Genomic DNA, 57671 nt, shown 5'->3' with positions numbered 1-57671 from the left:
CGTAGCGCCCCATGGCGATGATAGCGAAGCGTGGCGGACGCTCGGATGCTGCTACTTCGGCGAGGTCGTCGAGGCGTTCGATCGCGTTGAGCCCTGCCTGGAGAATCTCGGTCGAGAGCTCTGCGAGGCCGCGCGCTGTGACATCCACACTGTTGAGGTCGAGGAAACGGCCGATCGCAAGCCGCAGCATTTCGCGGCGGCGGACGGTGCGGATGGCACGTCGCATCCCGGCTTCGTCGTCGTACCGCCGAATGGTCCGTTCCAGTTCTCTGCGCAGCGCCTCGGGTGTCTTCGGTTCGAGGTGCGTCGGGGAATCAAGCCAGCGAACAGCCTCTGGATGCACTTCGAGGAAGTTCGCGAAGAAGCGCGAATCGCCGAGCAGCTGTGTCAAGCGTTCGGCAGCCGCGTTCGAGTCGCGAAGCAGCCGCAGATACCAGCTGCTGTCGCCGAGCTGTTCGGAGAGCTTCCGATACGCGAGAAGCCCCTGGTCCGGGTTTCCACGTTGGCCGAGCCACAGCAGGATGACCGGCAAGAGGTGGCGGTGGATCTGTGCTCCGCGTGAGACGCCGTCGATGAGCTTCGCGAGGTGCGTCAGCGCACCCTTCGTGTCTTGGAATCCAATGGCGCGAAGGCGCGCGGCGGCCTGCTCGTTCGTGAGGTAGAAGCTCTCCTCCGGAAGGCTCGCGACTGCGGACAGGAGCGGCCGGTAGAAGACGTTTTCGTGGAGGCCGCGAATTTCGATGCGGAGGCGCTGCCAGGTGCGAATGAGCTCGCCCGAGTTCTTTGTGCGGGTGGCGCGCGCAAGGACGGCGAGTTCACTTTCCTCGCGCGGCATGAGGTGCGTACGCCGGAGGCGACGCAGCTGCAGACGGTGCTCGAGGAGCCGAAGGCTCCGATAGCCGACGTCGAAGCGCTCCGCGAGGTCACGGCCGATGTAGCCGCCGTCACAAAGCCGCTCAATCGCCTCGAGCGTCGAGCGCACGCGAAGCGTTTCGTCGTTTTGTCCGTGGACGAGTTGCAGGAGTTGCACTGTGAACTCGATGTCGCGCAGGCCACCAGGGCCGAGCTTGAGCTGCACATCGAGTTCGTCACGCGGGATGTGGTCGGTCACGCGCTCTCGCATCGCGCGAGCCTGTTTGACGAAGTCTTCGCGCCCGGCGCTCGCCCACACGAGCGGGGCGAGCCGCTCCACGAGTTCGTTGCCGAGCGCGAGGTCACCAGCGGCGGCACGAGTCTTGAGCAGCGCCTGGAACTCCCAATTCTTCGCCCACCGCTCGTAGTACTTCAGGTACGAGTCTGGTGTGCGCACGAGCGCACCGTCCTTGCCCTCCGGTCGCAGGTTCGCGTCGAGCTCCCAGAGTGGCGGTTCCACGCCGGCCTCGTTGATGATCTGCATGACGCGGGTGGCAAGCTTCGACCCCACGTCGATCGCGCGAGCAGTTTCCATCTCGGTGCCGTCGACGACGTCAACAACGAACATGACGTCCACGTCGCTCACAATGTTGAGCTCTTGCGCACCGCATTTGCCCATGGCGAGGATGCCGAAGCGAAGGGCATCGAGTTCCCCATCCCGCACGCGTCCCGGCCCCACCTTGATCTGGGCGAGTTCCTCACGTGCCACGGTGAGCGCCGCGTGCAGCACCGCGTCCGCGAGCGTGCTCATAAGCGCCGCGACCTGGTCGACAATCTCACGCGGCTCCTCCGAGGGGAGGTCCGTCCGGACGATACGGCCAAGCTCACGACGCCATGCCTGACGAAGCGCTGTCCGCGCCTCGTGGCCAGTGAGGATGCGGGAAGCAGCGCCGGGCGTTTCCTCCCTGACGCTCGCGGTGATCCGGTCGACGATTCGCCCTGGGTGGTCGAAGCCCGCCACACCGTCGTGCATGGCCAGCAGCGATTCCGGCGAGCGCAGCAGGAACTCGGCAAGCCCGCTCGAGGCGCCCATGACGATGAGGGCCGTCTCGAGGAGCGTGTCATCCTCACAGCTCGCGACGAGCTCGGGTGCTCGATCAATCGCTCGTGCCAGGAACTGCACCGCCTGGTCAGGGTCGGCCACGGCGCGGGAGATCTGGGCAAGGATGCGCTCGCGGGACATCCCGCGTTCGGTCTCGACCCGCGTCAGTGCCTCGTCAGCCTCGCTCGGCGAGCGAAAGCCGTGGCGGATCAGCTCGCCACGTTCACCTGGGCGTCGCGTCACGATTACAGAGCCCGAAAGGAGTGCTCGAGTTCGTAGTCGGTGACCTGGGCGCGGTAACCGTTCCACTCCTCGCGCTTATTTGCGAGGAAGTACGAGAACACCTGCTCGCCGAGCGTCTCCGCGACAAGCTCCGAGTCCTCCATGAGCGTGATCGCTTCCTTGAGGCTCGTCGGGAGCGGCGTGTAGCCAAGCACCTGGCGCTCGCGCGGTGTCATCTGCCACACATCGTCGAGGGCTTCGGCCGGGAGCTCGTACTCCCCCTCAATGCCCTTAAGCCCCGCCGCGAGCAGCAGTGAGAAGGCGAGGTATGGATTTGCCGCCGAGTCCATCGCGCGGTATTCCACGCGGGCCGAGGAGGACTTGCTCGGCTTGTAACGAGGGATGCGCACGAGCGCCGAGCGGTTCGAGTGGCCCCAACACACGTAGCTCGGTGCCTCGTCGCCACCCCAGAGGCGCTTGTAGCTGTTCACCCACTGGTTCGTGACCGCCGTGATTTCCGGTGCGTGACGCAGGAGGCCGGCCACGAAGCGACGACCGGTCGTCGAAAGCTGGTGCTCGGCGCTCGGGTCGTAGAAGACGTTCTCGTCGCCCTCGAAGAGGGACAGGTGCGTGTGCATGCCCGAACCGGGGTGCTGCCACATGGGCTTCGGCATGAAGGTCGCGTGCACGCCCTGCTCGATCGCGACCTCCTTAATGACCGTGCGAAAGGTCATGATGTTGTCGGCCATATCGAGCGCGTCCGCGTAGCGCAGATCGATTTCGTTCTGGCCAGGACCACCCTCGTGGTGGCTGAACTCGACCGAGATGCCGAGCTCTTCGAGGATGCGCACCGCGCGGCGGCGGAAGTTGTGTGCGGTACCACCAGGGACGTTGTCGAAGTACCCTGCCTCGTCGACCGGTGCGATGCCCTGGCGGAAGTTGTCGTGCTGTAGGAGGTAAAACTCGATCTCCGGGTGCACGAAGAAGGTGAACCCCTCTCCTGCGGCGCGCTCGAGCGTGCGGCGCAGGACGTGTCGCGGATCCGTTGGCGAAGGCTGGCCATCCGGTGTACGGACGTCGCAAAACATGCGCGCGGTCTGGTCGACGTCCCCCCGCCACGGCAGCACCTGGAAGGTGTCGGGATCGGGGTGCACGAGCATGTCCGCTTCGCTCACGCGAGCAAAGCCCTCAATCGCGGAGCCGTCGAAGCCGATGCCTTCCGTGAACGCACCTTCGATTTCAGCGGGTGCAACGGCGACCGATTTCAGCGTCCCCGTAACGTCGGTGAACCAGAGCCGGACAAAGCGAACGCCTTGCTCCTCGATCGTGCGCAGCACAAAATCCTGTTGCTTGTCCACAAGAAACTCCTCCGTTGGAAACGCTGACTCCAGGCTAGTGCCGTGGCTACGATGAGCAGCATGTCAGAGCCTCGCAAACGAATCCGTGTTCGCCAGATCGCCCAAGCGAAGGCCGAAGGACGTCGGATCACTGCGCTGACGAGCTACGACTGCATGACGGCGCGCATTTTTGACGAAGCCGGTATCGACCTGCTGCTCGTGGGCGACTCGGCTGCGAATGTGGTCTACGGGGCCGAGACGACCCTCGGGGTCACGGTTGATGAGCTCATCCCTCTTGCCCGTGCCGTCGCCACAGCCGCACCACACTGCCTCGTCGTCGCCGATCTCCCCTTCGGCAGCTACGAGCAGGGGCCGGAGCAGGCGCTCGAGACCTCGATCCGCTTCATGAAGGAAGCTGGCGTCCAGGCGGTGAAGCTTGAGGGCGGTGTCCGCTCGCAGGCGATGATTCGCAAGGTTGTCGACGCAGGCATCCCCGTCGTCGCTCACATCGGCTTCACGCCGCAGTCGGAGCACGGCTTCGGTGGACACGTCATCCAAGGACGCGGCGCCGCAGCCAAGCAGCTCATGGACGACGCGCTCGCCGTCCAGGAAGCCGGTGCCTTCGCTGTCGTCCTCGAATTGGTTCCCGCATCAGTGGCCGCCGAGGTCACGAAGTCACTCAACATCCCGACGATTGGCATCGGCGCAGGCGTTGAGTGCGACGGGCAGATCCTCGTCTGGCAGGACGCCTTCGGTCTCAACAGCGGTCGCCTGCCGAAGTTCGTCCGGAAGTTTGCCGAGCTCCACGAGACGCTCCTCGGCGCTGCCCAGGACTACCGTGAGGCCGTCGCCTCGGGCGCCTTCCCGAACGAATCCGAAAGCTACCCCGACTCCACGCCCGCCGCATAACCGCATCCATGGCCGAGATCCTCGCGTGGCTCGCTAGCCAGCCACTCATCACGCTCTTCATCGCTATTGCCCTTGGTGCTGGCGTTGGCAGGATCTCTATTGCCGGGGTCCGGCTCGGGGCCAGCGCGGTACTCTTCATCGCCATCGCGATGTCGGTGTTTGCCTCGACGTACGGTGTCTCGCTGGAGCTGCCGGAGATCGTCGGCCAGCTGGGCCTTGCGGTCTTTGCCTTCACGATCGGTGTGGCGAGCGGCCCGTCCTTTTTTAACGGCCTCTTTCGCTCGTGGCCGTGGCTTGTCGCGGTTGCACTTGCCCTAGGGCTGGCTGCGCTCGCAGCACGGCTCATCGGCCCGTTCCTCGGTCTCAATGAGCAGACGATCGCCGGTACCTTTGCTGGCGCGCTCAACTCGACGCCGGGTCTCGCGGCGACGGGCGGCGGCCCAGAGGCCACCGTCGCCTACTCGGTGACCTACCTCATTGGCATCGTCATCGTCATGGTGGTCATGGACGTCCTCCTGCAGCGGCGCGCTCGCGACCAGGATGCGCCGCCGGAGCTGTTCGAGCGCGCGATCCGTGTCGAACGGAGCGACTCGCCGCAGGTGTCGGAGATTCTCGCCCAGCACGGCGATGAGGTCTGCTTTGTGCGATTGAGCCGAAGCGCGGAAGCACCCCAGGTGGTGGTTCGGCCAGACGATACGCTCCCGCAGGGCTCCATCGTCAACGTCGTGGGTCCGGCCGACCGTCTGGAAGCGATCGCTCGCGAGCTCGGACACGTTTCGCACTATCGCATCGCCGAAGACCGCCGATCGCTGGACGTCATGCGCGTCACCGTCTCGGACCGTGGCGTCGCTGGCCGCATGATCGAGGAGCTCGACCTTGAGCGACGCTTCTCCGCAACGATCTCGCGCGTCCGCCGTGGCGACGTCGACATGGCTGGCACGGCAGACTTCGTGCTCCGCCTCGGTGACCGGGTGCGCGTCATTGCTCCGAAGCGGCGAATGAAGGAACTCACCGAGTTCTTCGGCGACTCAAGCCGCGGCCTGAGCGACCTCAACCCCGTCCTCCTCGGCGCGGGTATTGCCTTGGGGCTCGCGCTCGGTGCTGTCCCGATTCCGCTTCCTTCGGGTGGTCATTTCACGCTCGGCGGCTCGGGACCGCTCTTGCTCGGCCTCGTCCTTGGCCGTGGTGGGCGCATTGGTCCGCTCCTCACGGCGATGCCGCACACGGCAGCGACGGTGCTCACCGATCTTGGCCTCATGCTCTTTACCGCAGCGGCGGGGCTGCGCGCAGGTGGCCACCTTCTCCAGGCGTTCGAGAGCGACCTCTGGTCGCGCATTGCGCTCCTCGGCATCATCCTGAGCATCACGATGGTCGCAGTTGCGCTCGTTCTCATCCGCTGGCTCGGCAAGATGGGCCGCACACGCTTCGCGGGCATGTTGGCCGGTATGCAGACACAGTCAAGCCTCTTGGCCTTCGGCAACGACCAGACGAACGAGGACTCGCGTGTGGCGCTCGGCTACTCGCTCGCCTATCCACTGTCGATGATCTTGAAGGTCTTCCTCGCAGCATTCCTCGTGATGTAAGCGCTACCGCCAGGCGAGCACGACGATCGCCGCATCATCGGGCACAGTGACGTCGAGCCCCGTGAGCTCTTCAAAGCGACGCAAGCGGTTGAGCACCGTGTTCCGGTGGCAAAATTCACGCTCAGCGACGGCCGACACACTCCCGAGCTCGAGATAGCCGAGCACGGTCGTGACGAGTGTCCGGCGGTCTGGCGCGCGAAGCCGCTGCAGCGGCTGGTCAACTCGGGCACGAATGTCGAGGCCCTCGTCACGGAGCGCTTCTCTGGCAAGACGAGGCCAACCCACCATCACGCGCAGGGCACCCGCATCTTCGGGCGTCAAACTCGCGGCAAGACGTGCTGCCGTGTGGGCGGCCGCAGCGATCTGATCAAGATCGGGGATGTCATCAACGAGACCGCAGCGGAGTCCGGACAGCGTGTCATCCACTCGCTGCCGGTCGCGGGCGGTGCGAGGTTGTGCCCAGAGGGCCAGTCGGTCGGCACCACGGGCGTGCGTCACGCCGAGAACCCCGGCTCGTCGAAGGACCGCCGCGCTTTCTTCGAGAGCTTGTGCCTCGGCAGCGTGTGCGAACGCAACGATGAAGCGATCATCCGGACGAAAACGAAACTCGGTGCGGACGCGCTCGCTGAGGTCTTCGCCGAGCGGCGTCGGATGGAAGATCCGCTCCAGGAGTTCATGCCGAGCAGCAGAGGCTTCGCGGCGCATGAGTTCACGCTCGCGTAGGTAGCTCTCGCGCACGCGGTCCGCATACTCGTCAACGGCAAGCCAGAGGGAGTTTGCGCGGGTGACGAGCAGCATCGCATCTCGCTCTTCAGCAATCCGGATGAGCTCGTCCCAAATGATCGAGAAGTCGAGACGCACCGCGCTCAAGAGGTCATCAAGTTGCACGTCCGCGCGCGCTCGCCGAACACCGATCCGGTCGGCGATGGCCTGCACCTGTTCGGTTGCCGAGACGCTCCCCTGTTCACCGTCGTGTTCGCGGGCAAGTTCGAGCAGTGCGCCAATCGAATCGCGTGCCGTGCGACGAACGTCCTGGCGCGGAATGGGGCCGGACGCGTAGGCGGGAACGCTGCTCGCACGCTCCACGAAGCGCTCAGCAATTGCATCGAGATGTGCGATGAGCTCGTCAATGAGCACCCGCCACCGTGCTGTCGCGGCCGAATCAGCCTGACTTGGAGCCTGATCACGCGCTTCAGTGTGCATATGCCCATCCTAAGCAGTTGAAACAGTGACTTTCGCTCCCCTCCGCGTTGCACTCGCCCTGGGATGATGAGCCAAGACCGACCACGGCATCGTCGCCTGTCATCCATGAGGAGTCACATGACCACTGCACCCACGACCGAGGCTCGCCTCTCCGGCGGCCACCTGCTCGTCAAGCAGCTCGAAGCGCAGGGCGTCAAGCGCGTCTACGGAGTTCCGGGCGAGAGCTACCTCGATGTGCTCGACGGCCTCCACGACTCCTCGATCGAGACGATCGTGTGCCGCCAGGAAGGTGGCGCCGGCTTCATGGCACTCGCCGAAGGCCGTCTCACCGAAGTTCCCGGTGTGTGCATGGTGACGCGCGGTCCGGGTGCTGCGAACGCCTTCATCGCCGTCCACACCGCCTACCAGGACGCCACCGCGATGGTCCTCTTCGTCGGCCTCATCCCGGTCGCCGACCGCGACCGCGAGTCGTTCCAGGAGTTCGACCTGCGCGCATGGTTCGGTTCGACCGCCAAGCGCGTCATGATCCTTGACGACGCCGCCCGCGCCGCCGAGTACGTCCGCGACGCCTTCCACCTCGCTTCGAGCGGCCGCCCGGGCCCGGTCATCATTGGTCTTCCCGAGGATGTCATCCAGGAGCTCACGGATGCGCCGGTCCTCGCACCACGCGCGAAGCAGCATGCGCTCCCCCACCCGGACGACCTCGCCGAACTCAACGAGCTCCTCGCCAAGGCCGAGCGCCCCATGGTGGTTGCCGGTGGCGACGGCTGGACGCAGGAAGCCTCCGACCGTCTCGCCGAGTGGGCCACCTCGCAGGCTCTCCCGGTCGCCCTCGACTGGCGCGCCTACGACGCCATCTCGCACGACGCCCCCTGCTACGCGGGCTGGCTCGGCTATGGCCGCGCCGACACGCTCGTCGAACGCTACAAGCAGGCCGACTTGCTCGTCTTCATCGGCTGCAGCCGTAGCGATGTCCTCTCGGAGGGCTACCGCGCCGGCTTCGACGCAACGACCGTCATCGTCTCGACCGACACCGACCTCCTCTCGCACTCAGGCCGCCTCGACCTGCACCTGCACGCAGACCCGGTCGGTTTCACCTCGAAGCTCGACGCGCTCACCTCGCGCAGCGGCGCCGACCGCACCGCCATGGACGAGGCACACGCAGACGACCTCCGCTACCGCACCCCGCGTCCTGACGGCGGCGAGGGCGTCGACCTCGGTGCCGCCATCGGTGCCATCCGCGACCTCATCCCGGCAGACACCGTCATGACCTACGGTGCCGGCAACGCCACCATTTGGGGCCACCGCTACCTTCCGCACCTGCACTCGAACACGCTCGTCGGTCCGCGAAACGGCGCGATGGGTCTTTCGGTGCCGGCCGCGGTTGCCGCTTCGCTCACCTTCCCCGACCGCCTCGCCTTCGCAATTTGCGGTGACGGCGACTTCTTCATGAACGCGCAGGAGCTCGCTGTCGCGACTCGCTACGGCGCGAAGCCCCTCGTGCTCGTCGTCGACAACGGCATCTACGGCACGATCGTGGAGCACCAGCGTCGCCAGTACCCGGGTCGCCCGAGCGGTACCGGAATGACGAACCCCGACCTTGGCGCCTGGATGCGCGCCTTCGGCGGCTTCGGCGAGACCATCACCGAAACCTCTGAGCTTGCCGGCGCCTTCGAGCGTGCACTCGCGTTCGACGGCCCGCGCCTCATCCACATCGTCACGGACCCCGCCACGATGTCCCCCACGACCGAGAACCTGGAGGTGTCCGAGTAATGACCGCACAGGCAACCCGTGAGGAAGCGTTCCTCGCCGACTTCGCATCGATGTCGACCTTCGGTGCGACCGCGGGTGGCGGCATCGACCGCCAGGCAGCGACGCTCCCGGATGCTCAGGTTCGAACCTGGCTCCGCGGCATCCTGGAATCGCGTGGCTTCCGCGTGTACTTCGACAAGATCGGCAACCAGTTCGCGCTCTACGAACTCGTGCCGGGTGCGCCGTACATCCTCGCCGGTTCGCACATGGACTCGCAGCCCTTCGGTGGCCGCTTCGACGGCTCGTATGGCGTGCTCGCCGCAGCCCACGCCGCAATGCGCTGGGTCGAGAACCTCCGCGAGAGCGGCGAGACGGCGAAGTACAACATCGGTGTCGTCAACTGGTTCAACGAGGAGGGCTCGCGCTTCAAGCCCTCGATGATGGGCTCGAGCGTCCTCACCGGCAAGCTCACGATCGAGGATGCGCTCGCAAGCCAGGACCACGACGGCGTCACCGTCGGCGAAGCACTCGAGGCGCTCGAAATGATCGGCACCGAAGAGGCACCCAAGATCGCCGGCTACGCCGAGATTCACGTCGAGCAGGGCCACACCCTCGAAGACCGCGGCCTCACGATCGGTCTCGTCGAGTCGACCTGGGGTGCCGTGAAATACGACATCACCGTGAAGGGCGACCAGGCCCACTCGGCGACACGCATGCAGGACCGCCACGATGCCCTCGTCGGCGCGTCCAAGCTCGTCATTGCAGCCCGTGAGATTGCCGATGAGTTCCTCGCCCGCGGCGTCGACATCGTGACGAGCTGTGGCGAGTTCACGGTGTTCCCGAACTCGCCGGTCGTCGTGCCGAGCGAGGTGCGCATGCTCATGGACATCCGCTGCATTGACGCCGACGAGCTCACGAAGGCCGATGAGGCGCTCCGTGCTCGCTGGGCTGGCATCGAGGAGTACGCCTCAGTCACGATCGAGCAGCAAGAGTCGCACTCCTGGGGCGCGAACCCCTACGACGACGCTGGTATCGAGCTCGCGCGTGCCTGCGCTGCCGACCTTGGTCTCTCGCACGACCGTGCCTTCACGGTGGCTGGCCACGACTCGACGAACATGAAGGACCACGTCCCGACGGTCATGCTCTTCGTGCCGTCCGTTGACGGCATCTCACACAACGAGAAGGAGTACACCAAGGACGAGGACCTCCTCGATGGTGTGACGCTTCTCACCGAGGTGGTCACGCGCATGACGCGCGGCGCGCTCGACGCCTAGGCCACGTACACACGACGACGGTGGGGTGCAGCATCCGTGCTGCACCCCACCGTCGTGTTTCGCATCCTGCCGACTACTCGGCTTCTTCGCGGGCCTCTTCCTCAGCCCACGTGCGAGCGTTCTCCTGCAGGCGTTCCGGCGCGCGAGCTGCCTCCTCGCTGCTCCCGAACGGCCCGAGAAGGTCGGATGCGAGCGACTGCTTGCCCTCTTCAACCTGACCCGTCTTCGTGTTGAACCAAAATTCCTGCTTGTCAGTCGTCATAGAGTGTGAGTATGCCTAAGGATCCTCAGACCAAGCTGCTTGTTCCCGGGACACTCTCTCCGGAGCGCGGTGTGCCGGCCTCCATTGCTCGACCGGAATACGTCGGAAAAGACGCGCCGACCCCGTGGACCGGCGGTGACGTACACGATGAGGAGACCATCGCGAAGATTCGGGTCGCGTCGCAGCTTGCTGCCGATGCACTCGAGCACCTTGAGCAGTTTGCGGTCCCGGGCACGACCACGGATGAGCTCGATCGGATTGCGCACGAGTTCCTCACCGAGCGCGGCGCCTACCCGTCGTGCCTTGGCTACCGGGGCTTCCCGAAGTCGATCTGCACCTCGCTCAACGAGGTCATCTGCCACGGCATCCCCGATTCAACGGTGCTCGAAGGGGGCGACATCCTCAACGTCGACATCACCGCGTACCTCGACGGTGTGCACGGCGACACGAACCGGATGTACTTCATTGGCGACGTTGATGAGGAATCCCGCCTGCTCGTGGAACGCACGCACGAGGCCATGCTCCGAGGCATCCAGGCAGCAAAGCCCGGCCGTTCGGTGAACATCATCGGCCGCGTCATCGCAAGCTACGCGAAGCGCTTCGGCTACGGCGTCGTCGAGGACTACACGGGCCACGGTGTCGGCCCCGCGTTCCACTCGGGCCTCATCATCCCGCACTGGGATGATCCGAGCCGTGACGACATCATCGAGCCCGGCATGGTGTTCACGATTGAGCCGATGCTCACCCTCGGTGGCTCTCCGGATTGGCGCATGTGGGACGACGACTGGACAGTGGTCACCGCCGATGGTTCCCGCACCGCGCAGTGGGAGCATACGGTCGTCATCACCGAAGACGGCGCAGAGATCCTCACGCTCCCCTCAAGCAGACGTACCCCCAACGCCCTCCCGAACACCTAGTGAACATGCATGTGGCCGCCCGTGCACGCTGCGTGGCGGCCACATGCAATTGCGGGTGCGGTGTTGCGTTCAGAGCGGCACCGCAGACGAGGCGGCATGTCTAGAAGAAGGTTGCGCCCCGTCGCCGCTCAACGAGACTGATGGCACGTCGCGTGCCTCGCTCAAAGAAGTAGGTGCTGCGTGGCCTCAGATCAAGCTGCACCGCACCAAGGCGGTCGATCACATTGCCGAAGCCAGTCTTGAACTGCACAAGTCCGTGCATGAAGTGGTTGGGGTCGTCAAGCTCCCAGCTCGGTGGCATGCCCACCAGGTCGTACTGTGTGGCGTCGTGAGCCTTCGCCCAACGGATTGCCTCCCACTGCACGAGATACTGCAGCCCGTTCGCCTCGGGAATCCGGAGTGAACCGCCATCCTTGTAGGCGACAAACTGCTTGTCGTGCCAGAGGAATGCGCCGGCGGCGTAGTCCATGTCGGCATTAGGTTTCGCCAGCACAAAATGTCCCTTGCCGGCGGCAAGCCAGAGCCGCCACCGCGACTCGTAGTATTCGCGCGGACGGACGCCAAGCAGATCGGCGCGCTGCGCCATCGCCTCGTAGAGCTTCCAGAATGGTTCAAAGGCCGACTCATCGTCGATGTGTTCGATGATCGCCCCGTTCTTTTCAGCCTTCCGGATCGATCGTCGCGTGCGCTGCTTGAAGGATGCGAGCAGCTCCTCTTCACTCTGCTCGAGGTTAAGCACGACCGTGTGCGCATCGGGTTGAATATCGTCGATTTTCCGAAGCCCCGGAATCGAGGCGACGATGCGTGCTTCGTCCTCTGCCGACGACACGTCCACGAGAGGTTCCAACACGACAGTGAAGGCACCGCTCTCGCGGCGGAGCTCGTCGCAGATCTCCCGCAGGTGCTGAGCTTCACGAACGCAGGGCCCCATCGGGGCATACCAAAACTCACCGTGCAGGGGAATCCGTCGAACCAGGTACAGCACGGGAACGGGACCGGCACTGGTGTCGTGGATGATGGGTCGCGGTCGCCACTCAGGGAGCTTGTGGTCGGCAAACTCCGTGAGCTGCCAGAACGAATGCCCGCCAGGCGCGCCAGCAATGAGATCGTTCCAATTGACCCACTCGGATCGCGTCGGTTTCCGCATGCTTCTCCTAGGGATTGGTGAATCTCCACTGTAGGAGGAGCGCCTGGAAAGCTTGGCCACTCACGGCGGCTTGTCGGCGGGCCCGGCTAGGGTTTTCGTGTGATCGACCACAATGCCCTCCGCGACACCGCCCTCGACGACGCAGACGACGCTCCCGAGCAGCAGCACGATGACGAGCTCACTCCCCCGACTCGAGCTGCGATCGGCATCGACATCGGCGGTACGGGTATCAAGGGTGCCGTTGTCAACCTCGAGACGGGCGAGCTCCTCTCGAAGCGGAAGAAGATCTCAACGCCCGAGGGCGCTGAACCGGAAGACGTCCTGAACGCGGTCATGGAGCTCTCGGACAAGCTCCGCAAGCACAAGTCCATTCGTGGCTCGGACCACGTCGAGATCGGCATCTGCCTGCCGAGCATCGTTCGCCACGGCGTCACGCATTCGGCGGCGAACATCTCGAAGCGATGGCTCGGGCTCCACGCCGAGCATCTCTTCAGTGACGGTCTCGGGCAGGCCGTTGCGCTCGCGAATGATGCGGATGCAGCTGGCCTTGGCGAGCAGCGATTTGGCGCGGCACACGGCCGCCTCGATTCAGTCCTCGTCACGACGCTCGGCACGGGCATCGGCACCGCCCTCATCCACGGCGGGCATCTCTTCCCGAACACCGAGCTCGGTCACCTCGAGCTGGACGGCCACGCAGACTACGAACGATTCGCCTCGGCACGCGCCCGCAAAATCGAGAACCTCAACTTCGAAGCGTGGGGGGCGCGTCTCACGCCGTACTACCGAAAGCTTGAGCAGCTGTTCTGCCCAGATGTGTTTATCCTGTCCGGCGGTATTTCAAAGCAGGCTGAGGAGTTTCTGCATCTCATCGAGGTGCAGACGCCGATCATTCCGGCGGCGCTGCGCAACAATGCTGGCATCATCGGAGCGGCGATCCTCGCCGATGAGGCTGCTTCGCTCCGTGCCGACGCAGACACTCCCCCAACACACTGACCCGCAGGCTGCTGCTGCACCGAGCGTGCGGTCTTGGCACGAACAATGAGCGGGCCGGCCGATACGCCGGGTTCTGTCGGATTGCTCCGGACGGCCATCTCTCTCGGCGACACGTTGCCGTGCCGCTCTAGCGGTCAACCCGAGATCTCGGCGAGCAGCGTCAGCGATCTCTGTTCAACCTTGCTCCGGACGAGGTTTACCGTGCGGGAATTGTCACCAATCCCCCGGTGGGCTCTTACCCCACCCTTTCACCCTTACCCCGAAGGGCGGTTTGCTTTCTGTGGCACTGTCTCGCGGGTTACCCCGGGTGGGCGTTACCCACCGTCCTGCTCTGTGGAGCCCGGACGTTCCTCGGCACCCTTGCGGGTGACGCGACCGTCTGGCCGGCCCTAAACATTGTTCGGAGCGAGTCTAGCTGCGAGCGGAGCGCTCCGTGCGCACGAGAATCGCACCCGAGTCGGGGCACATGACGATGTCGTCAGCCGATGCAGCCGCGATGCGCGTGAGGTCGGCGTGGTCGAGCGTGACACCGGTTGCCATCGTGACGGCACCGACGAGTTCGGCAGCACCGACGCCGCCGCGGCCACGGCACGATTCGTAGAGCTCGATGACGTCCTGCGGCAGCTGCTTGAGCACTTCACGGCGAGCAAGCGCGTTCGTCTTCGCCTCCTGCTTGAGGTGTTCGACGGCGCGGTCGCGCAGCTCCGTAAGTTCATCGGCTTGCTGCTCGACGGCGTTGCGCTGTTCGCGGGCGTCGGTGAGCTCAGCACGTTCGCGTTCGAGACGGGCCATGAGCTCCAGCTCGATGTCCTCCAGGTCGCTGCGGCGCTTCTTGAGCGTCGCGATTTCGCGCTCTAGTCCCTGCATATCCTTGACGCTCGTGCTCGCAGCAAGACGCGCTTCATCACGCTTGAGGCGCTGCTCAACAAGTTCGACGTCGCTCTGCTGGCGACGTAGCTCGGCCTCTGAGTCCTCGACCACGCCCGTGAGACGAACGAGCTCAGCGCGACGCGTCGAGCGTTCGTCCTTCAATTGCAGGAGGTGGTGCTGCTCGGGCAGGTTCTTGGCTGTGTGCTCCAGACGTGCGCGCTGGGCGTCGAGGCGAGCAAGCTCGAGCAGTTGGAGCTGGGCGTTCGGGGAGGCTTTCATGGTGGCGTCTATTGTCGCACTCTTCTCGTGGGGGGCCGTTGTCTACTGCGGAATGAGGAAGGTCCACGGATCGGTGTTGAGCTCCGAAACCACCACCTCAACGCCGGGGTGACGCGCTCGGATCCGCTCGGCGGCACCGTCAAGCCAGACCCATTCGCTTGCCCAGTGAGCCGTATCGATGAGGGCTGGGCCACCGGTCACCAACGACTGTTCAAGCGCCTCGGATGCGGGGTGGTGCCGCAGATCGCTCGTGAGGTAGACGTCGGCTTCTCGCACCATCGGGTGTCCGAGGAGGGAGTCACCTGCGCCCGAGCACATCGCCACGCGCGTGACGGGGCGCTCGTACTCGCCTGCCACGCGAATGCCCTGAGCCGTTGCCGGAAGGAGCGCGGCGACGCGTTGTGCGAAGCGGCCAAGTGGTTCGGATTCCGGCAGCTCACCGACGAGGCCGATGCCTCGTTCGGGGCGGTCCTTGAGCGGGTTCATGGGACGGACATTCTCGACGCCGAGCTTGCGCATGACAACACCGGTCGGGCCTTCCTCGACGACGTCCGCGTTGGTGTGCGCTGCGATGAGCGCGCAATTGCCGCGGATGAGATCGGCAAGGAGTGCCCCCTTGTAGGTGTCTTCCGCGATCGAGGCGACGCCGCGCAGCAAGAGCGGGTGGTGGGTGATGAGGAGGCTCGCCGCTGCATCGATCGCTTCATCCACGGTTGCTCGCACCGGGTCGACCGCGAGGTGAACCTTCGTGATCTCGGCGTCCGGGTCGCCAGTGACGAGCCCCACCCTGTCCCAGTCTTCGGCTCCGTTTTTTGGCCAGAGCGCTTCCACAGTTTCGAGCATGTCGCGAAGGGTGCACACCATGCGCTCAGCCTAGCTGCGGAGGCGCAAGCAGCGCACGGGCACCTTCCAATGGCCACGCGGCGCCCCGGTATTCCGAGGCGCCGCGCGCTGTTGTGGGATGTGCTGTGAAGGTATCGGGATGGATTAGACGTCGTACGTTGCGTCGGCGTAGCCGTCACCGTCGTAGTCGACGACCTCGGTGTCGGTCCAGCCGTCACCGTCGGTGTCTACCGAGGCGGTCTCGTAGTAGCCGTCGCCGTTCGAGTCGACCATGACGGTCTCTTCGTAGCCGTCGCCGTTGAGGTCAACGGTGTACTCGTCGTAGCCGTAGCTCGTCGTCTGCGAGTAGTCGTAGGAGTGGTACCCCTCAGCCGCGCTGTAGGTGGTCTCGTAGTCGTAGTCGTCGAAGCCGTCCTCGTTGAGGTCGCTGCCCCAGTAGTCGCTGTAGCCGTCGAGGTTGGAGTCGGTCTCCCAGTGGTCGGCCCAGCCGTCACCGTCGTAGTCGTAGAGGTTCGTCTCGTTGATGCCGTCGCCGTTGGCGTCGTACTCGTAGCCGTAGTAGCTGTAGCCGTCCGAGTTCGTGTAGCTCGTGGTGTCGGCGTAGTAGCTGTCGTTGGTGGCGTTCCAGAACGAGGTGCCCGAATAGTCGTCGTAGCCGTCCTCGTTGTAGTCGCTGTACCAGGTGTCCGTGTAGCCGTCACCGTCGGTGTCGGTCTCCCAAGCGTCGGCCCAACCGTTCCCGTCGAAGTCGTAGCTCAGGGTGTCCACGGTGCCGTTGCCGTCGGTGTCCCACTCGTTGCCGTAGTAGTAGTCGTAGCTCGCCATTGTTCCTGCCCCTTGTCCCTCGCTGGAAGTTTGTTCTCACATCTTGTGCGGTCATTGATTGGATGCAATGACCGGGGCAAAGGTTCCACATCCGTGGACGATTTTTTCGAGCGTTGCTCGTCGCTGGTCGAGGCCAGTTGTTGTCGTGGTTCCAATCCGCGAGATTTCGCGACCTTGAGATCAGCAGTCGAGGCGGCAGCTAGCCGATCATGATGGGGCCGGTAAACGGGGCCGCGTCTTCGTCGAATTCACCCTCGCCGTCTACGCCGTCATCAGGGGATGTCGTGCGGGAACCCCAGCGCTGGGCCACCGTACCCGCGACGATGACGATGCCAATGCCCACGATCTGAATGAGGTCGGGCATCTGCGCCAGGATGATCGCACCCATGAGGAGGCCTGCCGCCGGTTCGAGCGCCACGAGTGTCCCGAAGGCGGCGCGATCCATCCGCCTCAGTGCCAAGAGCTCGAGCATGTACGGCAGCACGGGGTTCGCGATCGCGACACCAAAGGTGAGCACCACCACGGTGAGATCGATCTTGCCCCAGGAACCGGCGATCCCCATCGGTGTGGCGACGAGGGTAGCAATCGGAATCGTGATCGCGAGCCCCGTAAAGCCCTCGAATCGGTCACCGACAAGTTGCGTGAGCACAATGTAGCCACCCCAGCCGGCTGCGGCGAGCGCCGCGAACGCAACACCCACAAGATCCACTCGCCCATGCCACGGTTCGGTCATGAGGATGACGCCGGCGAGTGCGACGAAGGGCCAAATAATGCGCTTCCAGTCGCGTCCACCAATCGCTGCGACGGCGAGCGGCCCGAGGAACTCGACCGCGACAGCGGTGCCGAGCGGGATGCGGTCAATGGCGGCAAACAGGCCGAGCGTCATCACTGCGGTGGAAATCCCGAGCCCGACAAGCACCGGGACATCCTTCTTGCGCACTTGACGCAGCTTCGGACGCGCGATCGTGAGGAACATGACGCTGGCTGCCAGCAAGCGCAGCCACCCCGCGCCAGCAGGTCCAATCGTCTGGATGATGGGGACAGACCAGGCTGCGCCAAGCTGAATCGACAGCATCGCGCAGACAGCGAGCAGCCACGGCGGCGCGCCAGCAACAGCGACCCGAATGCGGGCGAGTGCCCCTGTCACTCAGCGGCTCCTCGAGGTGCGCGCACGATGGACTGCACAGTGTCATGCGTCACTTCGGAGAAACGAGCCATGCTGCAACCTCCTGTCGTCGAACGAGGCTCCAGCGTATCGGCGGCCGCTGGCGTGTAAAGACGTGTTACAGACGGCTCCAAAACTGTTGTGTGAGCTCAACACGATTACTGTGGCCGGTCTTAGCGAGAATGTGGTGAATGTGCACCTTCACGGTGCTCACGGCCAGGAAGAGCGTCTCGGCGATTTCCTTGTTGTCTTTACCGGACACGAGGTGGAACAGCACCTCGGTTTCACGCGCCGAGAGCCCGTGCGCCTTGCCGAAATCTCCGCTGCGCCTGCGGAGATACTCCTGGCGGCGGTCGTCGTCCGTGTACTTGGGCGCCTGTTCGTAGCGCATCCGGAGCGAGGTCACCGCGACGTGGCACGCCTGGACACCAAAGGTGACCAGCAACGCGTTCTCGGCAAAGTTTCGTTCCGGAAGGAATGGGATGGCATCCAGTGAGACATGGTCGTAGCTCACGAACACCAAGAAGTAGGTATTCCAGACGAGCGTTGCCACGGTAAAGAACACCGCCCACCAATAGAACTGTCGGTGTTCGCGAATCCGCAGTCGTTCGGTCTTGTCCTTGGTCTGGAAGTACCAGATGGCGGCACAAATGAAGACGCTCAGGAAGGCAAGGTCGCGAACCGAGAAGAAGGCGTATTCGCGCCACATCGGATGTTCGATGAGCAAGGCCAACGGACTCAGTGTGAGGACGAGCGCGGTAGGCACGATCGCACCCAGGCGGGATTTCCCGAAGAACTCGAGCATGACGAGATACATGCACGCCACGAGCGAGGCCGCCAAGATAAACGACTCGATAGGGCCGTTGATGTCGTATGCCGAGCTGATGTGTGCCTCGCGACCAGCGCCCATGAAGTCAGTACGGAACGTCAACCCCACGTCGAGGAAGGCGATACACAGGCCCAAGGCACCGTAGAAGTGAATGCGACGACGCGTCACCACGAGCATCGCCACACACATGGCTGCCGAGACCACCGACATGAGCAGGATCGCCAGCGTGTAGTAATACAAACCGATGGTCATGTGGTGCGCTCCCGTCAAGGTCGTGATGCTCGATTCCCAGGTTAGTCACAGGGGCATTCAGGTTGCGCACGGGTTGTGTTCAGTGAACAAACACCCTAAACGCCGTCACAGAGGTTCAGTTGGGTCCACCCAGAGCGGTGCTGTTCATCGAGAATTGGGGATGCAATGGCGCAGTGTTCCGCATGATTCCGGGGGTGTAGTCGGGTTTACACCTGTGAGGTAGAAGTTAGCCCCAGGTTCCACCAAGGATTCACCCCAATTCGTCGCGAACTTTCTCACCAACATCGCTTGAATAGTTGATGTCCAGCCCGACCCGGCCGTCGGAATGGATCCACATCACTCCCCCGGTCCACCGTCTTGGAAGGGAACCAATCGTGTCCACTGAAAGCGCGGCAACAGCCGTCGAACCACCAACAACGCAGTCGACTGACTCGAAGGACACTGGCCGCCGCAAGAGGAAGTTCACCTTCCCCGGCGCATTCACCATTCTGTTTGCCCTGACGATCATCGCCGTCATCGGCACGTGGCTGATTCCGGCCGGCTCGTACTCGAAGCTCGAGTTCAACGATGAGACTCAGATGCTCTCGGTTACCGCCCCTGATGGCACGGTCACAGAACAGCCGGCAACGCAGCAAACCCTTGATCAGCTCGGTGTGAAGATCGAGATCGAGAAGTTCACTTCGGGCACGCTGAGCAAGCCGGTTTCGATCCCGGGCACCTACGAGCAGCTCCCTGCCAACCCGGCCGGCATCGAAGACATCCCGCAGACGATGGTCCACGGCACGATCGAAGCGATCGACATCATTGTCTTCATCCTTGTGCTCGGTGGTCTCATCGGTGTGGTGAACGCCACCGGCGCCTTCACCGCAGGCCTCACGGCCCTCACCAAGAAGACCAAGGGTCGCGAGTTCGCACTCGTCTTCATCGTTTCGCTCATCATGCTCGCCGGTGGTACCACCTGCGGTCTTGAAGAAGAAGCTGTCGCCTTCTACCCGATCCTGGTTCCGGTCTTCCTCGCGCTCGGGTACGACTCCATCATCTGTGTCGGTGCGATCTTCCTCGCCGGTTCGATGGGTACGACGATGTCGACCATCAACCCCTTCTCGGTCGTTATCGCGGCGAACGCCGCTGGTATCACCTTCACGGACGGCATCATGTGGCGCATCATCGGCCTCATCGTCGGTTCGATCGTCGTGGTCGGCTACCTCTGGTGGTACGGCAAGAAGGTCCAGGCCAACCCGGCTGCTTCGTACACCTACGAAGACCACGAGAGCTTCAACGAGCGCTGGGCCCTCAAGGGTGACGCTTCGAAGGTGAACTTCGACTGGCGCAAGAAGGTCATCCTCGTCCTCTTCGTCTCTGCCTTCCCGCTCATGGTGTGGGGCGTTATGGCCGCCGGCTGGTGGTTCCCGACGATGGCTGCCTCGTTCCTTACGATCGCGATCATCGTGATGTTCCTCGCTGGCACGGGCCCCGAGGGCCTCGGCGAGCAGAAGACGGTTGAAGCCTTCACCGAAGGAGCAAGCTCGCTCGTTGGTGTCTCGCTCATCATCGGTCTCGCCCGCGGTATCAACCTCGTCATGGAGGAAGGCCTCATCTCCGACACGATGCTCTACGGCGCATCGAACCTCGTCCAGGGCATGAGCGGTCCGATCTTCATCATCATGATGATGCTCGTCTTCTTCGTCCTCGGCTTCGTTGTCCCCTCCTCCTCCGGTCTCGCAGTGCTCTCCATGCCGATTCTTGCTCCGCTCGCGGACACGGTGGGCATCGAGCGCTACACGGTCGTCTGCGCCTACCAGTGGGGCCAGTACGCCATGCTTTACCTCGCACCGACCGGCCTCGTGATGGCCACGCTCCAGATGCTCAACATGAAGTACAGCCACTGGCTGAAGTTCGTCTGGCCGATGGTCGTCTTCGTCCTCGTCTTCGGCGGCATCCTGCTCGTCGCCCAAGTGCTCCTTACCTCGTAGCTGGTAAGGAGGCCCTCCCAAGGCCGGATGGGGCCCGGTGGATTCGTCCACCGGGCCCCGTCTTCATGTCTGGGTGTGGAAACACACGCCACCCGATTCGAGATGTTGTTGCCTCGCCAAGTAGGCTGAGGCGGCACGGGCCCCTAGCTCAGCTGGTAGAGCAGCACGTTTACACCGTGAAGGTCGTCGGTTCGATCCCGGCGGGGCCCACTCTGGTCTCCGGGCGCGTCTGCGTCACCCGCGCGTGGGACACTGTCCCCATGAGCCCTCGCAACACGCACCTCGGTCAGGACGAAGTTCAGATCGCGCACCTGCGCACCCACCCAAAGCGCATCTTCGGCCCCGTGCTGCTCGGTCTTGTCTTGCTCATCGCTGCCGCCGCTGGCGCCATGCTCCTACCGCCTACGGTGTCGCCGGAGATGGGCCCGTGGGTGGTCGGCGGTATCTGGATCGTCGCGGCCATCCTTATCATCGTGATTGTCGTGCCGTCGGTGCTTCGCTGGCTCACGACGACGTACATCGTCACCACACGCCGCATCATGACGCGCCGTGGCATCCTCACGCGTCACGGACACGACATCCCGATCCGGAGTATCTCAGCGGTGAGCACCGAACGCTCCCTCTCAGACCGCCTCTTCGGCTGCGGCACGCTCATGCTCGCAACCTCGGCCGAGCAGCCGGTGCGACTGGATGATGTGCCGAACGTGCAGTCGCTGGAAGTGCAGATCAGCGAGCTGGTCGCCGCTCCCCTGCAGGCGTAACGCTCAGGCGCCCGCAGCCCGCACGCGGCGCAGCAAGCGGGCATGGTGCGCGAGCGGACGAGCGTCACCCGGGAATGCCCACGCGACATCTGCAATCACGCCATCCCTCGTGATGGCGAAGGAGTAGCGCTTCGGCTGTCCGCTGTGTTCATCAAAGATGCCGAAGGCTCGGGCCGCGTCGCCGTGCGGCCAAAAGTCACTGAGCCCCAGCACACGCTCGGAGGCACCGTGCGCGTCAAGCCAGGAGGCAAGCGTTGCGGTCGAGTCGCAACTTGCGATCGCCAGCTGCACGCCAGCTTCCTCAGCGCGCGGCACGAGCTCCAGGAGCTCATCGAGTTCGCTCCCGCACACGGGTGTGTACGCAGCGGGTACGAACACCAGGAGCATCGGCTGATCCATGCGGCCAATCTCCACGCGCGGACCACGGTGTGAATCAAGCTGAACCGTTGGACAGCGGTCGCCCTTCGCGAGCGGGTTTTCCGGTTGCGTGCCTGCCTCGAGGGATGTCATGCGTGAACCCTACGCCACGGTTCAGCAGGAGTACCCGCACATCGCTAGGCTGTCCTGGGACACGACTTCCCTGACGAAGCTGTGTCCACTCCGTGACCCACCCGCAACGCAGAAAAGAGGTCGCCGATGTCGGTACACGCGCAGGACCCGTACTCCGAGAACTACGTGGACAGCGATCCCCAGGAAACCGCTGAGTGGAAAGAGTCGCTCGACGCTGTTGTCGCGGAGAAAGGTCACCAGCGCGGTCGCGACGTCATGCTGAGCCTCCTGCAGCGCTCGCGTGAGCAGCACCTTGGCGTGCCGATGGTGCCAACGACGGACTACATCAACACGATTGCCCCCGGCGACGAGCCCGAGTTCCCCGGCGACGAGGAGATTGAGCGCCGTTACCGCTCGTGGATCCGCTGGAACGCCGCCATGACCGTGCAGCGCGGCCAGCAGGAGCGCATCAGCGTCGGCGGCCACATCTCCTCCTACGCCGCCCAGGCCTCGCTCTACGAAGTCGGCCTCAACCACTTCTTCAAGGGCTACGACCACCCGGACGGCCCCGACCAGGTCTTCTTCCAGGGCCACGCCTCCCCCGGTAACTACGCCCGCGCCTACCTCCTCGGCCAGATCACGGCCGACCAGCTTGACGGTTTCCGTCAGCAGGCTTCCAAGGGTAAGAATGGCCTCCCCTCATACCCGCACCCGCGTCAGTTCCCCGAGTTCTGGCAGTTCCCGACCGTGTCGATGGGTCTTGGCCCGATGAACGCGATCTGGCAGGCACAGTTCAACCAGTACCTCACGAACCGCGGCATCAAGGACGCCTCGAAGTCGCATGTGTGGGCGTTCCTCGGTGACGGCGAAATGGACGAGCCTGAGTCGCGTGGTCAGCTGCAGATCGCTGCCAACTACAAGCTCGACAATCTCACCTTCATCGTCAACTGCAACCTGCAGCGTCTCGATGGCCCAGTGCGCGGTAACGGCAAGATCATCCAGGAGCTCGAGAGCTTCTTCCGTGGCGCCGGGTGGCACGTCATCAAGGTCATTTGGGGCCGCGAGTGGGATGCCCTCCTCGAGCGCGACCACGACGGCGCCCTCCGCGACCTCATGAACGTCACCCCCGACGGCGACTTCCAGACCTACAAGGCAGAGTCGGGCGCCTTCGTCCGCGAGCACTTCTTCGGCCGCGACCCCCGCACCGCGAAGCTCGTCGAGGACTACACCGACGACCAGATCTGGGGCCTCAAGCGCGGTGGCCACGACTACCGCAAGATGTACGCGGCGTACAAAGCAGCGCTTGAGCACAAGGGCCAGCCGACGGTCATCCTCGCCCACACGATTAAGGGCTACGGTCTCGGCACGCACTTCGAGGGCCGCAACGCGACCCACCAGATGAAGAAGCTCAAGATGGAAGATCTCAAGACCTTCCGTGACCACATGCACGTGCCGATCTCGGACGCTGAGCTCGAGAAGGACCTCTACCAGCCGCCGTACTACCACCCCGGTCAGGACGACGAGGCGATCCAGTACATGCAGGAACGCCGCCGCGCCCTCGGTGGTTTCGTGCCGGAGCGCCGATCGAAGTACACGCAGATCGAGCTTCCCGCCAGCGACCTCTACAAGGTCGGCAAGAAGGGTTCGGGCAATCAGCCGGTCGCGACGACCATGGGTTTCGTCCGCATCCTCAAGGACCTCATGCGTTCGAAGGAGATCGGCAAGCGCATCGTCCCGATCATCCCGGACGAGGCACGCACCTTCGGTGTCGACGCGTTCTTCCCGACCGCGAAGATCTACAACCCGAACGGCCAGCACTACATGTCGGTCGACCGTGAACTCCTCCTCGCCTACCGTGAGTCCGAGGTGGGCCAGATTCAGCACGTCGGCATCAACGAGGCCGGTGCAATGGGTGCCTTCACGGCTGCCGGTACCTCGTACTCCTCGCACGGCGAGGCGATGGTGCCGATCTACATGTACTACTCGATGTTCGGCTTCCAGCGCACGGGCGACTCGATGTGGGCTGCGGCCGACCAGCTTGCGCGTGGCTTCCTCATGGGCTGTACTGCGGGCCGCACGACCCTTTCGGGTGAAGGCCTTCAGCACATGGATGGCCACTCGCACGTGCTTGCCGCGACGAACCCGGCCGTGATCTCCTACGACCCGGCCTACGTCTACGAGATCGCCCATATCGTGGAAGCCGGTCTTGAGCGCATGTACGGCGGGAAGCACGACGACCCGAACGTCATGTACTACCTCACGATGTACAACGAGCCGATGCCGCAGCCAGCAGAGCCGGAGAACGTTGACGCCGAGGGCATCCTCAAGGGCATCTACCACCTCAAGGCCGCCGAGATCGATGGCCCGAAGGTGCAGCTGCTTGCGTCGGGTGTTGCTGTCCCGTGGGCGCTCGAAGCTCAACAGCTTTTGAAGGACGATTGGGGTGTGGCTGCAGCCGTCTGGTCAGTCACCTCGTGGGAAGAGCTTCGTCGCGACGGCCTCAAGGCCGAGACGGCGAACTGGACGAATCCGGGCGACGAACCGCAGGTCCCCTACCTCACCGACAAGCTGCAGGCGTCGCGCGGTGGTCTTCACCTCGGCGTGAGCGACTTCTCGCACCTTGTGCCGGAGTCGATCCGTCCGTACGTTCCGGGCGACTACGTCACGCTCGGTGCCGATGACTTCGGCATCTCGGACACCCGTCCGGCGGCCCGACGCTACTACCGCATCGACAGCCACTCGATCGTCATTCGTACCCTCGCAAAGCTTGCCGAGCGCGGTGAGATTGACCGGGCGCTTGTCCAGCAGGCGATTGACCGTTACGACCTCCACAACGTCAACGCCGGTACCAGCGGTACCGCCGGTGGCGACGCATAACCGCCGTGGCTACGCAGCGAACGAAGGAGCAGACTCTCGCCTGGCTCAAGGCCATCAGTGGAGAGCTGTCCAGCACGACGATTAAGCGCCTCGAGGAGACCCTCCCCTGGTTCAGCGAGATGCCGCCGGGACGACGTTCCGCGGTGGGTCTTGTTGCCCAGTCGGGTATCTCCCACTTCATTGCCGCCTTCGAGGACCCCAACCAGACACCGTGGGTTGCCGCGGACGTCTTCTCGACGGCACCCCGCGAGCTGCTTCGCTCGATCTCACTCCAGCAGACCCTGCAGCTCATCCGCGTGGTCGGCGAGGTCGTCGAAGAGCGCGTCTCCGAGCACGACGCCGAGGCACATGCCGCGATCCTGCGCTACTCGCGCGACATCGCCTTTGCTGCCGCAGACGTCTACGCTCGCGCCGCTGAGGCCCGTGGTCTCTGGGATGCCCGACTCGAAGCACTCGTCGTCGACTCGATCCTTACCGGTGAGCACGACGACGAACTGCCGAGCCGTATTGCGGCCCTCGGCTGGTCGAGCCACGGCGAAGCCGCAGTGCTCGTGGGAACGACCCCGAAGCAGCTTGAGGTGGACCAGCTCCGACGCACGGCCCGTCACTGCCGTGCCGATCTTCTCGTCGGCGTGCAGGGCAACCGGCTCGTCCTCGTGATTGGTCGTGCCCGCCACCACCACGCACACCGGAACGCTGATGGCACCGAGCGCGAGGAGATGTCGTTCCTCGACATTGCCACCGAGCTTGAGCCCGCCTTCGGTCAGGGACGACTCGTTCTCGGCCCGACGGTCCCCGCGGTCGTCGAGGCATCGCGTTCCGCTCGCGCGGCACTCGCGGGCTTCGCAGTCGCTGGCGCCTGGCGCCGTTCGAGCCGCCCGACCCTTGCCGAGGATCTTCTTCCCGAGCGCGCCCTCGCGGGTGACCCGCTCGCCCGTCAGACCCTCGTCGCACGTATCTACCGCCCGCTGGCAGATCACCCGAGCGACCTCTTGAGCACACTCGCGTGCTATCTCGACAATGGACGTTCACTCGAGGCCACCGCGCGTGAACTCTTCGTCCACCCGAACACGGTTCGCTACCGCTTGAAGCGCGTGAGCGAGGTCATCGGTTGGGATGCGACGGGTGCCCGCGAGGCGATCATCCTCCAGTGCGCGCTCATCCTTGGCCAGATTGCCGACCCTGTGTCGAATGATGCCCGTCGTCCGCTGCCGCGGCACGCGGATCGTCGCGCCCAGGCCCAGCGCCGCCCCGGACGTACGCAATTTAACAAGTAAATCGCGAATCCTTTGTGGGATTCATACAGCGGCTCGTGGCAACGAAGTGACAATATGGACGTATGTTCGTTGTCACGTGCCCTGGTCAGGGATCGCAAAAGCCCGGCTTTCTTGCACCCTGGGTTGAAGACCCCGCTCGCCGCGCCGAACTGGAGCGCATGAGCGACGCAGCAGGCATCGATCTGATTCTGCACGGCACGGAATCCGACGAAGCAACCATCAAGGACACCGCCATCGCGCAGCCGCTCATCGTGGCCGCTGGCATCCTGAGCTGGAACGCCCTGCGTGAGGGGCAGCCTGAACTGGCTGCCGAGGTGAGCGGCGTCGCTGGCCACTCGGTGGGCGAGGTCACGGCTGCCTATGTTGCCGGTGTGTTCGACGCCGACACGGCGCTGCGTTTTGTCCGCCTGCGCTCGACACTCATGGCAGAGGACGCCTCCTCGACGCCGAGCGGCATGGTGGCAGTGCTCGGCGGCAGTGAAGAGCTCGTCACCGCTCGTCTCAACGAGCTCGGTCTCGAGCCCGCAAACTTCAACGGCGGTGGCCAGATTGTGGCCGCTGGCGGCCCCTCGTCGCTCGAAGCACTTGCCGCGGAGCCACCGCAGGGCTCGCGCGTCATTGCGCTCAAGGTCGCTGGCGCCTTCCACACGAAGTACATGGCCCACGCGCGCGAGCAGTTTTCGCTCCACCGTGCCGAGTTCGCCGCGAGCGACCCACAGCTCACCCTGTGGGCAAACGAAGACGGCAGCGTGTACGACAATGGAGACGCCTTCGTCGACGAGATGGTGCGTCAGCTCGCGCAGCCCGTCCGCTGGGACGCGTGCATGGCGTCCATGCTTGACGCCGGCGTCGCTGGACTCATTGAGCTTTCTCCCGCAGGCGCCCTCACCGGCCTCGCAAAGCGCGGCATGAAGGGCATCCCGTCGCTTGCACTCACATCATTTGAAGCGATCTCCACGCTTCCCGAGGGTTTCCGCGGGGACCGCTAGAAAGGCCACAGCTTGATGTCCTCCCCCACGCTCCAGCAGACCCCCATCGTTCGCGGTTCACGCATCGTCGCGATCGGTGCTTCGCGCGGTGACATCGTGGTGCCGAACGCCGACGTCATTGAGCCGATCAATTCCTCGGATGAGTGGATTCGTCAGCGCACCGGCATCATTGAGCGCCGCTACGCGAGCCCCGGCCGCAACGTCCTCGACATGTCACGCGAGGCAAGCCAGGAGGCGCTCGCCAAGGCGGGCGTGGACGGTGCCGATGTCGACCTCGTCATCGTCGCGACGATCAGCAACATGATGCAGACCCCGTCGGTTGCCGCCCGTCTCGCGGGCGAACTCGGCGCAACCCCGGCCACCGCCTTTGATCTCTCCGCGGGCTGCGCAGGCTACTGCTATGCGATCGCTCAGGCGGATGCGCTCATCCGCGCTGGCAGCGCCCGAACCGCACTCGTCGTCGGCGCAGAGAAGCTCTCGGAGCTCATCGACCCGACCGACCGCTCGATTTCCTTCCTGCTCGGTGATGGTGCTGGCGCCGCTGTGCTCGTCGCGAGCGATGATCCGGGCATCTCGCGTAGCCTCACGGGCTCGGACGGCACGCGCTGGCAGGCCGTCGCCATGAACGGCGAGCTCATGCAATACCGCCGCGGAGAAATCGAGTGGCCGACGCTGCGCCAGGACGGCCCGAGCGTGTTCCGCTGGGCCGTCTGGGAAATGGCGAAGGTTGCCCGTCAGATGCTCGAAGAAGCTGGCATCACCGCCGACGACCTTGCCGCATTCATCCCCCACCAGGCGAATATGCGCATCATCGACGAGTTCGCGAAGCAGCTGGGCCTTCCCGAGCACGTCGTTGTAGCCCGCGATATCGCGAATATGGGCAACACCTCGGCGGCATCTATTCCGCTCGCAACGCACCGTCTGCTTGAGGAACACCCCGAGTGTTCCGGCGGCCTCGCCCTGCAGATTGGCTTCGGCGCGGGCCTCGTCTACGGCGCCCAGGTCGTTCGCCTGCCGTAGTCGCACGCCGAGAAGCTCAACACACGCCCACATCCCCACATTCACCAACCACGTCCGGCCTCTACACTGAGATCCGGTCACCGACAATCAAGGAGAAACTCATGGCTCTCAGCAAGGAAGAGATCCTCGCCGGCCTCGCCGAGCTCGTCAACGAAGAGACCGGTATCGCTGCCGACACGGTCACCATGGAGAAGTCGTTCACCGACGACCTCGACATTGACTCGATCTCGATGATGACGATTGTCGTCAACGCGGAAGAGAAGTTCGACGTGAAGATCCCGGACGACGAGGTGCAGAACCTCAAAACCGTCGGTGACGCCGTCAGCTTCATCGAAAAGGCTCAGGCGTAGTTCCGCAACACGGGGCGGCCGGGAACCAGTTTTCCCGCCGCCCTGAGCTGTCGAAACAGCAGTTTCGACGAACCTAGGAGATCCACGACATGACCGAACAGATTGTCGTCACCGGTATTGGTGCCTTCACCCCGCTTGGCGCGACCGCGCGTGAAAGCTGGGATGCACTGCTGCGTGGCGAAAGCGGCGTTTCGACGCTGGAGCACGAGTGGGTGGCAGAACACGATCTGCCCGTGACCTTCGCTGCTCAGGTGAAGACGCCCGCGAGTGAGGTGCTGAGCCGTGTTGAGGCGAAGCGCCTGGACCCGGTGAGCCAGTACGCGCTCATCGCAGGCCGCGAAGCGTTCGCTGACGCAGGCCTGACCACCGACCCGGAGGCTGCCGAAGGCCGTACCGTCGTCGAGCCCGAGCGTTTGCTCGTCGACTGGGCGACCGGTATTGGCGGACTCAACTCGATGCTTGGCGCATGGGACACGCTTCGCGAGAAGGGCCCCCGCCGCGTCCTTCCGCTCACCGTCCCGATGCTCATGCCGAACGCCCCGGCCGCCGCCGTCGCGATGGACCTCAAGGCCCGCGCTGGCGCCCGCACGGCTGTCTCGGCATGCGCCTCGTCGACCGAGTCGATCGCGAACGCAGCCGACCACCTGCGTGCCGGTGACGCAGATGTCGTGATCGCCGGCGGTTCGGAAGCACCGATTCACCCGCTGCCCGTGGCATCCTTTGCCGCTATGCAGGCGCTCTCGACGCGCAATGACGAACCCCAGCGTGCCTCCCGGCCCTACGACACTGCCCGCGACGGCTTCGTGCTTGGTGAAGGCGCAGCAGCGCTCGTGCTCGAGCTCGAGAGCCACGCCCGTGCGCGCGGTGCCAAGATCTACGGCTACCTCGTCGGCGGCGCCGTCACGAGCGACGCGTACCACATCACCGCTCCCGACCCAGAGGGCTCGGGCGCCGCACGTGCCATGCTCGATGCACTCGCTTCGGCGGGCGCCAGCCCCGACGACGTCGTGCACGTGAACGCACACGCGACGTCGACGCCGGTGGGGGACATTGCCGAGTACACGGCTATGCAGCACGTGTTCGGCGACCGCGTGCGCGAGATTCCGGTTGCTGCCACGAAGTCGTCCACGGGTCACCTCTTGGGTGGCGCTGGTGCGATTGAGGCCATGTTTACGGTCCTCGCGCTCCACGAGGGTGTCATCCCGCCGACTATCAACCTTGATGAGCAGGATCCCGAGATTCCGCTCACCGTGCCGACTGAGCCGACCGCATTTGATTCGAAGGGCAAGATTGCCATTTCGAATTCCTTCGGCTTTGGTGGTGTGAACGCGGTGGTTGCCTTCCGCGGCGCGTAGACGCTGCTTGCACGAAGGGTGCCCCGAGGACTTTTTCCTCGGGGCACCCTTCGTTTGCGCTGAGACTCCGAACGCGAAGGCTGCCGACCATGTCTGCAGCTCTTCAATCCGCTGGTCGCGTGCGGCTTCGCGATCAAATCCTTCGTACGCAAGCGGCGGGAGCTTGCGCACATCTCGCGAGCACTCAAAGTTCTCGCAAATGAGCGTTCCGACCGTGTTGCCGTCTTCGGGCCTTGCCATCCGAAATGGTCGAGTCGATCCCAGTCAATCGCTTCAAAGCCTGCTGGCAGGGTGAGGCTACGGATTTCTTTTCGCGAGGCGTTGATGAACGTGTCGCGGATTTCCCGTTCAGTCAAGGGAACCATGACTGGTGAGCTTTCAGTCGTTCGAAGCGTGGCTTCGAAGTATGGAGTGGGGAATGTCAACGGGGGCGACCGCGGGTGAACGCAGTCGCCGGGGCTACCCCCTCATGCCGGCGAACAGTGCGCCGGATGCCTCATCAAAACTCATGCCGCAACTCTTGACGACCCGTGTCCGTGGCGTCGACATGGCCGCGCGCAAGTCGACCTCACTAGCCGACGCGGTGCATCCACACGACGGGGCTGTTGTCGCCCGCGGTGCGGAAGGGCTCAAGTTCGTCGTCCCAGGCCTGACCAAGGGCGAGACGCAGTTCACGGTGGAGTTCCGAGGCATTGCCGCCGGAGATCTCCATGGCGTAGCGAATGCGGTCCTCCGGAACAACAGCATTCCCGGCGGAGTCGCACTGGGTGTAGAAGATGCCGAGTTCCGGAGTGTGCATCCAGCGTCCACCGTCGCGGCCATCGCTGGGCTCTTCGGTCACTTCAAAGCGAAGGTGTAGCCAGCCACGAAGCTCGCTTGCGATCTGTGCCGCAGTGCCAGGCTTGCCTTCCCACGGGAATTCGGCACGCTTCGCGCCGGGCATGATGGGCTGCTCAATCCACGGCAGCTGTGCGGGCGTGCCGAGGACGCGCCCCACCCCCCACTCAACGTGGGAGCAGAGCGCCTTTGGAGAGGAGTGCACGTAAAGCACTCCTCGGGCGGTCGGTGCTGCCATGTTTCTCCTCCATTCCAGTGGACCGTCTTCCCCAACGACCGATGGAACGGAGCCTTGCGGCACCCTATGAAGCTTTGGACATTTCTGTCGTCACTGGAATTATGCATGAGGCTACCCAGGAATAACAAGGGTGTTATTTAGGGGTTCGGCGTGTTTGCGCCGTGGGCGGAAAATTCACCGACATTCCCGCCGGAAACAGCGAAGTGGCCGCCCCGATTGGGCGACCACTTCGCGCTCACACGGTGAATCGTCAGTGCGGGGTGCGGATGAGGCCGAGTTCCGCCGGCGACTTCAGGAAGCGGTGATGCGGAACCACGCGCACCGTGTAGCCGAGCTCAGCAGGCTCGTCGACCGTGATGCTCGCGCGGTAGCGGCCCTCGTCATCCGACGTCATCTCGTGGATGTGCGGGTTGCAAAGGGTGTCGGCAGCATCGCGCTCCCCCACCACAGCTTCGACGCGGATCTCGCTCGCCTGCAAACTGCCGCGGTCGACGTGTGCTGCGAGGTGGATGATGCCGCCTTCCACACGGTTTTCGGTCGAGGCTTCGACGCCGCTCACGCGCACGCCTTGCCATGCCTGACTCACGCTTTGCTTCCACGCGGCGAACTGCTCCGCGTCGGCGAGGTCGGCGATCATGCGGCCGCTGCGTCCAGCCGGGAGGTACAGCTCGGTGACGTAGTCGCGAACCATGCGCTCTGCGGAGACCTGCGGGCCGACCTTCGAGATCGAGTCGCGAACCATCTGCATCCACTCGACCGGAAGGCCACGGTCGTCACGGTCGTAGAACTTTGCCGCGATCTCGTGCTCGAGGATGTCGTAGAGGGCGTTCGATTCCCACTGGTCGCGCACACGCGGGTCGGGGTGGACGGCATCCGGGATCGTCCAACCCACCTCGTCGTCGCGCATCTCGTCCCACCAGCCGTCGGAGATCGAGAAGGTGAGGCAGCCGTTCAGCACGGCCTTCATGCCTGAGGTTCCGGAGGCTTCCTGCGGGCGAACGGGATTGTTCAGCCAGACATCCGAACCAGCGCAGAGCACCTTCGCAATCGTGACGTTGTAGTCGGGCAGGAAGACGATGCGGTCGCGGACGCCCGCCTCATCGGCGAAGCGCACGAGCTCCTGCAGGAGCTGCTTGCCGCCCATGTCAGCCGGGTGAGCCTTACCGGCGATGACGAACTGCACAGGGCGCTCTTCGTTGCGGAGGATGGCCGCGAGGCGCTCAGGGTTCTGGAGCATGAGCGTGAGGCGCTTGTAGGTCGAGACACGACGAGCGAAGCCGACCGTGAGAGCGTTTTCGTCGAGGAGCTTTCGCGTCCAGCGAAGCTCGACCGGCTGCGCACCGCGAGCAACCCAGGAGTCGTGCACCGACTTCCGGGCAAGTTCGACGAGGTCGCGGCGGAGCTCATTGCGCACGCGCCAGAGCTCTTCGAGCCCCACGGCATCCGGGAAGTGCCAGTGGTTGGCGGTGGCGACGTTTCGCTGGCCGCTCATGGCCGCGATGATCGGTTTGATCGGGCCGCGAGTCCAAGTCGGGATGTGAACACCGTTCGTGATCGACGTGATCGGCACCTCATCCTCTGCGAAGTTCGGATAGAGGTCCTTGAACATCGCACGCGAGACCTTGCCGTGGAGCTTCGCAACACCGTTGGCGTACTGGGCAAGTCGGAGGCCCAGGTGCGCCATGTTGAAGCGCGAAGGGTCGTCTTCGGCACCGAGCGCAATGACACGCTCGACAGGAACGTGCGAGACGAGCGTCGACCGGCCCTGCGCGTCCGCAGCCAGGTAGCGGTGCGCGAGGTGAACGTCAAAGCGGTCGATGCCCGCGGGAACCGGCGTGTGGGTCGTGAAGAGCGTCGAGGCGCGGACCGAGGCGAGCGCTGTCTCAAAGCTTGCGCCCTTCGCCATGAGCTGGCCCATGCGCTCGACGCCTGAGAAGCCCGCGTGGCCCTCGTTCATGTGGTAGACGCCGGGCTCGGGGCGATCGACCGCAGCGCAGTAGGCCTGGACGGCGCGGACGCCGCCGACACCGAGGATGAGTTCCTGCTTGATGCGGTGCTCAATGTCGCCACCGTAAAGGCGGTCGGTGATGGCGCGGAAGTCTTCCGGGTTCTCGGGGATGTTCGTGTCGAGGAGCAGCAGCGGCACGCGACCCACCTGGGCCTTCCAGAGGGCGACCTCAACGACGCGTCCCTCCGGGAATCCCACCTGGATGTGGAGCTGCTCGCCGTTCTCGCCGCACACTGGGTCGATCGGAAGTTCCTCCGGCGGGTGGACCGTGTAATTCTCCTGCTGCCATCCCTCGCGCGAGAGAGTCTGCGTGAAGTAGCCGTAGGTGTAGAGGAGCCCCACACCGATGATCGGCACACCGAGGTCAGACGCAGACTTCATGTGGTCGCCGGCAAGGACGCCGAGGCCACCGGAGTAGACCGGGAGTGACTGCGTGATGCCGAACTCCATCGAGAAGTACGCGATCGAGGTGAGGTGATCGTCATGTTCGCGCGAGGCCTTGTCGAACCAGCGGTCGGCACCCATGTACTCCTCGAGTTCTTCCACCTCGACCTGCAGGCGGTGGAGGAAATCCTCGTCCTCGCGCAGTTCGGCAATGCGGTGCGCCGAGAGCTTCGTGAGAAGCACAATCGGGTTGCGCCCCGTTGCTTCCCAGAGTTCCGGGTCGATCGACTTGAACAGGCGCTCCGTCTCCGCTCGCCACGACCAGCGAAGGTTCTTCGCGAGCGTGCGCAGCAGCTCGAGGTTCTCGGGGAGGACGGCGGAAATGGTCACGGTGTCGTAGGCCTTCACAGGGCTAACCGTACCGGGCCATGCCAACGAAACGTTGAACGTGTCGGGGAGCGTCTTGCCGTCCTGGGTCGCAGCGACCGATGAGGGCACGAGTGGGGTGAACGGGACTTGAACCCGTGACCGATGGATTATGAGTCCACTGCTCTAACCAGCTGAGCTATCACCCCGGGCGCAGTGCGCATGTAGATGCTACCGGCCCGGGACGCTGTCAACGCTTAGGAGCGGATGTGTCCGTCGCCGTTCACGACCCACTTCGTCGTCGTGAGTTCAGCGAGGCCCATGGGGCCGCGAGCGTGGAGCTTCTGCGTGGAGATGCCAAGCTCGGCACCAAGACCAAACTCGCCGCCATCGGTGAAGCGGGTTGAAGCATTCACCATGACCGCAGCCGCATCAACTTCCGCCACAAATCGCTCTGAGGTGCCGAGGTGCTCGGTGACGATCGCTTCCGTGTGGCCGCTCGTGTGGCGGCGGATGTGTTCGATCGCCTCGTCAAGTGAGTCGACGATGGCGCAGGAGATGTCGAGGTCGAGGTACTCGGTGTCCCAGTCGTCGTCGGTCGCGGCGGAGGTCTCGGCTCCCGAACCCTCCGCGAGCGAGGCGAAGCGCCCGTCCGTGTGCAGGCGAACCTTGTGCTCGGCGAGGGCTGCGGCAACGCGCGGCACGAATTCGCCGGCGACAGCCGAGTGGACGAGGAGGTTCTCAGCGGCATTGCAGACACCGAGTCGGTGCGTCTTTGCGTTCACGACGATGTTGAGTGCCTTCTCGAGGTCGGCGGCGGCATCCACATACACGTGGACGTTGCCGGTACCGGTTTCAATCGTCGGCACCGTCGACTCGGTGATGACGGTCTGGATGAGGCCAGCCCCGCCGCGCGGTACAAGGACATCCACAAGACCACGGGCGTGCATGAGCTCTACCGCTCCCTCACGCCCCCACGGGTCAATCGACTGGACAAGGTCTTTTGAGAGGCCCTGCGTCTCGAGCGCTTCACCGATGACACGCACAATCACCTCGTTGGAGGCTGCGGCTGCCGACCCTCCGCGGAGGATGACCGCGTTCCCGGACTTCAGGGCAAGACCGGCTGCATCGACCGTGACGTTCGGTCGGGCCTCGTAGATCATGCCGACGACGCCCATCGGGACGCGGAGCTGCTTGAGACGGAGGCCGTTGGCGAGCGTCGAACCACGCACGATCTCACCCACCGGATCCGGGAGCGCTGCGACTTGACGGAGAGCTTCGGCGATACCGTGGATGCGGCTCTCGTCGAGGGCGAGACGGTCGAGCAATCCTGCGCTCGTGCCTTTCGCACGTCCACGCTCGAGGTCGCGCGCATTGGCTTCGATGATCTCGGCGGATGCAGCTTCAAGCGCATCTGCGATCTGCAGGAGCGACTGATCCTTCGTCGCGCGCGTGGCGGTCGCGAGGGGGCGGGCGGCGATCTTTGCCCGGGTGGCGATCTCGCGGATCGCGTCCTCGGCCGGAAGGTCAGGGGTGAGCTCGATTCGTTCCGTCATGCCGGAAGTTTAGCGAGCGTCATCTCGGTCAAGCTGACCGATCGGTTCGCGCTTCTCGGCTTGGAATCGATCTTCAGTGCGCCCCTTTGCCCAATAGGCGGAGAGCGAGAGCAGCTCGCGCTGTACTCCTCGTTCGGTGAGAAGGTGGCGGCGAAGCAGCTTCATGCTGCCACGTTCTCCGTGCACGAAGCACTGCGGTTCGCCCGGGAACCAGTCAAGGGATGCGACGGCTTCGAGCAGCGGCGAGCTCTCCGCCTCATCCCCCGCCGCTTCGCCGTCGACCCGGACAACGACTGCATCGCGCGGCAGCGCGAGGTCAAGCTCGATGCCCTTCGGCGCGTGGAGAACAATCTGGCACCGCGCGTGCTCGTCGAGGCGTTCAAGGCTCTGACTGATGGCTGGCAGCGCCGCCAAGTCACCGACGAACAGGTGCCAGTCAGCGTCCGAGCGCGGCGCGTACTTGCCGCCTGCACCGGTGATCACGGCGCGCTCCCCCGGCAGCGCGCGGCGTGCCCACGGTCCAGCCACTCCTTCGTCACCGTGGACGAAGAAGTCGACCGTGAGCTGCTGCGCCTCGTGTTCGGCCTGGCGGACGGTGTAGGTACGACGCTTCGGGAGGAGTTCGGGCTGCGTCGCACGAATCGCGTCGAGGTCATAGGGAGGCTCAAGCTGTTCATCCGCGAAGAGAAACTTCACGTACCGGTCGCTGAACTCGTTGTCCTGGTACTGCGCGAAGCCGTCGCCGCCAAGCACAACGCGGCGAAGTCCCGAGGGGAGATCCCAGGCGTCAACGACTTCGAGGATCGCTTGTGGCTTCTGCGGCCGCGGGCGATTCGTGGGTAGCGTCGTGGCAGCCATGTGGCTCCTTCCAGACATGAACACGGAGCTAGTAAGGGTACCCTTACTTCGGCTTCGCTGCTCGGGAGCTACTGCTCGAGATCGTCGAGGGGCCCCGGGTTGCCGCGGCTTCGGCCGACGAGGACGAGGTCGTCAAGGTGGACGACGGCGCGCCCGTAGTCTTCACCGAGTTCGTTCGCTATCTCGTCAGTGGACTTGCCGATCATTTCGCGCACGTGGCTCGAGTCGAAGGCGACCAGGCCACGGGCAATCTCCTTGCCCTCCGGGTCGACAATCGATACGGGGTCACTCGCGTTGAGGTTGTCGTCGATCGCGGTGACACCGGCGGCAAGGAGCGATGCGCGTCCCGAAGCAACCGCGCGGGCAGCGCCCTCATCCACGTGGATCTTGCCGTCGGTCTTCGCCGCGTGAGCAAGCCACAGCTGACGACGCGAGGGACGCTTGTCCTTTGCCGCGAAGCACGTGCCGACGTCTTCGCCGCGGAGTGCTTCGCGCGCGCTCGCCGCAGTCGTGAGAATGACGGGCGTCCCCGACTCGACCGCGATCTCCGCGGCGCGAAGCTTCGTGACCATGCCGCCGGTACCGACACTCGAACCGGAGCCACCGATTTCCACGTGCGCGATGTCGGCGAGGCTCTCGACCTCGGGGATGCGCTTCGTGCCCTCCTGCGAGGGCGGCCCGTCATAGAGGCCATTCACGTCGGTGAGGAGGAGGAGACCTTCCGCGCGGACGAGATGCGCGGTGAGCGCGGCGATGCGGTCGTTATCGCCAAAGCCGCGGCCATCGGCGACGAGCGCGTCGTTTTCATTGATGATCGGGACGCCGCCGAGCGCAAGGATGCGGTCGACCGTGCGCCACACGTTCCGGTAGCGCGAGCGGCGAACGGTGTCTTCGGTTGTGAGCAGCAGCTGCCCGACCGGGATGCCGTAGGCGGCGAAGGCGTCCGCGTACTGGCCGATGAGGAGGCCCTGACCCACCGAGGCAGCGGCCTGGACAGTCGCGAGGTCCTTCGGACGGCTCGGGAGATCGAGCGGGCCGAGACCTGCTGCGACAGCACCCGAGGTGACGAGGACAATTTCGACACCTTCGGCGTGACGTTCAGCCAGCACATCCACAAAGCGCCGGAGCGCCGCAATATCGAGTCGTCCATTTGCTCGCGTGAGCGAGGATGAGCCGATCTTCACGACGATGCGCTTTGCGGCGGCGATTCGAGCACGTGCGGGGGACGATGCGTTCGACGTCATACTGCTATTGTTCCACCGCTCCCTTGCGGCGATGGCCGTAAATCCTGCGGAAGCTCACACCTTGCCGCATAGTCTGGTTCTATGATCGTCGCCTTCTCAGTTGCCCCCTCTGGACCCCCGAGCGATCCCTCGCTTCGCGCGGGCGAACACGCGGATTCGGTACACCGCGCGGTTGCTGCGGCCGTCCGCGTCGTGCGGGAGTCCGGGCTTCCCAACCGCACCAGCTCGATGTTCACGGAGATCGAGGGTGAGTGGGACGAGGTCTTCGATGTCGTGAAGCGCGCGACCGAGGCCGTTGCGCCCTACGGCAGCCGCATCTCGCTCGTCATCAAGGCCGACATCCGCCCGGGGCACACGGGCGAGATCGACGGCAAGCTCGAGCGCCTCGAGCAAGCCCTCGCGGACTAGCGGCTCCCGCCGACTCCCCGATTCTCACCGCTCAGGTCGCGCGACCTAGGGTCGTAACTGCGACCTGAGCCATGGGAACGACGCACGTGTGGCTAGTGGTCGAGGGTGCGGTCTTGCTCGTTGAAGGAGTCGCGGGCGACCGACTCGATGGATTCGCCGCGGTAGAGGCGCTCGAAGAGTTCGAGCGTGCGGTCCATGGAGTGCACCTGAACCATCTCGAGGCTCTTGTTCGCGAGCTTCGCGCGCTCGTCCTCACTCATCGTGAGCACCTGACGCAGACGCTCAGCGAGCTCATCGACATTGCCCGGCTCGAAGAGGAAGCCGTTCTCGCCGTCGTGACACAGGTGCGGCAGTGCCATCGCATTGGCCGCCACGAGCGGAAGACCGGAGGCCATTGCCTCCATGGACGCAATCGACTGCAGCTCCGCGATCGACGGCATCGCGAACACCGTCGCGTGTGTGTAAAGGGAGCGGAGCTCCTGGTCGCTCACATAGCCGTGGAAGATCGTCCGATCCGCAACGCCGAGCTGCTCAGAGAGCTTCTCGAGATTGTGTTTCTGGTCTCCCCCGCCGACGATGCCGAGTTCCACGTCTGGCATCTCGGCGTGAAGCTTTGCGAAAGCCTTGAGCAGCACGTCGATCTGCTTCTCGCCGGTGACACGGCCCACGAACAGGATGCGCTTCGGCGACTTGTCGCTGAGGTCAGCCGTGTAGTCGCTCACGCGAAGACCACACGAGATCGCGAGGACGTGTTCAACCTTGCCCTGCTGCTCGAGGAATCGTGCCGCCCGTCTCGTCGGGGTCGTCACCGCGTGCGCGCGGGCGAAGGTCTTCGCGGCATCCCGCCACCAGGTCTTCGCGATCGGCTCGTGGAGCACCTTGGGCATGAGCGAGTGCTCCATGATGTTTTCCGGCATGAGGTGGTTGGTGCCGACAATGCGGATACCACGCGCCGCAGCCTCGATGGTGACGGCGCGGCCAAGCACGACCGCAGACTGGAAGTGCACAACGTCCGGCTTCACCGCATCCAGCACGCGACGGGCATTCCGGCGAGCCGTGAACGGCCAGGCGAAACGAAGCCAATCGTGCGGGTACCAGCGAAACGAACGGATGCGGTGTGCGGTGATCGTTTGCCCGTCGTAGCGTTCCAGCCAGGTTCCGTGACGTCGGCTCGCGGCCGGACACAGCACGTGTACTTCGTGCCCGCGCGCGGCCATTCCCGAGGCAAGGTGCTCCGTGAACGTTGCGGCGCCGTTGACGTCCGGGGCAAAGGTGTCCCCGGCAATCAAAACACGAAGCGGTCGTTCGGCAGCGGCTGCTGCTGGGATGTCAGTCACGAGAAACGTCCTTGAGATCGGAACATGGGCGGTGGGGTGGCTCCCCGACGAACGCGTTCGATCAGGCTACCGCGAGGTGCTTGACGCGGCGTCGCCCGCTTTAGGCGTGCCGCGACTCCGAAGCGCCGCCTGCTTACTTGCCTGGACGTCGTCCTCGCTTTGTCCACGTTCGAGCAAAAACACGCCGGCAATCGCTACGAGACCCGCCAGGCTGAAGCCGAGATACGAACTCCACGGCGCGCCATCGGTCTCACCGAGCACCACGATGCCAATCACGACAGCGACGAGCGGATCAATCACAGTGAGTCCGGCAACCACCATGTCGGGCGGACCCGAGGCATACGCGATCTGAACAAAGTATGCGCCCACGGCCGTGCCAATGATGAGCATGACCACGACGAGTATCGTGAGCCAATCAAATGCACCATTCTGGATGCGGTTGATCGTGATCTTGGCCAGCGTGGCGACAAATCCATACAGCACGCCCGCGCACACGATGTAAAAGAGCGCTTTGAACCGCTTGCGGAGCGCAACAAAGGCTATGCCAAACACAGCAACGGCCACTGCCAGCAGAATGATGACAACTTCGATGCGCAAGTTCGTGATGATGCGCTCGCGACTGCTGAGGGCCGCAATGGTGACGAAGACGCTCACGCCGACAACGCACAGCGTCACCGCCGTGATCCGGGAACGACTCAACCGCCGACCCGTGTCTCGGGCACTCAGGATCGTCGTGAGCACGAGCGATACGACGCCAAGCGGCTGCACCACAATGAGCGGTGAAAAGGCGAGCGATGCCAGCTGGAGTGCAATGGCAAGCCCGAGCATGGCGGTGCCGATGAGCCACGAAGGACGCGCGACCAGTGCGAGCAGGTGGGAGCCACCGAGGCCCTGCGCCCCGTCACTCGCGTCGTCGGAGTTGACGCCGACCTTCGCGACTCCCTGATGCTGATACTTCGCCCCGAGAGACATGAAGACGGCGCCAAGGAGCGCCAGAGGGATGCCGAGCATCTGCGTCGGGGTCAACCCCAAGACGCCTTCGCTGAGCACTGAGACAAAATTCGGCACATCGAGGATAATAAGTGTCCTGTCGCCAAGCTGCGCGCCAAACCCACCGTGCAGCCGCGCTCTCCCCCGCGCGGCAGAGGCAAGATCCCCGGCTAGCCTGAGTACATGACCATTCTTCCCATCCGCATTTACGGCGATCCGGTCCTGCACGACGTTGCACAGCCGGTCGGTGACATTGACGACAGCATTCGCGAACTGGTTGCTGACATGTACGACACCATGGATGCGGCTCCAGGCGTTGGCCTCGCCGGTCCGCAGGTGGGCGTCGGCAAGCGACTGTTTGTGTACTCCTACGAGGAGGAGTCGACTGGTGAGCGCTGGCGTGATGTCGCTATCGACCCAGTGCTCTGGCTTGCCCCAACCGAACCTGAATCGCTGCTTGAGCTCGATGAAGACAGCGAAATCGAGGGTTGTCTCTCGTTCCCGGGCGAGCGGTATCCTCTGCGCCGTTCGGAGCAGGCGCTCATGCGGGCTCGCAATCTCGAGGGTGAGGAGTATGAGCTGCGCGTCTCGGGGTGGATGGCCCGCATCTTGCAGCACGAGTTTGATCACTTGAATGGGGTCATCTACTGCGACCGTCTCGAGCATCCGTGGCACAAGGACGCATTCAAGCGCATGCGCAAGCGTTCCTGGGGCGGGCCAGGCAAAAGCTGGCTCCCGGGCACCGACAACCTCGAGGGCTAACCACCAGGCAACGCGGCGGCAAAACCCACATCACGTGTTCAGCGGGACGCACCTTCGCGGTGACGTCCCGCTTGCCGTGTCGAGGCCAATGAACTGGCCATCTCACGCACAGAAAAGGCCCCCACCCCGAAGGGTGAGGGCCACACGCTCCCCGAGTTGGACTCGAACCAACAACCTGCCGGTTAACAGCCGGCTGCTCTGCCAATTGAGCTATCGAGGATCAAACAGCTCCGCTAGCTTAGCCACACTTTTGAACACATGCAAATCAGGCGTCTCAGCGTGTCCAAGACCCGCGAAGCCCCGGTTGAACGCGTCTTCGTCAGTACCCGATGCGGGGATCACAGCGGCCAACGAACACACCCGTGCGCAGGAATGCGTCCACATTGAGCCGGATGCGTTCCGCGAGGAGCGGTGTGGTCATCCCGACCGTATCGGCACTGTGCGGTGTCACGATGGCCCGCTCGTGCGCGTAGAGCGGGTGCCCGTCCGGGAGGGGCTCAGGGTCGGTGACGTCGAGGGCTGCACCAAAGAGCTCGCCTGCGTCGAGCGCCGCCAGGAGGTCGTCGGTCACGACCATTGGTCCGCGCGCAATGTTCACGAGGACGGCATGCTTCGGGAGGAGAGCGAGACGCTTCGCGTCGAAGAGGCCGCGGGTCTCATCGGTTGCAGCTGCGGCGAGGATGACGATGTCTGCATCCACAAGCTGTGCATCGAGCTCGGCAAACTGCACGGTCCGGTGTGCGCCAGGGACAGGACCTGCGCTCCGGCGCACGATCGTCACCTCGGCTCGGAAGGGCGCCAGCTGCTCGATGAGCGCCCGGGCGATGCCGCCAGCGCCAAGGATGACGACCTTGGCGCCGTACATCGACTGGCCCTCGGCACTCCCCCATGAGGTGGCGCGCAGGCGCTTGGGCAGGAGCCGCTGGAGCGCCAGGGCGAGCGTGAGCGCGTGTTCGGCTACGGGTTCCGCGTAGGCACCCTTGGCGGAGGTGAAGAGCACGCCGCGCTCAGCGTGACGCGCCACGCGGGATGCCATGGCGTCAATACCCGCGTAAGGCAGCTGCACCCAGGTGATGCCCGGATGCTCGTCAAGCGCCTGTTCCAGCAGTTCCGGCCTCGAGTAGTCAAGGAAAATGAGCCCGCGCGTGTCCGGCCCCAGCGGCACGATCTCGCCGCCTGCGGCGTGAACGGCTTCAGCGAACGCCTCAGAACCCTCAACGGGGAGGAGCGAGATCCCACCCGGGGCAGGACGCTCAGCAGGGTCGAGTGCCGTCGGGGTCTCGGCAAGGCGCGGTTCGTGGCGACTCAGCGTCGTGGCGGTCTCAGTCGCGGTCACGGGCGTCTCCATTCAGCTGCTGGAATCGAGCAAATTCGGCACGCTGGGCCACAAGCTCCTCCTGGGCTCGGCGGGTGCGCTCACGGGCCTCTGCCTCGTCTGCGGCGTCACCGAAGAGGCCTTCGGCCACGAGATCCATGGCCGCGAGCGTGTCCTTGCTGATGGTGCCGGGGAGCTCGGTTCGTGCGGCCTCACGTGCCTGAGCCATGCGGCGAATGTACGGGTAGTCGCTCACGCGCAGCACTTCTTCAATCTCGCCCTGACCGACTTGCATCCCCTGGTCGAGGACGATGATGTTTGAGGTGAGACGTTCGATCGTCGCGAGGTCGTGACTCATGATGACCATCGTGCATTCGCGGGCAAGGTTGATGCGCTCAAGGAGTGTGAACAGCGCCGGTCGAGCAATGAGGTCAACACCCTGTGCAGGTTCGTCAATGATGAGCACGCGCGGCTCAACGACGAGGGCCTGCGCGAAGGCGATGCGCTGACGTTGACCCTTCGAGCATTCGAATGGGAAACGGTTGAGGATGCCGAGCTCGAGGTCGACCGCGTCGATGAGCATGGCCGCGGCACGTCCGAGCTTGCGACGGTCGAAGTCGCGGTCGCGCGAGAGGATCGGCTCGGCAATGTTCTCGGCGATCGTGAGGTCGTTCCGCAGCTCATTGCCCGAGTTCTCGGCAAGGTAGCCAATGTCGAGGTCGACGCGGCGCTTGGTGTCGCGGCTCGGGAAGCGCAGGTCCATACCCGCCACCTCGAGGCTGCCGCCACTGATCTTCGGCCACGCGCGACCACGGCTGCTCCGGCCCGAGAGCACACGTCCGAGGGCGCTCTTGCCGCTTCCGGCAGACCCAACGACGCCGAGGATATCGCCACGGCCGAGGGCGATGTTCACGCCGGAGAGGACCCGCTCTTCGCGTCCGCTCGCGTGATCGAGGTAGCTCACGCTCAAGTCACTCGCGAGGACGGCACGCTGTGATGCGTTCACTCCAGGCAACACTGCTCCGTTCGTTCCAACGCTCATCAATGATTCCTCGAGCCTAGTCGGCCTCATCGAGGAATTACTCTCCACGCAGGCGGCGCTTTTGCACCTCAAGCTGTGCAATCTCTTGCTGCAGCTCTCGGAACCGTTCGGCCTGCTGCACCGGATCCGTTCGGCTGAGCGCACCCACCAGCGAGGCCTTCGTTCGCAGCAGGTCTCGCTCGATGAGCGTGCGGGCAATATCTCGCACGTAGGCGTACACGCGCTCTTCATCGGGGCCGGCTGGCAACGGCATCATCGCGAGCTCTGAAACGAGACCGCGGAAGCTCTGCGGCACTTCGTCGGCGATTCGCCCAATCCATCCGGGCTCCGTGAGCTGCGTCCGCGAAGCGAGGATGCCGTCACGAACCGTTGCCAGCGAGGCATCGTTCATGTGCACCGCGAGGAGCTCATCGAGCAGCGTTCCCGGGAGCGCTGTCGGGTACTGCAGGATGGCGATGAGGGTGTCGCGTTCCAGCCGCGTGAGGTGATCATTCGGCAGATCCGCGAGGCGCACCTGCGGCAGTCCGAAATCGGGTGCCGCATGTTCGCGCGGCGGCTCGAAGGCATCCTCGGGAGGTGGCTCGAAACCTTCAGGTTCTGGCGCATCGAAGCGCCCGCCCGCTGGCATGGGTGCACGTCGCGGCGTCATGGCACGAGGGGGCATCGTCTGCGGTCCGTGACTGGATGCAGTGCTCCCCCGCCGCGCCTGCTGCACGGCACGGTCGACCATCTGGAGGTCCATCCCGAGCCATTTCGCCAAGAGGCGCACATATTCGGGTTGGACGGCCCGGTCACGGATGCCCGCCACGACGGGTGCTGCCTGACGGAGCGCGGCAACACGCCCCTCGACGGTGTCGAGATCGTGGTGCGAGAGATGCTGCCGGATGACGAACTCATACATCGGCTGCGCTGCGGCGATGAGATCGACGACGGCCTGATTGCCCTGTGCGAGACGCAGATCACACGGGTCAAGACCGGCGGGCGGCTGCGCGACGAACGTCTGCGCTGTGAAGCGCTTTTCCTCCTGGAACGCCCGGAGCGCAGCCTTTTGCCCCGCCTCATCCGGGTCGAAGGTGAAGACGACACGGCCCGACCCGGATTCGTCATCCATGATGCGGCGGATGAGCTTAATGTGGTCGACGCCGAACGCGGTACCGCAAGTGGCCACCGCGCTCGTCACGCCAGCAAGATGGGCAGCCATGACGTCCGTGTAGCCCTCTACCACGACGACTTCGTGCTCACGTGCGATGGTCTTCTTCGCGAGGTCGAGGCCGTAGAGCACCTGCTGCTTGTGGTAGACCGGTGTTTCGGGGGTGTTGAGGTACTTCGGGCCCTTGTCCTCGTCAAAGAGCTTGCGCGCACCGAAACCGAGCGTCTGGCCGGAGGTGTCGCGGATCGGCCAGATGACGCGGCCTCGGAAACGGTCGTAGCTGGAACCGCGATCGTTCGTCGACACGAGCCCGGCGTCCTTGAGCTCCTGCATCGTGAAGCCCTGCTCGCGCAGGTGTGTGGTGAGCGCATCCCAGGTGTTCGGGGCGTAGCCGACCCCGAAGTGCGATGCAGCTTCGGCATCGAAGGAGCGACCCCCCAAGAAGGCATGTGCTGGAGTAGCGTCTTCGGTGAGCAGCTGTGCCTGGAAGAACTGCTCAGCGGCACGGTTCGCGAGGAGCAGACGCGCGCGGCGCGAGTAGTCGGGCGCCTGGGCGCCGTCTTCGTACGTGAGTTGGTAGTTGATCCGCTCCGCCAGCCGCTCAACGGCCTCAGAAAAGGTGACGTGGTCGATCTTCTGCACGAAGGAGTAGACGTCGCCGGATTCGCCACAGCCGAAGCAGTGAAAGTGCCCCAGGTGTGGCCGGACGTGGAAGGACGGCGTGCGCTCGTCGTGGAAGGGACACAGGCCCTTGAGCGAGCCGACACCCGCACTCTTCAGCGTGACGTGGTCGCTGACAATGTCGGCGATATTCGTCCGCGCGCGAACCTCTTCGATGTCACGCTTGCGGATGAGAGCCATGCCCCGAATTGTAGACGGCACGACCGACACCCGCCGCGTGCGCTACATCACTGCGCCGCCGAGGCCATGTTCGCTCCCACACAGGCGCGAGTACCAGGCGATCGCACCGGGGTCGGTGAGGCTCGCAATCTGGTCCACGATGACGCGCTTTCGCGCCGTGTCATCGGCGGCCTGCGCAAAGTCGAGACGGAACATCGGTTCAAGGTGCTCGTCGCCGGATTCCCAGAGCCGGTCGCACAGTTCGGTCAACAGCTCGCGCTGGCGCGCGTAGATCGGCTGACGAGCATCCGCCGACATAATGAAGCCGGCGACGATGCCCTTGAGGAGCGCAATTTCCGCCTTGATTTCTCGCGGGATGACGACCCCTGCGCGGTAGCGGATGAGCACACCCTGGCCGTGTTCCTCTTCCGTCGCCGCGGTTGCCGCGCGTGCGAAGCGGCCGATGAGCTGGCTCGTGAGGTTCTTGAGGCTTGCCTGGACCCGGCGTGCATCGTCGTCGGCATCCGTCATCCACACCGGCAAGGCTTCGAGACGGCAGAGTGCCTCGTCGAGCTCCTCCTCCGAGAACTTGCCGCCAGACCAGTCGCTCGCGGTGAAGAGCATGGCGGGGCGGTTCTCCGGCAACGCGAGTTCCTTGAGCGGAATGAAGCCCTCCATGATGGCGTCCTCGAAGTCGTGCACGGAGTACGCGATGTCGTCGGAGAGGTCCATGACCTGCGCTTCAATCGGAGTGCGTCCGTCGACAGCACCCTCACGAAGCCAGCGGAAGATTGGCTCGTCGTCTTCGTAGTAGCCAAACTTGCGAGTACCGCGGCTCAGGCCTTCCTCACGCGACCACGGGTACTTCACGGATGCGTCAAGGCACGCGCGCGTGAGGTTGAGGCCCAGCGGGCGCCCCTCACTCGTGACGACCTTCGGCTCGAGCCTGCTCACAATGCGCAGCGTCTGCGCGTTGCCCTCAAAGCCACCACAGTCGTCCGCCCAGGCGTCGAGTGCCTTCTCACCGTTGTGACCGAAGGGCGGGTGACCGAGGTCGTGCGCAAGACAAGCGGTGTCGACGATGTCCGGGTCGAGTCGCAGGTTCGTCGCAATTTCGCGGCCGATCTGCGCGACTTCGAGCGAGTGCGTGAGGCGGTTGCGGGCGAAGTTCACGCCCGAGGCAGGCGAGAGCACCTGCGTCTTGGCAGCCAGGCGTCGAAGCGCGCTCGAGTGCAGCAAGCGTGCACGGTCACGCGCGTAGGCGGTGCGGCGGCGTGACTCGTGTCGTTCAGCGAGAAAGCGTTCGGAATCTTCCGGCCCGTAGGCCCCGTCGTCCACGAACTCATCAAAGCGAGAGGCATTCATGAGCTCGGCAAGACGAGGACTAGCCACCTGAGTTCTCCGTTTCTGCTGCGGCCACATCGCGTTGGCCCTGTTCGTCAAGATCGCGCGAGTCGAGCCAACCGTCCGGGAGCGCCGGACGCTTGGGCGTACCGGCACGACCGCGCGGGCCTTCCGCGTCTGCGCCCGGATACGGGGCGTCGTGGTCAAGTTCGCCGAGGATTTCGTCCATTTCGGCGAGGGATTCCACGAGTGCGAGGCGGCGACGCGTGTCGCCACCGATCGGGTAGCCCTTGAAGTACCAGGCGATGTGCTTGCGGATGTCGCGGCAGGCGTGCGCTTCATCGTCGAGGAACTCCGCGAGGAGCACGGTGTGTCGGCGGAGCGCGGTCGCCACTCCCCCAAGCGTCGGCTGGATGCGGTGCTCTTCGCCACGGAAGGCTGCTTCGAGGTCGCCGAAGAGCCATGGCCGTCCGAGGCATCCACGACCCACAACAACACCATCGCAACCGGTTTCCCGCATCATGCGCGGGCCGTCTTCACCCGACCAGATGTCGCCGTTGCCGAGCACCGGCACGCTCGTCACCCTTTCCTTGAGCTTTGCGATGGCCGACCAGTCCGCCTTGCCCGAGTAGAACTCGGAGGCAGTGCGACCGTGGAGCGCCACAGCAGCGACACCCGCGTCTTCTGCGATGCGGCCCGCCTCAAGATAGGTGAGGTGGTCCGGATCGATGCCCTTACGCATCTTGATCGTGAGCGGGATGTCGTCCGCTGCCTTCACTGCGCCCGAGACAATCTGGCGGAAGTGCTCGCACTTCCACGGAAGTGCAGCGCCGCCGCCCTTTCGGGTGACCTTCGGCACGGGGCAACCGAAGTTGAGGTCGATGTGGTCGGCGCGACCTTCCGCCACGAGCATCCTCACAGCTTCACGGACGGTTTTCGGATCGACACCGTAGAGCTGAATAGAGCGGATGTTTTCGCTCGGGTGATGCTCGATGAGCTTCATCGAAACCCGAGTGCGCTCAACGAGAGCACGACTCGTGATCATTTCCGACACGTAGAGGCCACCGCCGTATTCGCGGCACAGGCGACGGAACGCCATGTTCGTGATGCCCGCCATCGGGGCAAGCACAACAGGCGACGCCAGCTCGATGGGGCCAATGCGCAGCGGAGAGAATTCGGAATTCACGGTCGACATATTGCGCCTATTGTCGCAGGCACACCGGCCTCACGCACGAGCGCCGTGGGCTTCCGGGCAGATTCACCCCGGACTACTCGTCCAGGAACGAAATCAGGCCGTTTTCGGGTGCGTCGATGACCGCATCCGGCCCGAACTTCTCCAGGAAAGCGTGCTTGCTCACATTGCGCGAGACGAGACCGTACAGCCCCACCACCTTGCCGTCCTTGGTGAAGACAATGCCGCCGCCGGGGGTCGAGTCAAAGTGAGCTTCGCCGGTATCGAAGCCGCACGCGTCCTTGACGTCTTGCTGTTCGGCGCCCTCACCAAAGGCACACATGGTGTCCCACTCGAAGTCCGTGAGATCGGCCACACGCACGCCGTCAAGCGTCGCGTCACTCTTCGCGATGCGGCTCACGAGTTCGGCCTCGGTGTTGTAGTCCATGGTTCCTCCTAGAGAACATGCGCTGAGGAGCGTGGCGAGCGCTACCACGAGCACCATGCCGCCGGTGCGAGCAAGCCAAGAATGTGTTGTCATCGACGGCGGGCCTCGTCCCACTTCGGGTTCGACGGTGCGTTCGTGTTCGTGAGCTTCGGGTCAGTGGGCTCCGCGGTGGGGCGCGAGGCATCCACCTGGTTCGACGGCACGAGTTCGCCGCGATCGTTCACGGCGACTGCCTGACCGCTCTCGACCGCGTCGCGCACGAGTTCAGCCAGCTCCTGCGGCGTCGCGTTCGGGTTCTGCTCGTAGATACGACGGCCGAGCTCGTTGTTGTGGAGGTCCATGGCTTCCTTGTAGGCAGGGTTGCCGTCAAGGCCTTCGTGGGCCGTACCGAACTTCTCAGCCCACTCCACGCCACGTTCGCGTGCCATAAGCGCGTTCCAGTAGGTGTGTCGGAAGGCATCGTTCAGGCCGTCTTCTGCACCACTCTTGGGGTAGTACTCGGATGCGGTGTTGTAGGCCTGGTCCTTGATCCCGTTGAGTGCGTTCACTTCCCAGGGCCACAGCTCCCGCAGCATCTCAGCTTCGGTCGCAGACATCTTTTTCTGCGGGCCGAGGGGCCCAAGCGGTGCGTAAACACCGTGGCCGTTCTCGTCGGGGCTGGTCTGGTAGTCGTTGAGGATGCCGTCGATGTCGTCCTCGGTGCGCACCGGGATGCCATCAACCGGGCCACGGCCAGTGCCCGGGCCCTTCGTTCCTCCACCCGGGCCGCCGCTGCCACTGACTGCGTTGCCGCTTTGCTCATCCGCACTCGTATCGCGGTCTGCGCTCGCCGTATTGCCGCTCACGCCATCGCCGGCCGCGGAAGTCCCGTCCGACTGCTGTGCTGCGCTCTCATCGGCGCTCTGGCTCGATTCGCTCACAGACCGTCCCGAGCCCGAACCGCCCTGCCCGTTGCCACTGGCGCTGTCCTGCTCTTCTGCCTGCTGCTGGAGCATTTGGTCGTGCTCCGCGAGCAGTGCCGACAGATCGCGGAGGTCCTGAGCAGTGAGGTCATAGTCGGCACGGAATCGGTCGGCATCGGCACCGATCCAGATGACCACCTGAACTTCGCGGCCAGTCTCGTCGGCTGCCTGCAGAGCCTCGTCACTCTGCTGCCCAAACGCCGCTGCGACGCCTCGAAGTTCGTCAGTGTTCGCACCAAACATGCCAACTGCCATCATTACCCCCTCGTGGTGTGGTTTCGGCAGCCCCCCACTGCCTGCATTCAGATTCGACGTGGAAAGGAAACACGGGGTGAAGCACACGGCGAAGCGTCGAGATTCTCCATCTTCGGGTGGACCAAATCTCTCGACCAGAACGACAAGCCAGCGCAGTCGCCTCATGCTCAGGCATATGACGCGGGGCGGCCCGCACATGCGGACCGCCCCGTGACGTGTGGAGACACTAGGCGCCCTGGAGACGCTCCGTGAGGTACTGCTCAACGTTGTCGAGTGCGACGCGCTCCTGCGACATCGTGTCGCGCTCGCGGATCGTGACGGCCTGGTCCTCGAGGGTGTCGAAGTCGACCGTGATGCAGAACGGCGTACCGATCTCGTCCTGACGGCGGTAGCGGCGACCAATCGCACCGGCCTCGTCATACTCGATGTTCCAGCGGCGACGGAGGTTGTCGGCAAGCTCCCTTGCCGTGGGCGTGAGCTCTTCCTTCTTCGAGAGCGGCAGCACAGCAGCCTTGACCGGCGCGAGGCGCGGGTGGAGCGAGAGGACGGTGCGCTCGTCAACGCCGCCCTTCGTGTTCGGAGCCTGGTCGATGCGGTATGCGTCAATAAGGAAGGCCATCATCGCGCGAGTCAGACCGAAGCTTGGCTCGATGACGTACGGCGTGTAGTGCTCGCCCGATGCCTGGTCGAAGAACTTGAGGTCGGTGCCCGATTCCTTCGAGTGCGAGCCGAGGTCGTAGTCGGTGCGGTTGGCGACACCCATGAGCTCGCCCCACTCCGAACCCTGGAAACCGAAGCGGTACTCCATGTCGATCGTGCCGGCCGAGTAGTGGGCGCGGTCTTCCTCGGGGACATCGAAGCGACGCATGTTCTCTTCGCGGATGCCGAGGTCAATGAACCACTGCCAGCAAGCCTCAACCCAGTGCTCGAACCACTGCTGAGCTTCCTCGGGAGCGGTGAAGAACTCGATCTCCATCTGCTCGAACTCGCGCGTGCGGAAGATGAAGTTACCGGGCGTGATCTCGTTGCGGAAGGCCTTACCGATCTGGCCAATACCGAACGGCGGCTTCTTGCGAGCTGTCGTGACGACATTGTTGAAGTTCACGAAGATGCCCTGTGCAGTCTCGGGACGAAGGTAGTGCAGACCTTCTTCGTTGTCGACCGGGCCGAGGTAGGTCTTCATGAGGCCCGAGAACATCTGTGGCTCAGTCCAGTTGCCTTCCTGGCCGGTCTCCGGGTCACGGATGTCGGCGAGGCCGTTCTCCGGCTGCTTACCGTGCTTGGCAACGTACGCTTCGATGAGGTGGTCGGCGCGGTAGCGCTTGTGGGTGTGGAGCGACTCGACGAGCGGGTCGGTGAAGGTGGCGACGTGACCCGAGGCCTCCCACACCCGCTTCGGGAGGATGATGGAGGAATCGAGGCCGACCATGTCGCCGCGGCTGCGGACGAAGGTCTGCCACCACTCGCGCTTGATGTTCTCCTTCAGCTCCACGCCGAGGGGACCGTAGTCCCATGCGGAACGCGATCCACCGTAGATTTCACCTGCCTGATACACAAAGCCGCGTCGCTTTGCGAGGGCGATGACCTGATCGAGGGTGGACTGCGCCATGGTTGTGCTCCTGAAGACGGGGGCGGAATAGGCAAGCCGCGGAACTCCGCGGCACTCCTTCGAGTGTATCCGGGAGCGTTCACTCCAGCTGACATTTCCTACTGTGCGCCTGCACGGGCTCCCCAACCCCTCTCATGTACCCCTAGCGCGTGACGGGCTTGTCCACCGCTCCACCGAATCGGCGGTCGCGTCCGGCGTAGCGTTCAATCGCCTCCCAGAGGTCGGTGCGCGAAAAATCGGGCCACAGCCGCTCGAGGAACACCATTTCGGCGTAGGCCGACTGCCAAAGCAAGAAGTTTGAGGTGCGCTGTTCACCCGAGGAACGCACAAAGAGGTCGACATCGGGCATCTCGGGGTCATAGAGGTGTCGGGCAATCGTCCGCTCGGTAATGCGTGCGGGGTCGAGCTTGCCAGCCTTCGCCTCGGCGGCAATTGACCGCACGGCATCGGCGAGTTCAACGCGACCGCCGTAGTTGACGCACATGGTGAGCGTCATGCGAGTGTTGTCCTTTGTGAGTGCTTCAGCGGCACGTAGGTCGTCGATGACCGATTTCCAGAGCTTCGGCGTGCGACCGGCCCACTTCACGCGGACACCCCACTCGTTGAGCTGATCCCGGCGGCGGTGCAGCACCTCACGGTTGAAGCCCATGAGAAAGCGAACCTCCGCCGGCGAGCGACGCCAGTTTTCGGTGGAGAAGGCGTACACGGAGAGGTGCTTGACGCCAATCTGGAGCGCTCCGGCGACGACGTCCAGGAGGGCCGCCTCGCCTGCTCGGTGCCCTTCGGTGCGCGGGAGTCCACGTTCGTTGGCCCAGCGGCCATTGCCGTCCATGACGACGGCGACATGCTTCGGGACGCTCGCGGCGGGAATCTCGGGCGGGTAGATCCCAGTCCAGTCGATCGGCTTGAACGGTTCAGCAGCCGGATGGGTGCCTCGAGTCATCGCTGTCCTCTCGCGGGTGTGGAAGCCAGTCGGCCGCGCTCAGCGACCGCTCGCGCACGGAGCGTCGTCTCCAAATGGAATTCAGCGTACGCGGCGACGAGCCGTGATGCGCGATCCGATTCGATCGTGCCGACGTCTGAAAGCGCTGCCCAGTCACCTTCCAGGAGTCGTTGGAGCTGGAGGAGGACGGCAGGTTCCACCCGTTCTCCCCCGCGTGCACACTGCTCGCACGCGGCTCCACCGAGCGCTGGCACGAAACGTTCACTCGGGCCTGGCCGTCCGCAGCGACCGCACTGCAACAACGAGGGAGCCCAACCGGCGAGTGCGAGTGAGCGGAGCGTGTACGAGTCAAGGATGTGCTGGCTCGCATGTTCTCCGCGAGCGAGGGCGCGCAGCGCCCCAACGAGGAGGACGTGCTGCGTTGCTCCGCTATCCGCTTCAGTCACGCGGTCGGCGAGTTCCACCATGACGCTGGCTGCCTCATACCGCTCGTAATCGCTGGCAATGTCGGCGCCATATTGAGCGAGGGAGACGGCCTGCTGGACGGTGTCGAGGTTGCGTCCCTGCCAGCACTGCACATCCACCACCATGAAGGGTTCAAGTCGGGCACCGAACTTTGAAGAGGTTCGGCGGACGCCCTTCGCAACCGCGCGCACTTTGCCGTGCGCCTTCGTCAAGAGGGTGACGATGCGGTCTGCTTCACCGAGACGGTGGGTTCGAAGCACCACGGCTTCATCTCGGTAACTTGGCATGCCCTCAGTATCCGCCATCGACGGACACAGCGAGGCGCGGCACGGGGATGCTTCCCATGCCGTGCCTCGTCGTGCCTAATTGTTTCGGGCGCTCCGGTTGAGTGCGGACACGATGGCCTTGAGCGATGCCGTCGTGATGTCGCCGTGGATACCGACACCCCAGTAGCTCGCTCCGTCGACCTCGAGCTCGATGTAGGAGGCTGCCTGCGCGTCGGCACCTGCGGAGAGCGTGTGCTCGACGTAGTCGGTGAGGCGCGCCTCGATGCCAGCGTCCGCGAGGATGTGCAGGAATGCGTCAATGGGGCCGTTGCCAACGCCGACCACCTCGAGGTCCTCGCCACGCTTGGTGAGCTTCGCAGTGAGCTGCACTTCGCGATCACTCAGTGTGCTCGCGCTCACGCCGCGCAGGCGCAGCATCCCCCAGCCGTGCTCGGCGTCATCGACCGGCAGGTACTCGTCCTGGAATATGGCCCACACGGATGCGGCCGACACCTCGCCACCCTCACTGTCGGTGCGCTGCTGCACGACCTTCGAGAACTCCATCTGCAGGCGACGCGGCAGGTCGAGGTTCTGGTGCGCCTTGAGGAGGTACGCGACTCCACCCTTGCCAGACTGCGAGTTCACGCGGATGATCGCCTCGTAACTGCGGCCCAGATCCTTCGGGTCAACCGGCAGGTACGGCACGGACCACACCATGTCGTCCATGTGGGTGCCGCTCGCGATGGCATCCCGCTCCATCGCTTCGAGGCCCTTCTTGATCGCGTCCTGGTGCGATCCTGAGAAGGCCGTGTACACGAGGTCACCACCCCACGGTGAGCGCTCGTGCACGCGAATCTGGTTGCAGTATTCGACCGTGCGACGAATCGCGTCGATGTCCGAGAAGTCGATTTGCGGGTCGATGCCCTGGGTGAAGAGGTTCACGCCGAGGGTCACGAGGTCGACATTGCCGGTGCGTTCGCCGTTGCCGAAGAGGCAGCCCTCGATGCGGTCCGCTCCTGCCATGTAGCCGAGCTCGGCTGCGGCGACGCCGGTGCCCCGGTCGTTGTGGGGGTGGATGGAGAGGATGATGTCTTCGCGACGGGCGAGGCTTCGGTGCATCCACTCGATCGAGTCGGCGTACACGTTCGGCGTCGCCATTTCGACGGTTGCCGGCAGGTTCACGATGACCTTCTTGCCGCTGCCAACCGGAGCGAGGACATCGACGACGGCGTTGCAAATGTCACGTGCGAACTCGAGCTCGGTACCCGTGTAGCTCTCGGGCGAGTACTCGTAGGTGATGTCGGTGCCCGGGATGACGGACTCGAGCGAGCGGCACAGGCGCGCACCGTCGAGCGCGAGGTCGATGATGCCCTGCTTGTCGCTGCGGAACACGACCTCGCGCTGCAGCACGCTCGTCGAGTTGTAGAGGTGGACGATCGCGCGCGGGCACCCCTCGAGGGACTCGTAGGTGCGACGGATGAGGTGTTCGCGAGCCTGCGTGAGCACTTGAATCGTCACATCGTCTGGGATATGACCGCCCTCAAGAAGCGTGCGGACGAAATCAAAGTCGGTTTGGCTCGCGGACGGGAAACCAACCTCGATTTCCTTGTAGCCAATGTCTACGAGCAGCTTGAACATCGTGAGCTTGCGCTCGGCATCCATCGGGTCGATGAGGGCCTGGTTGCCGTCGCGCAGATCGACGGCGCACCAGCGCGGAGCGCGTTCGATGCGTGTGTTCGGCCAGGTGCGATCCGGCAGTTCGACCTTGATCTGCTCGTGAAACGGCACGTAGCGATGGATGGGCATGCCCGATGCTTGCTGGGTGTTCTTCATTCCTCTGGATTCCTCGTCGCTGTGGTCTAAGCCGACACGAACCTCCGCGACGAGGTGGCTTAGGAACTAAGCCTCGTCGCGGCGAGGAAGAAGAAGAACCTGACGGCGCATGCCACGACCATAGCAAATTGTTCGCTACGAACCCTGAGACTTGCGTTCAGGGTGTGCAGCTTGTGCACTCTCACCCTGGTCAGCAGCAGCGTTCCGTGCCTCCGCTGGTGCGGTTTCCGCCACAGCAGACTGCTCAGCGGCAGCCGCGGCAGCCCGCTCCCTCTTCGCGGCTGCGTGCTGTTCTCGACGACGCTCCGCCTCGCGGCGCGCTCGCTCACGTTCGGAGCTTCGGATCATGCGCACGGCCTGCCACGACTGGCTGAGCGTGAGCTCCGGCAGGTACGCGTTCGTGAGACCGAAGCCGATCGCGGGCAGTTCCACGGCATCCGGGTAGGCGAGGTAAAGCGGCCGATATTGCGGCTTGAACTTGCGCTTGAACGAGAGCAGCGAACGGAATCCGTAGAGCGGCTCCATGCGTTTGCTGAGCTCCTCAAGGAGACGGTCGAGTAGGGCATGCTCCCCCGCTTCAGCCGTGGACTGCGCACCCGTGCTGGCGGAGGTCGCAAGCGGCGCCGCCGAGAGCGAGATCTCTTCGAGTCCATCCTCCTGGAACCGGTTTGCGGCGCTGCCGATGAGCATTTCCATGACGCCGTTCATGCTGTTGGGGGTTCGGCGCATGAAGTCGAGGATGCGCCCGACGACCACGCCATCGCGCCACACGGGCATCCAACTCGTGACCGCGAGGATGTCACCGTCCTTCGACACGGCCATGCCGATGACCGTGTCGGGGTCGTCGAGTTCACGGAAGCCACCGAGGGTGAAGCCCATTTCCGGGAGCGGCTTCTCACCAACCCACGCTTCGCTCAGCGCACGAATGTGCTTCGCCTCAGCGACCGTGAGCTCGTCGAAGGTGCACCACTTCACTTCGAGACCTTCGCGGGCGGCACGGTTCATTGAGGTGCGGATGTCCTGACGGGGCTTGCCCTTCGTCGACCATTCAGCAAGCAGGATGACCGCTTCTTCGCCGACTTCGACGCTCGCCCAGCCGTGCTCGCGGAGCGCCTTCGTGAGCGATTCGGGAGCAGAGTACAGTGCGGGAATCCAGCCACGGGCATCGGCGTAGTCCGCGAAAGCCAGCACGGCACGGGCCGAAATGTCAGCGTCGCTCGTGCCAAGCGGCGCAGCCAGGATGATCGCAACGCCTCGCTCAAGACGGAACGGAACGAGCGTGCCGGTGTCGCGGTCGAGCCAGGAGTGCATCCCGGGCCACTGCGTCATGGCGCTCAACGTCGACACACTGCCCTGTTTCAGTGCGTTCGCACGGTCCTCGAGGCTCGGTTCCTCGCGGTGGTGTTCGGGTGCCGTCATGATTCGCCAGAGGGCGACGAGCATGATGAGGGTCGTGAGGATGGGGATCGCGACGCACAGGAGGCTGCTGAGCTCATCCACCGGCTGCAGTGAGCTCGGCGAGAGTGCGACGAGGTTCTGCGGCAGGAATCGCTCCGGGAGGTGCAGCACGGCCTGCCACGGATCCGGTGTCGGCGTGAAGGTAACGGGGAACGACCACGCAACACCGAGATAGAGCGCGGCGAGCACCAGCAGCCCGAGCCCGACACCGCGAAGGGACTTGCGCACGAGGCGCACATCTGGCTGGTTCTGGCACAGGCGCTGATTCGCGATGAGGACGCCAGCGACGACGAGATGCACGAGGCCGATGATGAGGACCTGCCAGAACCACTGACCCTGCTGCCCCCACAGCGGTGCGGTCGTGAGGTCGAGGTCACCGAGAACGAGCGGCTCAATGAGCCAGAAGTACCAGACGGTAAGACCAAGCGCGCCGACAATCGTCGCCCCAATCCACAGCGGGATGCGCTGACCGCGCCAAACGCCCCAGGCGGCCAGCACCAGCACGAGCCACGGGAGCCCCGTAATCACGTTGTCGAGGAACATCGTGAAGCCGGAGTGGGCAGAGAGGGACGCGCATGCTTCACTCACGTGCCACACATTGCACGCATCCGCGTCGAACTGTGCATCGCTCATGAACAGGCTCACGAGCGGCACGGCGACCGCATTCGCACGCATCGCAACGCTCGCGATGATGGGCCCGACACCGAGCACGGCGAGCATGCTCGCAAGCCAGGCACGAAGCTCGTGCGAGCGAGATGGACGCCACAGATCGTGCACAAGCGGCTCGCGCACGAGCGCACTACCGATGAGGATGCCCACAAGCACGGCGAGCAACCGCTGCAAGTCGCTCGGGTGCCCGACATAGACGACAAGCATGGTCGTGAGCATGGCGAGCGAGCTTCGGATGCGCCGTCGCATGACGCGCGGGCACCATGCGCTGCCGACCGCAGCAAGCGTTGCGCCGAGTGCGCTCGGGTCGGAGACGAGCTTCTGGGCGGCCTCATAGGCACCCGGGAAGTCCGCGTCGATGCCAGCGCTTTCGAGCAGAATCGCGAGGAGCGCACCGATCACGAGCGCGGCGAGCGAGCCGAGCACCCATGGTGCACGTCGGACGCGGTGTTCGACGAGCCACCCGGCGAGGAGCACGAGGGCGACGGCAAACAGCAGCTCTTCAATCGATGAGCCCATCAGCGTCCAGGTGCTGATCGTCCACCAGCGTCCTAGCTCGATGACCTGGTGTTGGCCGGTTGCGAACACCGCATTGGCCGGGTTGTCGTCTACGCTATACCCGCCAGCGGCGGTCACAAGTCCGGCTGCGGTCGCGGCGCACAGCAGCACGATGCAGACGGTCGTCACCCAGTGACGCGTGATCCAGGTTCCAATCCGGCGCACGGCACTCATGCGGTCACTCCAGCTCGGGTCAGGGTCGTGGGCAGCGTCTGTTGCCAGATGTAGTGGACGGTGTTGAAGTCGTGTGAGGTTCCGGGCGAGGTGAGCCGCGTGGTCTCAATCCCCGCCTTCGTGGCGACGCCCGAGAGCTCGTCCGCGTAGCCGCTGAAGACTTTGTCGAGTTCACCGGTGCCGATGACGAGCGTCGTGTCGTTGTAGGGCGTGTGCTTGCCGATCACCGCAGCGGGTTTCGCGGATTCCCAAGCTTCGGCGTTCCCGGCGAATCCTTGGCTCACCGTTGCCACGGGGTCACCCGCGAGGCTTGGCGCGAGTTCTGGCGAGATCGCAATGTTGCTCGCGAAGCGATCCGGCAGGTCGAGGCCGATCTGCATCGTGCACGTCGCACCCTGCGAGAACCCCGCAAAGGTCCAGGCCGTGCGGTCACTGGCCACGGGAAGATGCGATTGGATCCACGGGATGACGTCG

Annotated in this window: 47 protein-coding genes, 3 tRNA genes, 1 other RNA gene and 2 pseudogenes (2 of these 53 cut by a window edge); 17 read left to right on the top strand and 36 right to left on the bottom strand. The window is 64.3% G+C overall.

What is annotated here, in order from left to right; genetic code table 11:
• Both ZAL01S_RS01870 and glnA read right to left on the bottom strand, forming a co-directional pair.
• Positions 1–2197, bottom strand: the 5' portion of a protein-coding gene (locus tag ZAL01S_RS01870) for a bifunctional [glutamine synthetase] adenylyltransferase/[glutamine synthetase]-adenylyl-L-tyrosine phosphorylase (RefSeq protein ID WP_083522964.1). The gene continues 818 nt to the left of window position 1, outside the view; only the first 2197 of its 3015 coding nucleotides appear in the window; its start codon is at positions 2195–2197; its stop codon lies off the left edge, out of view.
• 2 nt (positions 2198–2199) lie between these two features.
• Positions 2200–3534: a type I glutamate--ammonia ligase gene (gene glnA, locus ZAL01S_RS01865; protein WP_066078831.1), complete on the bottom strand. Its 1335-nt coding sequence runs from the start codon at positions 3532–3534 to the stop codon at positions 2200–2202.
• A gap of 60 nt (positions 3535–3594) precedes the next feature.
• Between glnA and panB the strand changes: the two genes are divergently transcribed.
• Complete coding sequence (gene panB, locus ZAL01S_RS01860; protein WP_110467101.1) at positions 3595–4422, top strand: 3-methyl-2-oxobutanoate hydroxymethyltransferase; 828 nt, start codon at positions 3595–3597, stop codon at positions 4420–4422.
• Positions 4423–4430: 8 nt separating this feature from the next.
• Positions 4431–6005, top strand: a complete 1575-nt coding sequence (locus tag ZAL01S_RS01855; RefSeq protein ID WP_066078825.1) for an aspartate:alanine exchanger family transporter — start codon at positions 4431–4433, stop codon at positions 6003–6005.
• A gap of 3 nt (positions 6006–6008) precedes the next feature.
• On the opposite strand, the gene ZAL01S_RS01850 is transcribed toward ZAL01S_RS01855, so the two are convergent.
• Positions 6009–7208, bottom strand: coding sequence for a PucR family transcriptional regulator (locus ZAL01S_RS01850; RefSeq protein WP_066078821.1), 1200 nt, complete (start codon positions 7206–7208; stop codon positions 6009–6011).
• Between the two features lie 117 nt (positions 7209–7325).
• On the opposite strand from ZAL01S_RS01850, the gene ZAL01S_RS01845 reads away from it, so the two are divergent.
• Both ZAL01S_RS01845 and ZAL01S_RS01840 read left to right on the top strand, forming a co-directional pair.
• Positions 7326–8981 (top strand): thiamine pyrophosphate-binding protein, encoded by a 1656-nt coding sequence (locus ZAL01S_RS01845; protein ID WP_066078818.1) that lies wholly within the window; start codon positions 7326–7328, stop codon positions 8979–8981.
• On the top strand, positions 8981–10234 hold the full coding sequence (locus ZAL01S_RS01840; protein WP_066078813.1) for a M20 family metallo-hydrolase: 1254 nt from the start codon (positions 8981–8983) through the stop codon (positions 10232–10234). Before ZAL01S_RS01845 ends, ZAL01S_RS01840 begins: the two co-directional genes overlap by 1 nt.
• 73 nt (positions 10235–10307) lie before the next feature.
• Here the strand turns inward: ZAL01S_RS01840 and ZAL01S_RS01835 are convergent, their stop codons facing one another.
• Positions 10308–10496: a hypothetical protein gene (locus ZAL01S_RS01835; RefSeq protein WP_066078807.1), complete on the bottom strand. Its 189-nt coding sequence runs from the start codon at positions 10494–10496 to the stop codon at positions 10308–10310.
• Between the two features lie 11 nt (positions 10497–10507).
• Here ZAL01S_RS01835 and map point away from each other — a divergent pair, with 11 nt between their 5' ends.
• The gene (gene map, locus ZAL01S_RS01830) at positions 10508–11413 is read left to right on the top strand and encodes a type I methionyl aminopeptidase (RefSeq protein WP_083522963.1); all 906 of its coding nucleotides are present in this window, start codon (positions 10508–10510) and stop codon (positions 11411–11413) included.
• A 100-nt stretch (positions 11414–11513) separates the two neighbouring features.
• On the opposite strand, the gene ZAL01S_RS01825 is transcribed toward map, so the two are convergent.
• Positions 11514–12560: a lipid II:glycine glycyltransferase FemX gene (locus tag ZAL01S_RS01825; protein WP_066078802.1), complete on the bottom strand. Its 1047-nt coding sequence runs from the start codon at positions 12558–12560 to the stop codon at positions 11514–11516.
• A gap of 99 nt (positions 12561–12659) precedes the next feature.
• Here ZAL01S_RS01825 and ppgK point away from each other — a divergent pair, with 99 nt between their 5' ends.
• On the top strand, positions 12660–13553 hold the full coding sequence (ppgK, locus tag ZAL01S_RS01820; RefSeq protein ID WP_244875299.1) for a polyphosphate--glucose phosphotransferase: 894 nt from the start codon (positions 12660–12662) through the stop codon (positions 13551–13553).
• A gap of 46 nt (positions 13554–13599) precedes the next feature.
• Here ppgK and rnpB read toward each other — a convergent pair.
• The 6 genes from rnpB to ZAL01S_RS01790 all read right to left on the bottom strand — a co-directional run bounded on the left by rnpB (position 13600) and on the right by ZAL01S_RS01790 (position 18616).
• Positions 13600–13944: RNase P RNA component class A (gene rnpB, locus ZAL01S_RS01815), an RNA gene on the bottom strand.
• A 20-nt stretch (positions 13945–13964) separates the two neighbouring features.
• Positions 13965–14702, bottom strand: coding sequence for a zinc ribbon domain-containing protein (locus ZAL01S_RS01810; protein ID WP_066078799.1), 738 nt, complete (start codon positions 14700–14702; stop codon positions 13965–13967).
• A 42-nt stretch (positions 14703–14744) separates the two neighbouring features.
• On the bottom strand, positions 14745–15566 hold the full coding sequence (locus ZAL01S_RS01805) for a Nif3-like dinuclear metal center hexameric protein (protein ID WP_066078796.1): 822 nt from the start codon (positions 15564–15566) through the stop codon (positions 14745–14747).
• Positions 15567–15689: 123 nt separating this feature from the next.
• Positions 15690–16370 carry a hypothetical protein gene (locus ZAL01S_RS01800; RefSeq protein ID WP_066078793.1) on the bottom strand — a complete coding sequence of 227 codons (681 nt, stop codon included), beginning with the start codon at positions 16368–16370 and terminating at the stop codon, positions 15690–15692.
• A gap of 199 nt (positions 16371–16569) precedes the next feature.
• Complete coding sequence (locus ZAL01S_RS01795; RefSeq protein WP_066078791.1) at positions 16570–17517, bottom strand: EamA family transporter; 948 nt, start codon at positions 17515–17517, stop codon at positions 16570–16572.
• A gap of 136 nt (positions 17518–17653) precedes the next feature.
• Positions 17654–18616, bottom strand: a complete 963-nt coding sequence (locus ZAL01S_RS01790; protein WP_066078788.1) for a helix-turn-helix domain-containing protein — start codon at positions 18614–18616, stop codon at positions 17654–17656.
• 374 nt (positions 18617–18990) lie between these two features.
• Between ZAL01S_RS01790 and ZAL01S_RS01785 the strand changes: the two genes are divergently transcribed.
• The 3 genes from ZAL01S_RS01785 (at position 18991) to ZAL01S_RS01775 (ending at position 21350) form a co-directional block, all read left to right on the top strand.
• On the top strand, positions 18991–20589 hold the full coding sequence (locus tag ZAL01S_RS01785) for a YfcC family protein (RefSeq protein WP_066078785.1): 1599 nt from the start codon (positions 18991–18993) through the stop codon (positions 20587–20589).
• A 137-nt stretch (positions 20590–20726) separates the two neighbouring features.
• Positions 20727–20799 (top strand) — tRNA-Val (locus ZAL01S_RS01780).
• A 50-nt stretch (positions 20800–20849) separates the two neighbouring features.
• Complete coding sequence (locus ZAL01S_RS01775; RefSeq protein WP_066078782.1) at positions 20850–21350, top strand: PH domain-containing protein; 501 nt, start codon at positions 20850–20852, stop codon at positions 21348–21350.
• 3 nt (positions 21351–21353) lie between these two features.
• On the opposite strand, the gene ZAL01S_RS01770 is transcribed toward ZAL01S_RS01775, so the two are convergent.
• Complete coding sequence (locus tag ZAL01S_RS01770; protein ID WP_066078780.1) at positions 21354–21860, bottom strand: redoxin domain-containing protein; 507 nt, start codon at positions 21858–21860, stop codon at positions 21354–21356.
• Positions 21861–21986: 126 nt separating this feature from the next.
• On the opposite strand from ZAL01S_RS01770, the gene aceE reads away from it, so the two are divergent.
• From aceE to ZAL01S_RS01740, 6 genes are all read left to right on the top strand, one after another.
• Positions 21987–24716 carry a pyruvate dehydrogenase (acetyl-transferring), homodimeric type gene (gene aceE / locus ZAL01S_RS01765; RefSeq protein WP_066078777.1) on the top strand — a complete coding sequence of 910 codons (2730 nt, stop codon included), beginning with the start codon at positions 21987–21989 and terminating at the stop codon, positions 24714–24716.
• Complete coding sequence (locus tag ZAL01S_RS01760; RefSeq protein ID WP_066078775.1) at positions 24713–25993, top strand: PucR family transcriptional regulator; 1281 nt, start codon at positions 24713–24715, stop codon at positions 25991–25993. Before aceE ends, ZAL01S_RS01760 begins: the two co-directional genes overlap by 4 nt.
• Positions 25994–26055: 62 nt before the next feature.
• A complete protein-coding gene (locus tag ZAL01S_RS01755) occupies positions 26056–26982 on the top strand; it encodes an ACP S-malonyltransferase (RefSeq protein WP_066078772.1) in 927 nt (308 codons plus the stop codon).
• A 15-nt stretch (positions 26983–26997) separates the two neighbouring features.
• Positions 26998–28002: a beta-ketoacyl-ACP synthase III gene (locus ZAL01S_RS01750; RefSeq protein ID WP_066078770.1), complete on the top strand. Its 1005-nt coding sequence runs from the start codon at positions 26998–27000 to the stop codon at positions 28000–28002.
• 101 nt (positions 28003–28103) lie between these two features.
• On the top strand, positions 28104–28352 hold the full coding sequence (locus ZAL01S_RS01745) for an acyl carrier protein (protein ID WP_066078768.1): 249 nt from the start codon (positions 28104–28106) through the stop codon (positions 28350–28352).
• Between the two features lie 89 nt (positions 28353–28441).
• The gene (locus tag ZAL01S_RS01740) at positions 28442–29707 is read left to right on the top strand and encodes a beta-ketoacyl-[acyl-carrier-protein] synthase family protein (RefSeq protein WP_066078766.1); all 1266 of its coding nucleotides are present in this window, start codon (positions 28442–28444) and stop codon (positions 29705–29707) included.
• 132 nt (positions 29708–29839) lie between these two features.
• On the opposite strand, the pseudogene ZAL01S_RS10710 reads toward ZAL01S_RS01740, so the two are convergent.
• From ZAL01S_RS10710 to proB, 8 genes and pseudogenes are all read right to left on the bottom strand, one after another.
• Positions 29840–29947, bottom strand: a pseudogene (locus ZAL01S_RS10710) (FBP domain-containing protein); the annotation flags it as partial.
• Positions 29948–30072, bottom strand: a pseudogene (locus ZAL01S_RS10705) (FBP domain-containing protein); the annotation flags it as partial.
• 206 nt (positions 30073–30278) lie between these two features.
• Entirely contained in the window at positions 30279–30782 is a 504-nt protein-coding gene (locus ZAL01S_RS01735) for a DUF3145 domain-containing protein (protein ID WP_066078763.1), read from the bottom strand.
• A gap of 250 nt (positions 30783–31032) precedes the next feature.
• Positions 31033–33582: an alpha-glucan family phosphorylase gene (gene glgP, locus ZAL01S_RS01730; protein ID WP_066078760.1), complete on the bottom strand. Its 2550-nt coding sequence runs from the start codon at positions 33580–33582 to the stop codon at positions 31033–31035.
• A gap of 93 nt (positions 33583–33675) precedes the next feature.
• A tRNA-Ile gene (locus ZAL01S_RS01725) sits at positions 33676–33749 on the bottom strand.
• Positions 33750–33797: 48 nt separating this feature from the next.
• On the bottom strand, positions 33798–35096 hold the full coding sequence (locus ZAL01S_RS01720) for a glutamate-5-semialdehyde dehydrogenase (protein WP_066078757.1): 1299 nt from the start codon (positions 35094–35096) through the stop codon (positions 33798–33800).
• 9 nt (positions 35097–35105) lie between these two features.
• Positions 35106–35954: a siderophore-interacting protein gene (locus tag ZAL01S_RS01715; protein WP_066078754.1), complete on the bottom strand. Its 849-nt coding sequence runs from the start codon at positions 35952–35954 to the stop codon at positions 35106–35108.
• Between the two features lie 68 nt (positions 35955–36022).
• On the bottom strand, positions 36023–37198 hold the full coding sequence (gene proB, locus ZAL01S_RS01710; RefSeq protein ID WP_066078752.1) for a glutamate 5-kinase: 1176 nt from the start codon (positions 37196–37198) through the stop codon (positions 36023–36025).
• 81 nt (positions 37199–37279) lie between these two features.
• Here proB and ZAL01S_RS01705 point away from each other — a divergent pair, with 81 nt between their 5' ends.
• Positions 37280–37606 carry a thiamine-binding protein gene (locus ZAL01S_RS01705; RefSeq protein WP_066078749.1) on the top strand — a complete coding sequence of 109 codons (327 nt, stop codon included), beginning with the start codon at positions 37280–37282 and terminating at the stop codon, positions 37604–37606.
• A gap of 92 nt (positions 37607–37698) precedes the next feature.
• Here ZAL01S_RS01705 and ZAL01S_RS01700 read toward each other — a convergent pair whose 3' ends face one another.
• Both ZAL01S_RS01700 and ZAL01S_RS01695 read right to left on the bottom strand, forming a co-directional pair.
• On the bottom strand, positions 37699–38943 hold the full coding sequence (locus ZAL01S_RS01700) for a glycosyltransferase (protein WP_066078746.1): 1245 nt from the start codon (positions 38941–38943) through the stop codon (positions 37699–37701).
• 66 nt (positions 38944–39009) lie between these two features.
• Positions 39010–40011, bottom strand: a complete 1002-nt coding sequence (locus tag ZAL01S_RS01695; RefSeq protein ID WP_244875298.1) for a DMT family transporter — start codon at positions 40009–40011, stop codon at positions 39010–39012.
• Between the two features lie 105 nt (positions 40012–40116).
• Between ZAL01S_RS01695 and def the strand changes: the two genes are divergently transcribed.
• Entirely contained in the window at positions 40117–40695 is a 579-nt protein-coding gene (gene def / locus ZAL01S_RS01690; protein ID WP_066079353.1) for a peptide deformylase, read from the top strand.
• A gap of 147 nt (positions 40696–40842) precedes the next feature.
• Here the strand turns inward: def and ZAL01S_RS01685 are convergent.
• From ZAL01S_RS01685 to ZAL01S_RS01620, 14 genes are all read right to left on the bottom strand, one after another.
• A tRNA-Asn gene (locus ZAL01S_RS01685) sits at positions 40843–40915 on the bottom strand.
• Between the two features lie 99 nt (positions 40916–41014).
• Positions 41015–42031 (bottom strand): D-isomer specific 2-hydroxyacid dehydrogenase family protein, encoded by a 1017-nt coding sequence (locus ZAL01S_RS01680; RefSeq protein WP_244875297.1) that lies wholly within the window; start codon positions 42029–42031, stop codon positions 41015–41017.
• Complete coding sequence (locus tag ZAL01S_RS01675; protein ID WP_159421538.1) at positions 42018–43052, bottom strand: ATP-binding cassette domain-containing protein; 1035 nt, start codon at positions 43050–43052, stop codon at positions 42018–42020. Before ZAL01S_RS01675 ends, ZAL01S_RS01680 begins: the two co-directional genes overlap by 14 nt.
• Positions 43053–43089: 37 nt before the next feature.
• Positions 43090–45063: a DNA primase gene (gene dnaG / locus ZAL01S_RS01670; RefSeq protein ID WP_066078737.1), complete on the bottom strand. Its 1974-nt coding sequence runs from the start codon at positions 45061–45063 to the stop codon at positions 43090–43092.
• 42 nt (positions 45064–45105) lie between these two features.
• A complete protein-coding gene (locus ZAL01S_RS01665) occupies positions 45106–46407 on the bottom strand; it encodes a deoxyguanosinetriphosphate triphosphohydrolase (RefSeq protein ID WP_066079350.1) in 1302 nt (433 codons plus the stop codon).
• 19 nt (positions 46408–46426) lie between these two features.
• A complete protein-coding gene (gene dusB / locus ZAL01S_RS01660; protein ID WP_066078734.1) occupies positions 46427–47581 on the bottom strand; it encodes a tRNA dihydrouridine synthase DusB in 1155 nt (384 codons plus the stop codon).
• A 73-nt stretch (positions 47582–47654) separates the two neighbouring features.
• Complete coding sequence (locus ZAL01S_RS01655) at positions 47655–48005, bottom strand: hypothetical protein (protein ID WP_066078731.1); 351 nt, start codon at positions 48003–48005, stop codon at positions 47655–47657.
• Between the two features lie 89 nt (positions 48006–48094).
• Positions 48095–49225: a WXG100 family type VII secretion target gene (locus tag ZAL01S_RS01650; RefSeq protein WP_066078727.1), complete on the bottom strand. Its 1131-nt coding sequence runs from the start codon at positions 49223–49225 to the stop codon at positions 48095–48097.
• A gap of 223 nt (positions 49226–49448) precedes the next feature.
• Positions 49449–50831 carry a glycine--tRNA ligase gene (locus ZAL01S_RS01645; protein WP_066078724.1) on the bottom strand — a complete coding sequence of 461 codons (1383 nt, stop codon included), beginning with the start codon at positions 50829–50831 and terminating at the stop codon, positions 49449–49451.
• A gap of 142 nt (positions 50832–50973) precedes the next feature.
• Positions 50974–51774, bottom strand: coding sequence for an isoprenyl transferase (locus ZAL01S_RS01640; RefSeq protein ID WP_066078721.1), 801 nt, complete (start codon positions 51772–51774; stop codon positions 50974–50976).
• Positions 51771–52526 carry a DNA repair protein RecO gene (gene recO / locus ZAL01S_RS01635; RefSeq protein ID WP_066078718.1) on the bottom strand — a complete coding sequence of 252 codons (756 nt, stop codon included), beginning with the start codon at positions 52524–52526 and terminating at the stop codon, positions 51771–51773. Before recO ends, ZAL01S_RS01640 begins: the two co-directional genes overlap by 4 nt.
• Before the next feature lie 75 nt (positions 52527–52601).
• Positions 52602–54338 carry a 2-isopropylmalate synthase gene (gene leuA, locus ZAL01S_RS01630; RefSeq protein ID WP_066078715.1) on the bottom strand — a complete coding sequence of 579 codons (1737 nt, stop codon included), beginning with the start codon at positions 54336–54338 and terminating at the stop codon, positions 52602–52604.
• Positions 54339–54473: 135 nt separating this feature from the next.
• Complete coding sequence (locus ZAL01S_RS01625; RefSeq protein WP_066078712.1) at positions 54474–57197, bottom strand: bifunctional lysylphosphatidylglycerol flippase/synthetase MprF; 2724 nt, start codon at positions 57195–57197, stop codon at positions 54474–54476.
• Positions 57194–57671: the 3' end of an alpha/beta hydrolase gene (locus ZAL01S_RS01620; protein WP_066078710.1), read on the bottom strand. It continues 845 nt past the right edge of the window; 478 of the gene's 1323 nt are visible here — the last part of the coding sequence; the start codon falls outside the window, past its right edge; its stop codon occupies positions 57194–57196. Before ZAL01S_RS01620 ends, ZAL01S_RS01625 begins: the two co-directional genes overlap by 4 nt.

Origin of the sequence: [Zimmermannella] alba NBRC 15616 (assembly GCF_001570905.1) — a bacterium.
Lineage (GTDB): Bacteria > Actinomycetota > Actinomycetes > Actinomycetales > Microbacteriaceae > Pseudoclavibacter > Pseudoclavibacter albus.
This window is presented reverse-complemented; position numbering and strand designations above follow the sequence as displayed.

Bases quoted from the DNA above. Each gene is read 5' to 3' on its own strand.
- panB (WP_110467101.1), top strand. From the start codon at position 3,595: ATGTCAGAGCCTCGCAAACGAATCCGTGTTCGCCAGATCGCCCAAGCG.
- ZAL01S_RS01855 (WP_066078825.1), top strand. From the start codon at position 4,431: ATGGCCGAGATCCTCGCGTGGCTCGCTAGCCAGCCACTCATCACGCTC.
- ZAL01S_RS01850 (WP_066078821.1), bottom strand. From the start codon at position 7,208: ATGCACACTGAAGCGCGTGATCAGGCTCCAAGTCAGGCTGATTCGGCC.
- ZAL01S_RS01845 (WP_066078818.1), top strand. From the start codon at position 7,326: ATGACCACTGCACCCACGACCGAGGCTCGCCTCTCCGGCGGCCACCTG.
- ZAL01S_RS01840 (WP_066078813.1), top strand. From the start codon at position 8,981: ATGACCGCACAGGCAACCCGTGAGGAAGCGTTCCTCGCCGACTTCGCA.
- ZAL01S_RS01835 (WP_066078807.1), bottom strand. From the start codon at position 10,496: ATGACGACTGACAAGCAGGAATTTTGGTTCAACACGAAGACGGGTCAG.
- map (WP_083522963.1), top strand. From the start codon at position 10,508: ATGCCTAAGGATCCTCAGACCAAGCTGCTTGTTCCCGGGACACTCTCT.
- ZAL01S_RS01825 (WP_066078802.1), bottom strand. From the start codon at position 12,560: ATGCGGAAACCGACGCGATCCGAGTGGGTCAATTGGAACGATCTCATT.
- ZAL01S_RS01810 (WP_066078799.1), bottom strand. From the start codon at position 14,702: ATGAAAGCCTCCCCGAACGCCCAGCTCCAACTGCTCGAGCTTGCTCGC.
- ZAL01S_RS01805 (WP_066078796.1), bottom strand. From the start codon at position 15,566: ATGGTGTGCACCCTTCGCGACATGCTCGAAACTGTGGAAGCGCTCTGG.
- ZAL01S_RS01800 (WP_066078793.1), bottom strand. From the start codon at position 16,370: ATGGCGAGCTACGACTACTACTACGGCAACGAGTGGGACACCGACGGC.
- ZAL01S_RS01790 (WP_066078788.1), bottom strand. From the start codon at position 18,616: ATGACCATCGGTTTGTATTACTACACGCTGGCGATCCTGCTCATGTCG.
- ZAL01S_RS01775 (WP_066078782.1), top strand. From the start codon at position 20,850: ATGAGCCCTCGCAACACGCACCTCGGTCAGGACGAAGTTCAGATCGCG.
- ZAL01S_RS01770 (WP_066078780.1), bottom strand. From the start codon at position 21,860: ATGACATCCCTCGAGGCAGGCACGCAACCGGAAAACCCGCTCGCGAAG.
- aceE (WP_066078777.1), top strand. From the start codon at position 21,987: ATGTCGGTACACGCGCAGGACCCGTACTCCGAGAACTACGTGGACAGC.
- ZAL01S_RS01755 (WP_066078772.1), top strand. From the start codon at position 26,056: ATGTTCGTTGTCACGTGCCCTGGTCAGGGATCGCAAAAGCCCGGCTTT.
- ZAL01S_RS01750 (WP_066078770.1), top strand. From the start codon at position 26,998: ATGTCCTCCCCCACGCTCCAGCAGACCCCCATCGTTCGCGGTTCACGC.
- ZAL01S_RS01745 (WP_066078768.1), top strand. From the start codon at position 28,104: ATGGCTCTCAGCAAGGAAGAGATCCTCGCCGGCCTCGCCGAGCTCGTC.
- ZAL01S_RS01740 (WP_066078766.1), top strand. From the start codon at position 28,442: ATGACCGAACAGATTGTCGTCACCGGTATTGGTGCCTTCACCCCGCTT.
- ZAL01S_RS01735 (WP_066078763.1), bottom strand. From the start codon at position 30,782: ATGGCAGCACCGACCGCCCGAGGAGTGCTTTACGTGCACTCCTCTCCA.
- ZAL01S_RS01720 (WP_066078757.1), bottom strand. From the start codon at position 35,096: ATGACGGAACGAATCGAGCTCACCCCTGACCTTCCGGCCGAGGACGCG.
- ZAL01S_RS01715 (WP_066078754.1), bottom strand. From the start codon at position 35,954: ATGGCTGCCACGACGCTACCCACGAATCGCCCGCGGCCGCAGAAGCCA.
- proB (WP_066078752.1), bottom strand. From the start codon at position 37,198: ATGACGTCGAACGCATCGTCCCCCGCACGTGCTCGAATCGCCGCCGCA.
- ZAL01S_RS01705 (WP_066078749.1), top strand. From the start codon at position 37,280: ATGATCGTCGCCTTCTCAGTTGCCCCCTCTGGACCCCCGAGCGATCCC.
- def (WP_066079353.1), top strand. From the start codon at position 40,117: ATGACCATTCTTCCCATCCGCATTTACGGCGATCCGGTCCTGCACGAC.
- ZAL01S_RS01675 (WP_159421538.1), bottom strand. From the start codon at position 43,052: ATGAGCGTTGGAACGAACGGAGCAGTGTTGCCTGGAGTGAACGCATCA.
- dnaG (WP_066078737.1), bottom strand. From the start codon at position 45,063: ATGGCTCTCATCCGCAAGCGTGACATCGAAGAGGTTCGCGCGCGGACG.
- ZAL01S_RS01665 (WP_066079350.1), bottom strand. From the start codon at position 46,407: ATGAATGCCTCTCGCTTTGATGAGTTCGTGGACGACGGGGCCTACGGG.
- dusB (WP_066078734.1), bottom strand. From the start codon at position 47,581: ATGTCGACCGTGAATTCCGAATTCTCTCCGCTGCGCATTGGCCCCATC.
- ZAL01S_RS01655 (WP_066078731.1), bottom strand. From the start codon at position 48,005: ATGGACTACAACACCGAGGCCGAACTCGTGAGCCGCATCGCGAAGAGT.
- ZAL01S_RS01650 (WP_066078727.1), bottom strand. From the start codon at position 49,225: ATGATGGCAGTTGGCATGTTTGGTGCGAACACTGACGAACTTCGAGGC.
- ZAL01S_RS01645 (WP_066078724.1), bottom strand. From the start codon at position 50,831: ATGGCGCAGTCCACCCTCGATCAGGTCATCGCCCTCGCAAAGCGACGC.
- ZAL01S_RS01640 (WP_066078721.1), bottom strand. From the start codon at position 51,774: ATGACTCGAGGCACCCATCCGGCTGCTGAACCGTTCAAGCCGATCGAC.
- recO (WP_066078718.1), bottom strand. From the start codon at position 52,526: ATGCCAAGTTACCGAGATGAAGCCGTGGTGCTTCGAACCCACCGTCTC.
- leuA (WP_066078715.1), bottom strand. From the start codon at position 54,338: ATGAAGAACACCCAGCAAGCATCGGGCATGCCCATCCATCGCTACGTG.
- ZAL01S_RS01625 (WP_066078712.1), bottom strand. From the start codon at position 57,197: ATGAGTGCCGTGCGCCGGATTGGAACCTGGATCACGCGTCACTGGGTG.